The organism is Priestia endophytica (assembly GCF_026790145.1).
In the GTDB taxonomy this organism is placed as follows: Bacteria; Bacillota; Bacilli; order Bacillales; family Bacillaceae_H; genus Bacillus_I; species Bacillus_I endophytica_A.
In genome coordinates this window covers 1-57,671 of the sequence record NZ_JALAMS010000035.1, presented here as the reverse complement: position 1 = coordinate 57,671, position 57,671 = coordinate 1, and the positions used below count along the sequence as shown (strand labels likewise).

56 protein-coding genes and 2 pseudogenes (1 of these 58 running past the window's edge) are annotated in these 57,671 nt (G+C 36.0%); 22 read left to right on the top strand and 36 right to left on the bottom strand.

Annotated features, from left to right (window positions below):
- The 4 genes from MOC86_RS21795 to MOC86_RS21780 form a co-directional block, all read right to left on the bottom strand.
- Positions 1-1,097 carry the 5' portion of an MFS transporter gene (locus MOC86_RS21795; protein ID WP_268586088.1) on the bottom strand. Its footprint begins 244 nt before the window's first position, so 1,097 of the gene's 1,341 nt are visible here — the first part of the coding sequence; it begins with the start codon at positions 1,095-1,097; its stop codon lies off the left edge, out of view.
- Positions 1,098-1,491: 394 nt separating this feature from the next.
- Complete coding sequence (locus tag MOC86_RS21790) at positions 1,492-3,249, bottom strand: thiamine pyrophosphate-binding protein (RefSeq protein WP_268586087.1); 1,758 nt, start codon at positions 3,247-3,249, stop codon at positions 1,492-1,494.
- Between the two features lie 54 nt (positions 3,250-3,303).
- Positions 3,304-4,752 carry an aldehyde dehydrogenase family protein gene (locus MOC86_RS21785; RefSeq protein WP_268586086.1) on the bottom strand — a complete coding sequence of 483 codons (1,449 nt, stop codon included), beginning with the start codon at positions 4,750-4,752 and terminating at the stop codon, positions 3,304-3,306.
- A 386-nt stretch (positions 4,753-5,138) separates the two neighbouring features.
- Entirely contained in the window at positions 5,139-5,843 is a 705-nt protein-coding gene (locus tag MOC86_RS21780; RefSeq protein WP_268586085.1) for a GntR family transcriptional regulator, read from the bottom strand.
- A 334-nt stretch (positions 5,844-6,177) separates the two neighbouring features.
- Here MOC86_RS21780 and MOC86_RS21775 point away from each other — a divergent pair, with 334 nt between their 5' ends.
- From MOC86_RS21775 to MOC86_RS21765, 3 genes are read left to right on the top strand one after another with little or no spacing between them, the layout of a single operon-like run.
- Complete coding sequence (locus MOC86_RS21775; protein WP_040061055.1) at positions 6,178-6,888, top strand: FadR/GntR family transcriptional regulator; 711 nt, start codon at positions 6,178-6,180, stop codon at positions 6,886-6,888.
- Between the two features lie 16 nt (positions 6,889-6,904).
- Positions 6,905-8,113 carry a CaiB/BaiF CoA transferase family protein gene (locus MOC86_RS21770; RefSeq protein ID WP_268586084.1) on the top strand — a complete coding sequence of 403 codons (1,209 nt, stop codon included), beginning with the start codon at positions 6,905-6,907 and terminating at the stop codon, positions 8,111-8,113.
- Entirely contained in the window at positions 8,113-9,072 is a 960-nt protein-coding gene (locus tag MOC86_RS21765) for a hydroxymethylglutaryl-CoA lyase (protein ID WP_268586083.1), read from the top strand. The genes MOC86_RS21770 and MOC86_RS21765 overlap by 1 nt, the downstream gene beginning before the upstream one ends.
- 81 nt (positions 9,073-9,153) lie before the next feature.
- Here the strand turns inward: MOC86_RS21765 and MOC86_RS21760 are convergent, their stop codons facing one another.
- Together MOC86_RS21760 and MOC86_RS21755 are read right to left on the bottom strand one after the other, a co-directional pair.
- Entirely contained in the window at positions 9,154-9,426 is a 273-nt protein-coding gene (locus MOC86_RS21760) for a barstar family protein (RefSeq protein ID WP_268586081.1), read from the bottom strand.
- A gap of 15 nt (positions 9,427-9,441) precedes the next feature.
- Positions 9,442-9,906: a ribonuclease gene (locus MOC86_RS21755; RefSeq protein WP_419146668.1), complete on the bottom strand. Its 465-nt coding sequence runs from the start codon at positions 9,904-9,906 to the stop codon at positions 9,442-9,444.
- Between the two features lie 539 nt (positions 9,907-10,445).
- Here MOC86_RS21755 and MOC86_RS21750 point away from each other — a divergent pair.
- Positions 10,446-11,783, top strand: coding sequence for an amino acid permease (locus MOC86_RS21750; RefSeq protein WP_268586080.1), 1,338 nt, complete (start codon positions 10,446-10,448; stop codon positions 11,781-11,783).
- A gap of 18 nt (positions 11,784-11,801) precedes the next feature.
- Here the strand turns inward: MOC86_RS21750 and MOC86_RS21745 are convergent, their stop codons facing one another.
- Positions 11,802-12,029 carry a non-oxidative hydroxyarylic acid decarboxylases subunit D gene (locus MOC86_RS21745; protein ID WP_019392685.1) on the bottom strand — a complete coding sequence of 76 codons (228 nt, stop codon included), beginning with the start codon at positions 12,027-12,029 and terminating at the stop codon, positions 11,802-11,804.
- Positions 12,030-12,043: 14 nt separating this feature from the next.
- A complete protein-coding gene (locus MOC86_RS21740) occupies positions 12,044-13,465 on the bottom strand; it encodes a non-oxidative hydroxyarylic acid decarboxylases subunit C (protein ID WP_019392684.1) in 1,422 nt (473 codons plus the stop codon).
- A gap of 145 nt (positions 13,466-13,610) precedes the next feature.
- Between MOC86_RS21740 and MOC86_RS21735 the strand changes: the two genes are divergently transcribed.
- Together MOC86_RS21735 and MOC86_RS21730 are read left to right on the top strand one after the other, a co-directional pair.
- Complete coding sequence (locus MOC86_RS21735) at positions 13,611-14,498, top strand: LysR family transcriptional regulator (protein WP_268586079.1); 888 nt, start codon at positions 13,611-13,613, stop codon at positions 14,496-14,498.
- Positions 14,499-14,555: 57 nt separating this feature from the next.
- On the top strand, positions 14,556-15,551 hold the full coding sequence (locus MOC86_RS21730) for a DUF4003 family protein (protein ID WP_268586077.1): 996 nt from the start codon (positions 14,556-14,558) through the stop codon (positions 15,549-15,551).
- Here MOC86_RS21730 and MOC86_RS21725 read toward each other — a convergent pair.
- Positions 15,548-16,165 (bottom strand): NUDIX hydrolase, encoded by a 618-nt coding sequence (locus MOC86_RS21725; protein WP_268586075.1) that lies wholly within the window; start codon positions 16,163-16,165, stop codon positions 15,548-15,550. The two genes, MOC86_RS21730 and MOC86_RS21725, sit on opposite strands and share 4 nt — an antisense overlap.
- Before the next feature lie 111 nt (positions 16,166-16,276).
- On the opposite strand from MOC86_RS21725, the gene MOC86_RS21720 reads away from it, so the two are divergent.
- Positions 16,277-16,576: a DUF948 domain-containing protein gene (locus tag MOC86_RS21720; RefSeq protein WP_268586073.1), complete on the top strand. Its 300-nt coding sequence runs from the start codon at positions 16,277-16,279 to the stop codon at positions 16,574-16,576.
- A 27-nt stretch (positions 16,577-16,603) separates the two neighbouring features.
- Here the strand turns inward: MOC86_RS21720 and MOC86_RS21715 are convergent, their stop codons facing one another.
- From MOC86_RS21715 to MOC86_RS21685, 7 genes are all read right to left on the bottom strand, one after another.
- A complete protein-coding gene (locus MOC86_RS21715) occupies positions 16,604-17,464 on the bottom strand; it encodes a YihY/virulence factor BrkB family protein (protein WP_268586071.1) in 861 nt (286 codons plus the stop codon).
- A gap of 122 nt (positions 17,465-17,586) precedes the next feature.
- A complete protein-coding gene (locus MOC86_RS21710) occupies positions 17,587-18,033 on the bottom strand; it encodes a CoxG family protein (protein WP_268586070.1) in 447 nt (148 codons plus the stop codon).
- A 70-nt stretch (positions 18,034-18,103) separates the two neighbouring features.
- A complete protein-coding gene (locus MOC86_RS21705) occupies positions 18,104-19,069 on the bottom strand; it encodes an NAD(P)H-dependent flavin oxidoreductase (protein WP_268586068.1) in 966 nt (321 codons plus the stop codon).
- A 114-nt stretch (positions 19,070-19,183) separates the two neighbouring features.
- Positions 19,184-19,654 (bottom strand): hypothetical protein, encoded by a 471-nt coding sequence (locus MOC86_RS21700; protein ID WP_019392676.1) that lies wholly within the window; start codon positions 19,652-19,654, stop codon positions 19,184-19,186.
- Positions 19,655-19,912: 258 nt separating this feature from the next.
- Complete coding sequence (locus MOC86_RS21695; RefSeq protein ID WP_268586066.1) at positions 19,913-20,413, bottom strand: hypothetical protein; 501 nt, start codon at positions 20,411-20,413, stop codon at positions 19,913-19,915.
- Positions 20,414-20,547: 134 nt separating this feature from the next.
- A complete protein-coding gene (mbcS, locus tag MOC86_RS21690; protein WP_268586065.1) occupies positions 20,548-22,119 on the bottom strand; it encodes an acyl-CoA synthetase MbcS in 1,572 nt (523 codons plus the stop codon).
- Between the two features lie 231 nt (positions 22,120-22,350).
- Positions 22,351-22,968, bottom strand: coding sequence for a ribonuclease H family protein (locus tag MOC86_RS21685; RefSeq protein WP_268586064.1), 618 nt, complete (start codon positions 22,966-22,968; stop codon positions 22,351-22,353).
- Positions 22,969-23,194: 226 nt separating this feature from the next.
- On the opposite strand from MOC86_RS21685, the gene MOC86_RS21680 reads away from it, so the two are divergent.
- On the top strand, positions 23,195-23,845 hold the full coding sequence (locus MOC86_RS21680) for a lysozyme family protein (protein ID WP_061802550.1): 651 nt from the start codon (positions 23,195-23,197) through the stop codon (positions 23,843-23,845).
- Positions 23,846-23,875: 30 nt separating this feature from the next.
- Here the strand turns inward: MOC86_RS21680 and MOC86_RS21675 are convergent, their stop codons facing one another.
- Together MOC86_RS21675 and MOC86_RS21670 are read right to left on the bottom strand one after the other, a co-directional pair.
- Complete coding sequence (locus MOC86_RS21675) at positions 23,876-24,682, bottom strand: uroporphyrinogen-III synthase (protein WP_268586062.1); 807 nt, start codon at positions 24,680-24,682, stop codon at positions 23,876-23,878.
- A gap of 70 nt (positions 24,683-24,752) precedes the next feature.
- Positions 24,753-25,973, bottom strand: coding sequence for an MFS transporter (locus MOC86_RS21670; RefSeq protein ID WP_268586061.1), 1,221 nt, complete (start codon positions 25,971-25,973; stop codon positions 24,753-24,755).
- Positions 25,974-26,449: 476 nt separating this feature from the next.
- Between MOC86_RS21670 and madL the strand changes: the two genes are divergently transcribed.
- The 3 genes from madL (at position 26,450) to MOC86_RS21655 (ending at position 28,199) form a co-directional block, all read left to right on the top strand.
- Entirely contained in the window at positions 26,450-26,827 is a 378-nt protein-coding gene (gene madL / locus MOC86_RS21665) for a malonate transporter subunit MadL (protein ID WP_268586060.1), read from the top strand.
- A gap of 31 nt (positions 26,828-26,858) precedes the next feature.
- On the top strand, positions 26,859-27,617 hold the full coding sequence (madM, locus tag MOC86_RS21660; RefSeq protein WP_268586058.1) for a malonate transporter subunit MadM: 759 nt from the start codon (positions 26,859-26,861) through the stop codon (positions 27,615-27,617).
- Positions 27,618-27,800: 183 nt separating this feature from the next.
- Positions 27,801-28,199: a hypothetical protein gene (locus MOC86_RS21655; RefSeq protein ID WP_019392667.1), complete on the top strand. Its 399-nt coding sequence runs from the start codon at positions 27,801-27,803 to the stop codon at positions 28,197-28,199.
- Between the two features lie 185 nt (positions 28,200-28,384).
- Here the strand turns inward: MOC86_RS21655 and pepF are convergent, their stop codons facing one another.
- The 3 genes from pepF to MOC86_RS21640 all read right to left on the bottom strand — a co-directional run bounded on the left by pepF (position 28,385) and on the right by MOC86_RS21640 (position 31,264).
- Positions 28,385-30,163 carry an oligoendopeptidase F gene (gene pepF / locus MOC86_RS21650; protein ID WP_268586056.1) on the bottom strand — a complete coding sequence of 593 codons (1,779 nt, stop codon included), beginning with the start codon at positions 30,161-30,163 and terminating at the stop codon, positions 28,385-28,387.
- Positions 30,164-30,318: 155 nt separating this feature from the next.
- A complete protein-coding gene (locus tag MOC86_RS21645) occupies positions 30,319-30,852 on the bottom strand; it encodes a DUF420 domain-containing protein (RefSeq protein WP_268586054.1) in 534 nt (177 codons plus the stop codon).
- A gap of 172 nt (positions 30,853-31,024) precedes the next feature.
- Positions 31,025-31,264 (bottom strand): hypothetical protein, encoded by a 240-nt coding sequence (locus MOC86_RS21640; protein WP_268586051.1) that lies wholly within the window; start codon positions 31,262-31,264, stop codon positions 31,025-31,027.
- Positions 31,265-31,489: 225 nt separating this feature from the next.
- Between MOC86_RS21640 and MOC86_RS21635 the strand changes: the two genes are divergently transcribed.
- Genes MOC86_RS21635 through MOC86_RS21625 form a run of 3 tightly spaced genes read left to right on the top strand, consistent with a single transcriptional unit; the run spans position 31,490 to position 33,089 of the window.
- Positions 31,490-31,648 (top strand): hypothetical protein, encoded by a 159-nt coding sequence (locus MOC86_RS21635; protein WP_268586049.1) that lies wholly within the window; start codon positions 31,490-31,492, stop codon positions 31,646-31,648.
- On the top strand, positions 31,645-32,145 hold the full coding sequence (locus MOC86_RS21630) for a cache domain-containing protein (RefSeq protein ID WP_268586048.1): 501 nt from the start codon (positions 31,645-31,647) through the stop codon (positions 32,143-32,145). The genes MOC86_RS21635 and MOC86_RS21630 overlap by 4 nt, the downstream gene beginning before the upstream one ends.
- A complete protein-coding gene (locus MOC86_RS21625) occupies positions 32,142-33,089 on the top strand; it encodes a methyl-accepting chemotaxis protein (protein WP_268586046.1) in 948 nt (315 codons plus the stop codon). Before MOC86_RS21630 ends, MOC86_RS21625 begins: the two co-directional genes overlap by 4 nt.
- 43 nt (positions 33,090-33,132) lie before the next feature.
- Here the strand turns inward: MOC86_RS21625 and MOC86_RS21620 are convergent, their stop codons facing one another.
- From MOC86_RS21620 to MOC86_RS21595, 6 genes are all read right to left on the bottom strand, one after another.
- A complete protein-coding gene (locus tag MOC86_RS21620) occupies positions 33,133-34,395 on the bottom strand; it encodes a glutamate-5-semialdehyde dehydrogenase (protein ID WP_268586045.1) in 1,263 nt (420 codons plus the stop codon).
- A 63-nt stretch (positions 34,396-34,458) separates the two neighbouring features.
- Positions 34,459-35,583: a glutamate 5-kinase gene (gene proB / locus MOC86_RS21615; protein ID WP_419146667.1), complete on the bottom strand. Its 1,125-nt coding sequence runs from the start codon at positions 35,581-35,583 to the stop codon at positions 34,459-34,461.
- 48 nt (positions 35,584-35,631) lie between these two features.
- Positions 35,632-36,474, bottom strand: coding sequence for a pyrroline-5-carboxylate reductase (proC, locus tag MOC86_RS21610; protein WP_019392660.1), 843 nt, complete (start codon positions 36,472-36,474; stop codon positions 35,632-35,634).
- Positions 36,475-36,823: 349 nt separating this feature from the next.
- Positions 36,824-37,621, bottom strand: coding sequence for a lipid II flippase family protein (locus MOC86_RS21605; protein ID WP_268586043.1), 798 nt, complete (start codon positions 37,619-37,621; stop codon positions 36,824-36,826).
- A 108-nt stretch (positions 37,622-37,729) separates the two neighbouring features.
- Positions 37,730-37,924, bottom strand: a complete 195-nt coding sequence (locus tag MOC86_RS21600) for a cold-shock protein (protein ID WP_019392658.1) — start codon at positions 37,922-37,924, stop codon at positions 37,730-37,732.
- 569 nt (positions 37,925-38,493) lie between these two features.
- Complete coding sequence (locus MOC86_RS21595; protein ID WP_268586041.1) at positions 38,494-40,008, bottom strand: class I adenylate-forming enzyme family protein; 1,515 nt, start codon at positions 40,006-40,008, stop codon at positions 38,494-38,496.
- A gap of 690 nt (positions 40,009-40,698) precedes the next feature.
- Between MOC86_RS21595 and MOC86_RS21590 the strand changes: the two genes are divergently transcribed.
- Both MOC86_RS21590 and MOC86_RS21585 read left to right on the top strand, forming a co-directional pair.
- Positions 40,699-42,090, top strand: coding sequence for an amino acid permease (locus MOC86_RS21590; protein ID WP_268586040.1), 1,392 nt, complete (start codon positions 40,699-40,701; stop codon positions 42,088-42,090).
- A 60-nt stretch (positions 42,091-42,150) separates the two neighbouring features.
- Entirely contained in the window at positions 42,151-43,467 is a 1,317-nt protein-coding gene (locus MOC86_RS21585) for an APC family permease (protein ID WP_268586039.1), read from the top strand.
- A 29-nt stretch (positions 43,468-43,496) separates the two neighbouring features.
- Here the strand turns inward: MOC86_RS21585 and cls are convergent, their stop codons facing one another.
- Positions 43,497-44,993 carry a cardiolipin synthase gene (gene cls / locus MOC86_RS21580; protein WP_268586038.1) on the bottom strand — a complete coding sequence of 499 codons (1,497 nt, stop codon included), beginning with the start codon at positions 44,991-44,993 and terminating at the stop codon, positions 43,497-43,499.
- A 161-nt stretch (positions 44,994-45,154) separates the two neighbouring features.
- Between cls and MOC86_RS21575 the strand changes: the two genes are divergently transcribed.
- From MOC86_RS21575 to MOC86_RS21565, 3 genes are all read left to right on the top strand, one after another.
- A complete protein-coding gene (locus MOC86_RS21575; protein ID WP_268586037.1) occupies positions 45,155-45,820 on the top strand; it encodes a hypothetical protein in 666 nt (221 codons plus the stop codon).
- 66 nt (positions 45,821-45,886) lie between these two features.
- Entirely contained in the window at positions 45,887-46,576 is a 690-nt protein-coding gene (locus tag MOC86_RS21570) for a response regulator transcription factor (protein WP_268586036.1), read from the top strand.
- Positions 46,557-47,987, top strand: a complete 1,431-nt coding sequence (locus MOC86_RS21565; protein WP_268586035.1) for a HAMP domain-containing sensor histidine kinase — start codon at positions 46,557-46,559, stop codon at positions 47,985-47,987. The genes MOC86_RS21570 and MOC86_RS21565 overlap by 20 nt, the downstream gene beginning before the upstream one ends.
- A 618-nt stretch (positions 47,988-48,605) precedes the next feature.
- Here the strand turns inward: MOC86_RS21565 and MOC86_RS21560 are convergent.
- Positions 48,606-49,685: a M14 family metallopeptidase gene (locus MOC86_RS21560; RefSeq protein WP_268586033.1), complete on the bottom strand. Its 1,080-nt coding sequence runs from the start codon at positions 49,683-49,685 to the stop codon at positions 48,606-48,608.
- Positions 49,686-49,951: 266 nt separating this feature from the next.
- Between MOC86_RS21560 and MOC86_RS21555 the strand changes: the two genes are divergently transcribed.
- Positions 49,952-50,392 (top strand): NucA/NucB deoxyribonuclease domain-containing protein, encoded by a 441-nt coding sequence (locus tag MOC86_RS21555; protein WP_019392648.1) that lies wholly within the window; start codon positions 49,952-49,954, stop codon positions 50,390-50,392.
- A gap of 32 nt (positions 50,393-50,424) precedes the next feature.
- Positions 50,425-50,835 (top strand): competence protein ComJ, encoded by a 411-nt coding sequence (gene comJ / locus MOC86_RS21550; protein ID WP_268586032.1) that lies wholly within the window; start codon positions 50,425-50,427, stop codon positions 50,833-50,835.
- A gap of 129 nt (positions 50,836-50,964) precedes the next feature.
- On the opposite strand, the gene MOC86_RS21545 is transcribed toward comJ, so the two are convergent.
- The 5 genes and pseudogenes from MOC86_RS21545 to pfkA form a co-directional block, all read right to left on the bottom strand.
- On the bottom strand, positions 50,965-51,735 hold the full coding sequence (locus MOC86_RS21545) for an SDR family NAD(P)-dependent oxidoreductase (protein ID WP_268586121.1): 771 nt from the start codon (positions 51,733-51,735) through the stop codon (positions 50,965-50,967).
- A gap of 56 nt (positions 51,736-51,791) precedes the next feature.
- A pseudogene (locus MOC86_RS21540) lies at positions 51,792-52,575 on the bottom strand (SDR family oxidoreductase).
- 500 nt (positions 52,576-53,075) lie between these two features.
- Positions 53,076-53,528 (bottom strand): ribose 5-phosphate isomerase B, encoded by a 453-nt coding sequence (rpiB, locus tag MOC86_RS21535; RefSeq protein ID WP_268586031.1) that lies wholly within the window; start codon positions 53,526-53,528, stop codon positions 53,076-53,078.
- Positions 53,529-53,585: 57 nt separating this feature from the next.
- Positions 53,586-53,702, bottom strand: coding sequence for a GapA-binding peptide SR1P (locus MOC86_RS21530; protein ID WP_268586030.1), 117 nt, complete (start codon positions 53,700-53,702; stop codon positions 53,586-53,588).
- A 219-nt stretch (positions 53,703-53,921) separates the two neighbouring features.
- Positions 53,922-54,905, bottom strand: coding sequence for a 6-phosphofructokinase (pfkA, locus tag MOC86_RS21525; protein WP_268586029.1), 984 nt, complete (start codon positions 54,903-54,905; stop codon positions 53,922-53,924).
- A 311-nt stretch (positions 54,906-55,216) separates the two neighbouring features.
- Here pfkA and tpx point away from each other — a divergent pair, with 311 nt between their 5' ends.
- Positions 55,217-55,717 (top strand): thiol peroxidase, encoded by a 501-nt coding sequence (tpx, locus tag MOC86_RS21520; protein WP_268586028.1) that lies wholly within the window; start codon positions 55,217-55,219, stop codon positions 55,715-55,717.
- A gap of 477 nt (positions 55,718-56,194) precedes the next feature.
- Here tpx and MOC86_RS21515 read toward each other — a convergent pair whose 3' ends face one another.
- Positions 56,195-56,905 carry a FadR/GntR family transcriptional regulator gene (locus tag MOC86_RS21515; protein WP_268586027.1) on the bottom strand — a complete coding sequence of 237 codons (711 nt, stop codon included), beginning with the start codon at positions 56,903-56,905 and terminating at the stop codon, positions 56,195-56,197.
- Positions 56,906-57,259: 354 nt separating this feature from the next.
- Positions 57,260-57,671: pseudogene (locus tag MOC86_RS21510) on the bottom strand (gluconate permease); the annotation flags it as partial.

Below are 57,671 nucleotides of genomic sequence, written 5' to 3'. Positions count from 1 at the left end.
GTAATATTGGACATGCCTTGAGCAAAAAAAGCAATGGACATAATCGTAATAACTAAGCCTATGGATTCTGTATAGTTCGCTAATACAATTGAACAAGAACCTACAAGTCCAATAATAACAGGTGTTTTCCTGGCAATATTTAAAGATAAACCACGTTTCACCATTTTATCTGACCAGTATCCCCCTAAAAGCACTCCAATTCCTGCTGCAATATATGGGAATGATCCCATAAATCCAGCTTTTAAAAATGTCATTCCTTTTTCTTGAGTGAGATAAGTTGGAAACCATGTTAAAAAGAAATAAAGAGTGGAGGCAATTGAGAACTGTCCAAGGTACATCCCAATAAACTGGCGATATTTGAACAGATGCTGTATGTCTGACCATTTCATTTTATGACTCTTTTTGTCCTTTTCTATTTTAACAAGTGCCCCTCCCTCTTCTATATACTTCAACTCTTCTTCATTAATATGCTTACTTTGCGTTGGCTCACGATAAACCTTAAACCAAACAATCGCAAATAATAGTCCAATAACTCCTGTTACAATAAAAATGGAGTGCCACCCAAAAGATGACAAAAGCCAAAACAAAAATGGAGTAGCTAAGGCTAACCCTACATATTCACCAGCCGTATAGACTCCTGTTGCCAACGCTCTTTCCCGCTGAGGAAACCAGGACGCAACAACACGACTATTGGCGGGAAAAGCAGGTGATTCCGATAAACCTAGTCCAAGTCGGAGACCAAAAAGCGTACCAAAGTTTTTAGCAAATCCTTGAGCAAGAGTGAAACAAGAAAATAAGATGAGAGATAATCCATAGATGAGTCGAGGACCAAATCGATCTATAAACCATCCCCCTGGAATTTGCATAAAAGCATAGGTCCATCCGAATGCTGAAAGAATGAGTCCCATTGTTGCAGCATTTAACCCTAAATCATCTTGGATACTAGAAGCAGCGACAGCCATGTTTGTACGATCTAAATAGTTAATAGCTGTTCCTACAAATAGGAGAGCAAGAATTGTAAAACGTGCTCGAGATCGTTTTTTTCTTTTAACTTGTTGAATGGGCCTCTCCTTTTGTGTCTCCAATTGATAGCTCATCAATATTCCTCCTTTAAATAAGTCTGTTAAGAAAAGAAGGTATGTTAGCGCAAATTAGTGAATGATACATGCCGTTTTAATTTCTTTATCTTTATGTCTTCTTCACACCCTAATCTCCCTTTCTTATAAGAACGAGACTTCTAATCATAACCCCTTTAAATCAAAGATACTAGAAAGTAAGAAAGAAATGAGTCTACCTTACTTTCTAGAGCAAAACAGATTGTTTCATATAAAAGATTTCCTCTACTCTATATGTGATTTCTTCCTTTCAACATCTATTATTTATTTGGAAACATTCTGTATCACATTTAGGGCAGTGAACACTCTAATACAGTAAGATAAGCTAAAGAAAATTGTTTTTTCCTTTTCTTTGTTCCCTCCTCAACACTGCTTTTTAGACCGAGACATGATGAATGGTTTTATTCGGCGAATATATATCCATAATATTCCAATGTCCTGCTGTCGGAACTGGATTGTTTAACATAGCTACATCAATAACAAATGGTTTATTGGCTGCAATTGCTCTTTCTAGAGTTGGCTTAAATTCTTCTGCAGATTGAATTTTCACTCCTTCTACTCCATAAGCTTTAGCAATCGCTGCATAATCTGGTGAATAGGCTTCACCATCTTTTTTAAATACTGTACCGAGCGTTGTACCGAAGTGTGCCTTTTGCAAACCAGCAATTGTACCAAACGCATAGTTATTCATAATAATCCATATAACCGGAATATTTTCTTCAGCTGCTGTAGCAAGTACGGCTGGATTTTGGCCAAATCCCCCATCACCTACAAGGGAAACAACAACTTTATCTTGTAAAGCAATTTTAGCACCGAGAGCAGCAGGAGCTCCAAACCCCATTGTTGCAAATCCTCCAGGTGTTAAAATACTGCCAGGTTCATAGATTGGAAACTGTTGGCCAACCCCATTCTTATTCCAACCTACGTCTGTTGTAATGTAAGCATCTCTTGGAAGTACTTGACGTACTTCTTCTAAAATTCGTTGAGGCTGCATTGGAAAGACATCATCTTGAATAAATTTCATATTGTTCTCTTTAAACTCTTTGCGATATTCTGAGATTTCTTTCTCTAATTCTTTATTAGTTATCCCTTGTGGTACAAGTTCTTTTGCCACCCTATTTAACACTGTTAAAGCTTGTTTTAGATCAGCAACAACACCCATTTCAACAGGATAGTTTCGACCAATCTCTGTTGGATCGATGTCAATTTGAATGAGTTTTGTTGGTGGGAAATTAAACGTATATTCTGATTCCCAAGAGCTAGAATCAGCTTCTGCAAAACGTGTTCCAAGGGCTAAAATGTAATCAGCCTCTTTACATTTATTATTGATAAACTCTGTACCCCAAAAACCCGTCATTCCTAATGTTAAAGCATGGTCATCAGGTAAAGCAGATTTCCCCATTAAAGAATGAGCTACTGGAATACTTAAATGATCAACAAGTTCTTTCAATTCTTCTGCTGCATGTGCTAACATAATTCCACCTCCTACGTAAAGAAGCGGATTTTTAGCTTTAATAAGCGTTTCAATAATTTTTTTAGCCGTTATGTCATCAATAGAAGGTTTCTGAAAGTTTTTCGTATTGTGTTTTAAGCGCTGGAATAACGAAACATCTATTTCCTTAGAAAAAATATCCATTGGAACAGATACAAGGACAGGACCAGGGTTTCCATTTTCAGCTATAGCGAAAGCCTTTTCAATAATTTCCGGAAATAATTCGGGGCTGTCTACTCTCCACGCTCTTTTTACAAATGGACGATAAATTTCATATTGGGAAGCATCCGCATGTAAGTTCACTTCTTGATGTGGATGCTTTCCATAATAATGAGTTGGAACGTCTCCAGCAATAACAACCATTGGAACTGAATCAAGGGCAGCATTTGCAACTCCTGTAGCTGCATTTGTCAATCCTGGACCTAAGTGACTCAAAACAACAGAAGCTTTTCTTGTAACTCGAGCATATCCATCTGCTGCATGTGCTGAAATTTGCTCATGTCTAACGTTAATAAATTTAATATTACTTTCTTCCAAAGCTGTTAAAACGGCAATATTCGTATGTCCGCAAAGTCCAAAAATATGCTCTATGCCACGGTTCTCAAGATACTCTACTAGCTGGTGAGAAATTAATTTTTTCATATGTCTACTCCTTTTTTAGGGATAATTAAGCATAAGCTAATTGCTCATCCGTTTTTAATCATTATCAAAAAGCTGCAACACGATCATTTTTGTTTCTGTCATATCCTCTATTGCATATCGAGGACCTTCACGTCCAATTCCACTGTCCTTGACTCCCCCATATGGCCAATGATCAAGTCTGAAATTTGATGTGCCGTTAATAACAACTCCCCCCATGTCTAGCTTGTTTGCTACTTTGTAAGCTAAATCAATTTGATTTGTAAAAATTCCCGCTTGTAGACCAAATGAAGAATCGTTTGCTTCTTCAATTGCTTCTTCAATTGTTTCGTATGGAATAATACTAACAATTGGACCAAACACTTCTTCACAAATAACCTTACTTTTTTTAGGAGGATTTAGTAGTATAGTAGGCTCTACCGTTGCTCCAGAGCGATTTCCTCCACAAATGACTTTTGCTCCTAATTCGACTGCTTCTTCAATCCACTCTTTCACACGCATAGCTGCATTTTGATCAACAACACATCCAACATCTGTATCAGGTAAGAGCGGGTCACCTATCTTAAGCTTGAGTACTTCTTCTTTTAACAGATTTGTAAACTTGTCTACGATTGATTGATGAACATAAATTCGTTGAACAGAAATACAACTTTGCCCAGAGTTACTAAAACCAGTTTTAGCGCACATTTTAGCTGCTCGTGTAATATCTGAATCATCGTGAATAATAGTAGCCGCATTTCCACCAAGCTCAAGTAAAACTTTTTTCATTCCAGCTAGTTTACATATGTTTCTGCTTGCTACTGTTCCGCCTGTAAAGGAGATAACATTCACACGGTCATCTTTTACAATTTGTTGAACAACTTCTCTTCTGCCAAGCACCATACTAATCGCATTTTTTGGAAAACCTGCTTCAAGTAGCAACTTAATAAGTTCTGTAGCAACTAAAGTTGTTTGAGAAGAAGGCTTTAAAATGACGGTATTTCCTGCAGCAAAGGCTGGTCCAATTTTATGACAAACAAGATTTAAAGGAGCATTAAATGGAGTGATTGCTGCTACAACTCCTACAGGCACTCGAAAAGTAGAAGCAATAGCTTTTGTTCCTCGTTCAGAAGCATCACCTGGCAACGTTTCTCCCATTAACCTTTTAGCTTCCTCACCTGATAATTCAAATGTTTCAATAGAACGACTCACTTCATCTAATGTATTTTTTAGAGGCTTTCCTAACTCAAGAGAGATAAGTTTGGCGAACTCCTCTTTTCTTTCCTCTAATAAATAAGCTACTCTCTTCAAAATTTTAGCTCTCTTATGAGAAGGGATAGCTGCTATCTCTTTTTTCGCTTCATAAACAGAGACTAATGCTTTTTCCACGTCTTCTTCAGTTGCTAATAGTTGCTCTCCTATTACCTCATTTGTGTATGGACTTGTAATAGTAACCGTTTCACGTTCTACTGAAATCCACTCTCCCTGAATATAAGGCTGAGATTTTCTAAAGTTTGTTTTTAACATATAAACCACCCATCTTTCTGAATATTTTTTCTTTTCATTCTTTAATACTGCCTTTATTTCGTTGTAGCCTATTTGTTTTTGGCTCTTTTATCATGATTATAAAAGGAACTAAACATTTTCTATGCTACTATCGCTTTCAACAGTATCTCTTAGTGCGCAGACTGCTTCATAAAATAACCAATCTTTCGCAAGGCAAACCTCATATTAAGTATGTTTGTCCTCACCTCCTTCAAAGTACTTTTTATTAAAAGTCTATTATTAAACGCTTACATTTTAACTTTATACTAGTATACAAGATGATTAAGCATACTTATTTTATTAAATTTGGGGATTGAAGAGCGTGCTTAAATCCATAATTTTCGGCATGTTATGGATTTAAGCATCTTTTAGTCTAGTTGAAAATAATCAGGATATTTATCAATCACTTTTTGCAAATAATTAGGAGATTGTCTAAGATGTTTAGTTAAGAGGTCTTCTACTTTAGCAGGATCTTTATTTATGAGAGCATCAAATATCGCTTGATGATCGTCCGTAATCCTGTTAGTATCCTTTCGATCATAGAATTCTAGATATCTTAATCTATTTACATGTCCACGAAGTTGGTTTATGAAAGAAAGAAGTGTTGCATTGTCTACTTCATCCATTACAATCTTATGATAAACTTCGTCCAATCGGAAAAATTCAACGTAATCTTGTTTACGTGATGCTTGTCTTTGTTCTTCTAAATTTTCTACAATACTCTTATACATTTTCTGAAATCGATCTTCTTCATTATTCCAATCTATTGCCACTTTCTTAAAAGCACTTATCTCAAGACTCTCTCTTACAAACCATGCCTCTTTTACTTTTTTGGTTGAAATATAAGAAATACGTGCCCCTTTTTGAGGCAAGATTTCAATAAACTCTTCATTAACAAGTAATCGGAAGGCTTCCCTCACTGGAGTACGGCTAACTCCGAAATCAGAAGCTACTTCATTTTCATAGATCATTTCACCTGGCTTCAACCGAAGCGAAATAATTTCGTTGCGAAGATGAGCATATATGCTGTCTCCTAGCGTTTTTCGTTGATGAGAAATCTTAAATAACGTCATCTTTTATCACCCCAAATATCCAATATGCTTAATTAAATACTAGTATACAAGCGAATCAGAGAACAAGACTAGACTATTTTCCACTGTTCGACCATTTATCAAACTTTAAAACGGGCTACTGGTTAGTCCAGTTTGATTACTTTTGATATTATCAGAAAATTTAATAAGATGCAAAGGGTATTTTATTTTTTAAAAACATCTTTGAAACATGGAAGATAAATTTAATATATCTTAAAACATAATTGTGTTGACAGTTTTAAATTTTCTGAATATAATCTGAATTAATTGGACTAACCAGTGGCCCGGTTTATAATCCAATCAAGGAGGTTTACTCATGAGTAATGAATTATTTTCAAGCGTACGTAATGAAAGAATGTATGAAAAAATTGTTGTACAACTAAGACAATTAATAGCCGATGGAAAATTAAAACCTGGTGATCGCTTACCAGGTGAACGTGTCCTTTCTCAAACATTGGGATGCAGCCGCACTTCATTAAGAGAAGCATGTCGAGTACTAGAGGCAGAAGGACTTATTATTTCAAAACCTGGAGGAGGCCGGTTTGTTCAACATGTAGAATTAAATACAGATTCCCTCTTCTCTCTTGATCCTATTGATATGCTTGAGAAATCGGCTGTCCTCTATTTTTTAGAGGCAAGAGAAGCAATTGAGCCTAAAATAGCTGAGCTAGCAAGCCAAAGAGCAACATCTGAAGATATAAAAAAAATGGAAGCTGTTCTGCTTAAGATGGAGGAGCAATTAAAACATCCAGATGAAAATGTAGAGATTGATAGCAGCTTCCATCTCGCTATTGCTGAAGCAACTCAAAATTTTGTATTTGTTTCAATGATGAAAGCAAATTTAAGTATGAGCCGACAAGTTCGTAAACAAACATTAAGTTCAGAAGAAAGGTACCTTCTATCTTTAGAAGAACACCGAGCTATTCTGAAGGCTGTAAAAAATAGAGATGGCAAAGAAGCTATAAAAGCTACTTGTCTTCACCTTCAAAATATTAAAGAAAATGTTCTTAAAAACTACCCAACATAACGGAGGAATGCTTCCTATGCTAACAACTAATTATGGACCCTTAACAGGAGTGAAGATTTTAGATATTTCCACCATGATTGCCGCTCCCTTTGGCGCTACTTTGCTAGCGGACTTAGGGGCGGAAGTAACAAAGATTGAGCTACCTAACAAAGGAGATACACTAAGAACAGTTGGTCCCTGGAAAGGCACAGAACCTTTAAGATGGCCAGGACTTGCTCGTAATAAAAAATCGGTCACTTTAGACATTCGCTCTGATGATGGCAAAGATATTTTTAAAAAATTAATAAGTCAGTCGGATATTTTGATAGAGAATTTCCGCCCAGGCACATTGGAGAAATGGGGATTAGGCTATGAGGAACTGAAAAAAGTGAATCCTAAACTCGTTATGATGCGTGTATCTGGTTATGGACAAACAGGTCCTTACCGAGAAAAAGCCGGATTTGGCACTCCTGGTACAGCATTTAGTGGACATACTTTCTTGCAAGGTTATCCAGACAGACCGCCAGTTAGCCCTTCCTACTCTTTACTTGATTATGTGACAGGCATTTATACAGCGTTCGCTTGTGTAAGCGCTATCTATCATAGAGACGTACAAAATCAACCTGAAGGGCAAGTTGTGGAAATGGGATTATATGAATCTATCTTCCGCATGATGGAGTTTTTAATTGCTGAATATGATCAAAATGGAAAAGTTAGAGGAAGAAGTCCTGGACTTGCTGGACATTCGAGTCCTGCAGGTACGTATGAAACAAGGGATGGAAAGTTTGTTGTACTTGTATGTAGTACAGACTCAACATTCAATCGTCTAGCAGAAGCTATGGAAAGAACCGATATGTTAGAGCATCCTCATTACTACACAAATTCAGAGCGTTTAAAACATGATCATGAAGTTCAGGAAATTGTCTCGAGTTGGATTCGTCTTTTTACACAAGAGGAACTACAAGCAAAATTAGACTCATTCGGTGTACCTGTTAGCCCCATTTACAGTATTGAAGATATCTTTAATGATCCACAGTATAAGGAAAGAGAAAATATCGTAGAAGTTGAGCATCCCCGCTTAGGAAAAATTAAGGTGCCAGGAGTTGTTCCAAAATTTTCACACACGCCAGGATCTATAAGACATCGGGCTCCTGAACTAGGTGAGCATAATGAAGAGATTTTAGGCGGAAAACTTGGTCTATCTTCTGAAGAATTAGCTCTTTTAAAAGAGAAAGGAGTTATTTAATGAATAGAGTTGAAGAAATAAAGTTACCCGAAAAAGTTGTGATTTGTGAAGTAGCACCACGAGATGGGTTTCAAGCTGAAGAGACGTGGATTCCAACTGAACGAAAAATCCACATTGTTCGAGAGTTAGCGAAGACAGGAATTCAATCAATAGAAATTACATCTTTTGTACATCCAAAAGCAATTCCCCAACTAAAAGATGCCGAACAAGTTGTAAAAAGCGTTCAAGATTTAACAGATATTAAATTCCGTGCTTTAGTACCGAATGTAAAAGGAGCACAAAGAGCGATTGATGCAGGAATTACAAAACTAAAACTTATGCTTTCTGCAACAGACTCTCACAGTCTATCAAATGCGAACTGCTCTGTCGAAGAGGCACAACTAGGCTTTGCTCCTATTATTGAACTAGCAGCTAAAAGCGGCGTTAAAATTGGAGGTTCTATTTCAGTAGCTTTTGGATGCCCTTACGAAGGAAAAGTTCCCTTAGAAAGAATCTCCGCCATCGTAGAGCGCTACACTGAAATGGGAGTTAACGAAGTTTCATTAGCTGATACAACAGGCATGGCAAATCCTAAACAAATCTATACAACGCTAGGGGTACTTAAGAAAAGCTTTCCACAAATGACATTTTCCATACATTTACACAATACACGTGGACTTGCTTTTTCTAATGTTTTAGCAGCCTTGCAGCAAGGTATTATTCACTTTGATAGCTCGATTATTGGTTTAGGGGGATGTCCATATGCTCCTGGAGCAAGCGGAAACATCGCAACAGAAGATCTTGCTCATGGATTAGCTGAAATGGGAGTTGAAACAGGAATCAATCTTGATAAACTGACTGTCGCAGCTAGAAACATACGCGAATTGATTGGTCATGATGGCGGAAGTTATATACTACAAGCAGGACCTTTCTCCCAACTCTATGACAAACCTCATGTACAAGAGAAACTTGAAAAATAAAACATGATTAACTTTTTCACTCCTTCTATTTATTAACTCAAACTAAGAAAAAGGGAGAAGTATTAAGCTCCTCCCTCTTTCTTAATTTAAAATAAAAGAAAACTCCTTCAGCTCTTTCTCCATATCTTCAAAGAGCTTTTTAAATTTTTCTGCTCTCTTCCCTAACTCTTTCTCGCTTTCTTGATAATTTCTCCATGAGACAGTAAGAGGCTTTGAAGAATAAGCCATTAAAGTGTCCCAAAGTGCATCTAAGTTTCCTCCATAATAGCTTGGGAAATCTAACTCGCTTTTTAAAAAATCATGAAGTTCTTGTTCAGTTCCGATACGTTCTCCAGGAATTTCTACTATCTTCATCCATCAATATCCTTTCTATCTCATTCTTTCAAATGTTTTGTAATGATCGGTTGTTTTATAAATAAGACCATCATTTGAGTATACAATACGCTTTGCATTGCGGTAACCTGACACATAATCTATATCTGCTTCACGCCATACTCTTCCTGATTTCTCCGGGAGGGATCCTTCACGGTTAGAGAAAATATCTCCACCAATACTTTTACCAGGAGCTACTTCAGCTAAATTCCCTTCACTTGGCTCCCATCCTAAATTATATGCTTCACTTTTTGTTATATAATTGTCTGGAAGCTCACCGTATCTATCAATATAATTTGCAACGTCTTCAAATGATGTATAAGATGCTGCTTCTACACGCTGGTCTGCACTATTTGATAAAGGACTTTGAAACGGAGCAAAGGTGAAAAATAAAAGAGCTGCCAACATAACTGTGCTAAACTGAACAACTTTTTTCATAGCTTTTCCTACTGCATTTTTCATTTTACCACTCCTTTTTTAAATTCCCTTCTATAATAGTATAAATTTTAGTAATATTCTTAATTTTTAAATCAAATTAACTTATTTTTAAATTTCACTTTACAATATTAATATCATCTTCAATCATTCAGGAATATTAATCAGAAATACACCCTTTTATTTTACAGTTTATTCTCTTTCTCTATGCTATGTATAAAACTCGATGCTGAATAGAATTGGGTTAGCTTTTCCCTTTCCTTTTTGCATCCGCTTTGCCCTATTAATTGTAGATGAGAACCATCACTTTTCTCACCACTGCTCATTAAAATCAAACAAGTAAACGTTCTTAAGCCTAAAACCAAACAACGTAGAAGTGCAAAAGTTAGATTTACACCGCTCGATGGACGATGTAAAGCACTTGTGACTCCCTTGAATATATAAAAGTGGAAAAATAAAAACTGGGTTTTCCTCTACAGCTTTTAATCTTCTCCTTCTTTCTATACATAAAAGTCTCCTCCTAGCCTCAAAATAAGCTTATACATTTTAAGAGGAGGAGGGACAGAATGAGCAGCTGTAGTGCCAAGGGTGCGGAGAAAGAAGGAAATATGAAATGGTGGCAGCTTTCTTTAGTGGGAATTGGCTGTACAATTGGAACGGGCTATTTTCTTGGGTCAAGTATTGGCATTCGCTTGACAGGTCCCTCTATTATTTTATCGTTTTTAATTGCTGCATTTAGTACATATATGGTCTATAATCGATTAGCAAAAATGACAGCTAAAGATCCACAAGAAGGGTCTTTCTGCTACTATGCGCGAAAAGCACACGGTCATGGGGTTGGATTTGGGTGTGGCTGGAACTATTGGTGTTCTAATATTTTAATTATGGGAAGTCAGCTTACGGCTCTCTCTATTCTTACACGATTTTGGTTTCCTGATGTGCCTCTTTGGGTCTTTACTTCTATTTATGCAGTTCTCTCTATTATTGTTGTCCTAACAGGCACAAGTGGATTTAACAAGCTTGAGAACCTTTTCGCTGTTATTAAAGTAGCAGCAATTGTAATGTTTATTATTTTAGCAGTTGCTGTGCTATTCGGATGGATTGGAAAACATACGGGTGGTTTTCAGGAACATGATGCTTTTTTCACTTCTGGACTTAAGGGATTTTGGGCTTCTCTTATTTATGCATTCTACGCTTTTGGAGGCATTGAAGTTATTGGCCTGATGGCTATGCAATTAAAGAAGAAAGAAGACGCGCCAAAAGCAGGAACGATGATGCTTCTTTTGCTTGCTATTATTTACGCTGTGTCTATTGGATTAGCGGTCATGATGACGTCTCTTCAACGCTTTACAGAAGATGAAAGTCCCTTTGTTACTGCTCTTAATGACGACGGATTGGCCTTTTTTCCTCACGTATTTAACGCTGCAGTTATTATTGCAGGCTTTTCTGCTATGACAGCCTCTCTTTTTGGGGTGACCAATTTACTTGTGACGCTCGCTAAAGACAAAGATGCACCAGCTTTTTTTGAAAAAAAAATAAAAAAACTAAAAGATCTTCCTCTTCCATCTCTAGGATTGGCTACAGTTGGGTTAATTGCTTCTATTATTGCTTCTTTTGCTGTACCAGGAAGAATTTATGAATACATTACAACTGCTGCTGGGCTTATGATTTTGTATAACTGGTTTTTTATTATTACTTCTTCCTTACGCCTTATTTCGTCTTCGCTTTTTCAGAAGATACTATCTTGGTTAGGACTTCTTCTCATTTTAGCAGCAGTTGTTGGTACCCTTTTTGAAAAAACAGTACGACCTGGTCTCTATGTAAGCTTACTTTTTGTCGTCGTTATTGCGATTGTTGCTTTTTTTATTCAAAAGAAAGGAAAACAAAACAAGACGGCTTCATAAGCCGTCCTGTTTTTACAACTATTCTTCCAAACGAGGTGGAACCTCAGGTACTTTTGTCGCTAAAGGAACATCTGCTGGGTTCACTTTAAACGATTTTTTATATTTTTCACCGTTTACAATGCTTTCAGGTTCACAAGATCTCCATGTAAAAAAACAAAGATTACACTGATACACTTCCCAAGCTCCTTCAACAGGAGATTTTGCTACAGTTTCGGCTTTATGTTGATCACAGCGTGGACATTTCATTTTTATCACTCCTTTTATTTTGACAGCATATCCTGAAGTTTTTTCTCCCACTCTTTTGTTGTAAGTGGTTCGTCAAGCGGCTGCGAGTAGTGCCCTCTTGTTTCAGGTGCTGTTGGTGTTGTAGCATCTAAAATCATTTTGTGGGTAATGCCTGCTGGGTCTGAACCAGGATCAAGCGGTAGAACAGATAAATTAGGTATTTGAATAGCATCATGCTTTGGATGCATTTTCGTAGATAGCGCCCACATCACTTGGGGCAAATTGAAAGGATCCACATCTTCATCAACAACGATGACCATTTTACAATAGCCAAGTCCATGTGGTGTTGTTAAAGCCTTCATGCCCACAGCTTTCGCAAATCCTCCATAGCGGCTTTTCGTAGAAATAATGGCAATAAGTCCGTGAGTATACATAGCATTTACAGCTACAATTTCTTCTGGGAATGCTTCTTTTAACTGCTGATAAAGCGGTACACACGTGTTAATCCCGATCATATAATCGCATTCTGTCCACGGCATTCCTAGATAAAGGTGTTCAAAAATTGGATTTTTACGATGATAAACACGTTTAATTTGAATAATTGGCATGCTGCGCCCACCTGAATAGTGACCTGTAAATTCTCCAAAAGGACCTTCGTATTCACGTTCTCCTGCTAAAATCTCACCTTCAAGGACAACTTCTGCTCCCCATGGGATATCAAGATTAGAAAGTTTTGCTTTTACAACTTTATACGGCTCTTGCTGAAGCGCTCCTGCCATCTCATATTCTGATTGATCATATAAAAGCGGTGTTGAAGCTGCTGTTGTAATAACAGGCTCACATCCTAATGCAATGGCTACTTTTAAATTTTCACCGCGCTCTTCCGCCTGTTTTAAATGAATAGCAATATCATGCTGTGGCACAGGCTGAATTCCTAAGCGATCTTTTCCTTTTACTTGCATGCGGTAAATTCCAACATTTTGTTTTCCAAAATGTTCAGGATCTGTTACATCTCTTGAAATAACGCATGCTTTATCAAGATAAAACCCTCCGTCTCCTTGGTTGATTCTGAAAAGTGGTAAAATATCAAAAAGATTAATATCCTCTGTTATCTCACATTCATGAAATGGCGCACTTTCTTCACGTTGTACAGGAACAGGAGCCTCACTATATCGTTTAGCAAATTCAAAAAACTGCTCTTTAACAGGCGTGTTTTTAGGCATTCCTAGCATAAGTGCATGGTTGGACCATGAGCCAATTACATTTAGGGCAATTTGAGCATTGTTATACCCATAAATATTGTTAAAAAGAAGGCCTGGTGTGTTATCTCCTAAGTTACTAATAGCTCGAGCAGCCGCCCCTAAATCAGGTTCTGGTTTCACTTCTTCATCAATTGTCAAAAGTTGATTTTCTTTTTGTAAAGTGTTTAGAAAATCTCGAAAATCTTTATAAGCCATCTTTTTTCCTCCTTGTTTCTCTTCTTGCCTTACAACTCAGATCATTTTTTCTACATGTTTATGGTACATGAACTTTTTACATATTTGAAATATGTATTAAATATTTATAAAATACTCTTAAGGTATAAAGGAAGGAGAAAGACTTATGGATATTCGTCAAATGACGTATTTTATTGCTATTGCTGAAGAAGGAACAATTACAAAAGCTGCCGAACGACTACATATGGCACAGCCACCTTTAAGTCGACAAGTTCAAGGGATGGAAGAAGAGCTTGGTGTTATGCTGTTTGAGCGTAATAAAAAGAAGCGAATGACGCTCACGCCAGAGGGAGAGCTGTTCCTCAACCGAGCGCGCGAAGTCGTGAATAAGATGGAAGATACAGTTAAAGAAGTAAAAGAATTACAAAACAGCGAGGAAGGTAAATTATCTGTTGGAGCAACCATTTATTCGGCTGCCCTGCTCGTAAAAAGTATTGTGTCTTATAAAGAAAAACATCCTAATTTTACATTTCAAGTTTGGGAAGATGAACCAACACGGTTAGAAGAACTTTTAGAAAGCAGGAAAATTGATGTAGTACTAACCACAACCCTCTTCTCAAATGAAAACGTCATTACAAAACAGCTTTCTGAAGATCCTTGCGTTGTTGTTGTACCAAAAAATCATCCAAGCACAGAGCCAGTAAGTATGGAAACTCTTGCTTCCCTTCCGCTTGTTTTGCTACGAACCAACTATGGAAAAGGAATTTATGACAGTATTTTAGTAGAGTTTGAACGATTGAATTTACATCCAACGCTTTTTTGTGAATGTCACGACTCTGCCACCCTCTTAAATCTCGTTTCAGCAGGATTTGGGGCAACGATACTTCCTTGCTCAATGCTTTCCTTACACGGCTTAAACGACTTAAAAACGCTCTCAATTGAAAGCAATCCTTTTATTCTTAAAACATCACTTATTTACCGAAAAGGATATGTATCAAAAGCTGCACAGGAATTTATACAGGCGTTTGAAGAGTTTCAAGATGGGCAATCTTGAAACTTTTCGTTTCTTTCTTCGTATAAAAAAGAAGAAAGAAAAAAGGAAGTGATATAGATGACAACACTGCAAGAAAAAGTGGAACGTTTTGAAAAAATGTATTTTCACTTAAAGAACGCATTAAAATGGCAAGCTGTTGATAAAAACTATTTAATGATTCTCTCTTCTATATATGGAGAAAGCAATAAAAAAGAAGCGCAAGTTTCGCTTCTTTCGCTTGGAAAAACATTAAAAAAGCAAGTTGGATTTTTTTCACCCCTTAACTCTAGCTACTCTTTTATGATCGCTGCAATTCTTGATGCGCAATATAACGACCCAGAAGCTAAATTTCAGGAGCTTGATACAATTTATAACAAACTAGTAGATGCAGGCTTTAAAAAAGATGTATTCACATACCTATGCGCTCTCATTGTTCTTAATGAAGAAACGCCAACGTTCTCGGTTGAAGACTATGCTGACCGAGCCCTTTCTCTTTATACCTTAATGAAAGAAGTTCATCCGTTTATAACGTCTAAAAGTGACTATCCTCTTGCAATGCTGCTTTCAAGAGAAAATGGCTCTCCTATTCAAATTATCGACCGTGTTGAAAACGTGTATAACATGTGGGCAAGTAAAGGATGCCGAAAAGGAAACGATTTGCAGTTTTTAAGCCATATTCTCTCGCTTCAAGATACTCAACCGCTTGAAGACCTTTATGAAACATATGCTAGAATCGAAAACTACTTTTCTAAAAATGGCATGAAAATAAAACCTGCTTACTATACACAATTTGCAATCCTTTCTTTATTAGAAGCTGACGAAAGAAAGCTTACTCAAATTCATGATATTGCTGCTTATTTCAATAAACATAAAGCTTTCAAATGGAAACAGCAAACAAATTTTACAACAGCTGTTAACATTGTGATGAACTATAGTATGGAACATGAAGACATTTTAAAAACAAGTCTCTATACGACGTTAGATATGGTTATCCAAGCTCAGCAGGCAGCAATGGTAGCTGTGATGGCAAGCGCTGCAGCAAATACTTCCTCTAGTGATGGCGGTGGAAACTAATCTTTTTGAATGACGTCTATAAAATGTTTTAACACTCGTCCTGTTAATCCCCATATCACATCGCTATTATATTCATAAAAATATTCAGAAAGTGGACGCTGACGAAAATTATAGTTCTCTCCTCCTGGAATTAAATGATATGGAAAATCCTCAGCAGGTTTTACTTCATAATTCATCTCAAATTTCTTCGGAGGATTATGTAGGAGATAAGAAAGAGGCACCGAGAATACGCGCTCTACTTCTTCTTGATTTGGAAAAATCTCAGCTTCTTCAATAAAGCCTACATACGGATAAATAATCATCCCAAAAGGAGATACAAAATAATCGAGGGGCTGTACGTTTGTAATTTTATGAGGGGAAATGCCAAGTTCCTCTGCTGTTTCCCTTATAGCTGCCTCTTGCTCATTTTTATCTCCTTCTTCAATTCTCCCTCCTGGAAAACAAACTTCTCCAGGCTGTCTTCGCATTGTTGAAGCTCGCACTTCAAAGAGAAGATAAAGGTCATCTTGTTTTTGAACTACAGGAATTAAAATAGCGTATTTTAAAAAATGTTCACTTCCCAAAATAGAAGGACGGCGATGCTCTAACTTTTTCTGTAGTTTTTCTAAGTTCATATATTTCTTCCTTCCCCTCTAATTTTCCTTATCGTACCATACTGTTTTTCCTTTTGCATCGATTATAAACAGCTTAAATTGGGTATGTATCACATAAGGAGGTTGATAACGGTGATTATTATTTTATATGCAAGCATTGCTTTACTCGTTGTATCCATTATTTATCTTGGCTATACAGCTATAAAAGCAATGAAAAACATTAAGCCAAAAGTAAATGAATTAAATGCTACAGCAGAGCGGGTAAATGAACGTATGAATGGCGTAAAAACAGAAACCGCTGTATTGAATGACACGAAAGATAAGATTTCAGAGGACATTCAGTATAAAAAAGAATCTGTTAACAAAGTAGTAGGTGGTGTAAAAGAACCCCCAACTTTATTAAAGAGAGTATGGGAAAACGGAAAAGTATAATAAAAAAGCGAGGAATCCCTCGCTTTTTTATTGTTTAACAACTCTTTTGGGATGTTTTACAATTGCTTCTGTTTGAATATTACGTTTATGAAAAAGAGCGTTAATCTCTCCTCCAATAACAAGAATGAGTCCTGTTAAGTAGAGCCAAATCATAAGGACAATTACGCCTCCTAAGCTTCCATAAGTAGCTGAGTAATTGCCAAAGTTACTAACGTAAAAAGAAAACCCAAATGAGATTACTTGCCAAAGCACTGTTGCAATAGCAGCTCCTGGAATAACGTGTTTAAAAGCAAAACTTTTATTCGGTGCAAAACGATAAAGACCTGAAAGGACGATGGAAATGACAACAACTGCTACAACCCATCTTAAAACAGTAAATAAAATTTCAAACTGAGAGGATATAGGAACAAAGCTTTTGATCCAATCAATAAGCGCGTTTCCAAATATAGGGAGGGCTAACGAGATAATAAAAGCTACGAGAAGGCCAATTGTTAACACAATAGCAAGCAAGCGTACTTTTATAAATGAACGATTATCTTCCACATCGTATGCAATATTCATAGCGTGAATAAACGCCTGAATCCCATTTGATGCAGACCAAAGCGTCCCAAGAATCCCGACTGTTAACAATCCCCCATTTGGCGTTGTTACAAGATCAATCACATTTTCTTCTAGTAAATTAGCTGTTTCTGATGGAAGAATACTTTTAATAAATGAAACTGCTGTTTGAGGCTCAATTGATAGATATGGAATGATAGATAGCAAAAGGATGAGAACAGGAAAAATGGATAGCATATAGTAGTAAGCTTGCTCTGCTGCTAATCCTGTTGCTCGATCTTTTTGCATCTCTTCTCCCAAATTTTTCAAAAATCCTTTTGCCGAAGACATACACTTTCTCCTTTCTATCTTTTTTTGTGTTGTCTTATATCTATTGCATACCCGACTTTCTGACTTTTCAACACTGTTTTCAATAGAAAAAAGCCAGTAGAGATCTACTGACTTCTTTCTATTCATACTTTGCTACGCTTGATCTCTTTTTCAAATCGTTTGAAAAAATCTTTCACAATGAATCCTGCTACTTTCTTTAGCACAGGCTTTCCCGCTTTTGTTACTTTCCCATGAATTTCTGCTTCATATGTATAGGAAAGCACTGTTGTATGACCTTTTTCATCGAGATGAATATGATTCAGCATCTTAATTTCTCCTGATCCCCCTTTTCCACTCATCTTCATGTTATATTGCTCTGGCTCCTTTAAATCCGTTAGCTTAATGGTTATGTCGTAATCCCCTTTTACAGGCAGAAAACCAAGCGAAATGTTCGCTTTATATATTCCCTCTTCCACCTTTTCAAAGCGTTTACATCCAACCATACATTCTTTCAATACGTTTGGATCCAAAAGCATCTTAAAAGCACGTTCTCGTGTTGTATGAAGGTCAATTGTTCCTTCTCCTTTCAAACGCATCCTCTCCTTTCAAAGGCTTTTTTCTACCTTATGCAAGAAAACAAGCTTTTTATGAAGAAGACACTCAATTTTCAAACATTTTATAAACATCCCCTGCTCCGTAACGTGCCTCTTCTACCATATTTCTGATAAGTTCTTGAACAGATGGGACTGAATCAATGAGCCCGACTACTTGTCCTGCCCAGCCAAATCCTTTATCATCTTCTCCTTCATAAATATATTTTTTATTCGCCTCTCCACTTACTGATTCTTTTAAATCTTCATATGTTGCTCCTTCTCTTTCACACTGAATAATATGATTTGTATATACGGATTTTAAAACACGCCCAGGAGCTCCCCACGTTTTTTTAATGATAACTGTATCTTGCTCGCTACTAGCAAGAAGCGCTTGTTTATACGCTTGATGCGCATGTACACACTCTTTTGTTGCGATAAAGCGCGTGCCCATCTCAATTCCGTCAGCGCCTAGGGCTAATGCAGCAAGCAAACCTCTGCCTGTGCCAATTCCTCCACTCGCTAAAACTGGGATGGATACAGACTGAACAACACGCGGAATAAGAACCACCGTACCTACTTCATCTCTTCCCAAATGACCTCCACCTTCGTTTCCAACGGCCATCACAGCATCTGCTCCAAGACTCTCTGCTTTTTGTGCTTGTCTTACGTTTGCAACAAGCACAAGCTTTTTCACTTTTTCTCCTTGTAAGCGCTCAAAAATCGGCTTAGGATTTGCTCCTGTAACAGAGATAACAGGAACTTCCTCTTCTATAACAACCTCTAATAATTCTTCATAAGAAGTGGCATGCTGACCAATTGCAAAATTTACACCAAACGGATTTTGGGTTAACTCTTTTGTTTTTCGAATTTCTTTCCTAAGTTTTTCATTTTCTCCTAGCGTCATTGCTGTAATTTGTCCAAGTCCGCCTGCATTAGAAACAGCGGAAGCAAGCTCTGCATACGCTAAATGAGCAAGCCCTCCTTGAACGATTGGATATTGAATATTTAATAACTCTGTTACACGCGTTTTCATTGCTTTATTCCCCCTAAAGCATTATTTATCCCTTTTATTCGTCTTCTTCAAGGTAAATCCTGTTTACTCATATAAAAAAGCTTGAAGTGTGGCTGCACTTCAAGCTTTTTTTTATTATGGACGATGAAAGTTGACCGTTTTCCCATCATCTCCTGTTCGTTCAAACCAACCTCTCATTGCCCAGTTAATATAACCTCCATCACCTTCATTAATGAAGGTTCCTTGTTCAAATACCCAAATTCCATATGTTACTCCATCATAGTCTGTTGTATCAAAATATTGTACACCTTGAAGTCCATCTGAGTTATATCCTTGACTTAGATTCATCACAACAACGTTATATTGCTGTCCTGATTCAAAGAATGCTTTCTCCATTGCTCCTTTTACAAATCCACTTCTGTTATCAGCCGAAACTTTTGCATCTTCAATAGCTTGTCCAATTGCAACAGGATCGATTGTCACACTTCCTCCTACTTCAGGCGTCGCAGCAGACGCTGTGTTACCTCCAAAAGGTAGAGCTAATGGCGCGGCTAATAGAGTGACGCTTAGGGCAGATCCTGCTAAAACTCTTTTTGCTTTCTTCATGTGTTCTCCTCCTTATTTTTGGTAATACATAGGAGCTGTACCCGATAAATAGAAACACAAACAAAAAAATTCTAATTAATTTTATAATTCATTCGTTTTTTTAATTATAATTACTTTTTATCCCCTTGATAACAAGGTTCAGTGCTTTTTTATTCAAAAACTTTACAATTATTAAAATAATGTTAACCCATTCTTTTAGAACATAGTTTTATAAAACAAAAGAAAAAGCTATCTTTGAAACAAAGATAGCTTTTTCTTTTAAACACCTAATTTTACAAATACTTTTCCATCCTTAATTTCAAAGTCTTTTATATTTCCGACTGGCACATAGCGAATCTTGCTTATTTCGTTAAGATTGATCGTTAATAAATTTTGACTATAGTGAGATAGAGGTTCATTATGAAATATTTTTCTCTTGAACCAGCTGCTGTTTAACGGCTTTACATAAAGAACTTGAAACGTAAGCGAACGGTTGCTGGCTGTGAAAGGGGAAAGTCTTATTTCAAAAGGAATGGAGATGCCGAGTTTTTTGACTTTACCACTAAAAGCAATTCCTTCTTCCAAAAACGATAAGTGGGGTTCAATAATGGGGAGATTTCCTTTTTTCTCCAAGCACCATAGAAGGACTTCAGGAGTGATCGGAACCCACACCCCACTCTTTTTTAAGTATTCTTTTGTTTTTGACATATAGTTTTTCTCTTTTTGTTCTTTTAACATGCTAACCCATTTCTCACTTACATTTAAAACAATCTTTTTCATGAGGTTCACCTCGCTCAATTGATAAAAAAGCTCCCCATTTATAATATGCGGAAGAAAAGAAGGTGTGCCCGTTTTTCATTAGAAAGGGAGAAGATGAGTTAGCATAAAAAAAGCATCCAGCTGGATGCTTTTTCTTACTTTCCTACTTCTTGTTGACGTAACTCTACGCGACGAATTTTACCTGAATTCGTTTTTGGCAAATCGTCTACAAATTGAATACGACGTGGGTATTTGTATGGTGCTGTTAGACTTTTAACATGGTTCTGAAGCTCTTTTGTGAGCTCCTCTTCATTGTCTACGCTTGTTCTTGGCACAATAAACGCTTTTACAACATTTCCTCGAATTTCATCAGGGCTTGCTACAACTGCACATTCTTTTACAGCGGGATGTTTCATAAGTGCATCTTCTACTTCAAACGGTCCTATTGTATAACCTGAGCTAATGATAATATCATCGCTTCTTCCTTCAAACCAATAATAGTTTTCTTCATCTTTTGATGCACGATCTCCTGTTAAGAAATAGTCTCCTTTATAGGCAGATGCCGTTCTTTCAGGATCTTTGTAGTATGTTTTAAAAAGTGATGGAAGATCTTTGTGAACCGCAATATTGCCGACTTCTCCTGGTTTGCACGCCTCACCGTTATCATCTACAATCTCAATAAACTGAGGAATCATTGGTTTTCCCATTGACCCTGCTTTATGTGGAACTCCTTTTAATGTACCAATCAAAAGTGTACTTTCCGTTTGACCATATCCATCACGAACTTGAAGATTAAAATACTTTTTAAATGTATTAATAACTTCTTCATTTAACGCTTCTCCTGCTGAAACAGCGCTATGTAAAGAAGATAAATTATAGGATTCTAATTCATCAATTTTAGCCATCAGACGATACTCAGTTGGTGTACAACAAAGCACATTGATTTTCTCATCTTGTAAAAGCTGTAAATATTGCTTTGGCTCAAATCGTCCATGATAAACAAATCCTGTTGCACCTCTTCCAAGTACAGATAAAAACGGGCTCCATACCCATTTTTGCCATCCAGGACCTGCAGTTGCCCATACAATATCTTTTTCACTAATATCTAGCCACTCACCGCCTGCAATGCGTAAATGTGCATATGCCCAGCCGTGACTGTGAACAACACCTTTTGGCTGTCCAGTTGTGCCAGATGTGTATGAAAGAAAAGCAATGTCATTTTTTGAGGTTTGCACAGCATCAAATGAGCTTGACATTCTCTTTGTAAGCGCTACCATATCTGTCCACTCGCCATATTCTCCACCAATTACAAGCTTATGTTCTAACGTTTCCACATCTTCTACCATATCAATTTCTTTACAATATGGCTTATATGCAATAATGGCTTTTGCTTCTGCGTGTTTTATTCGGTACTGTAAATCTTTAGAACGAAGCATTTCAGACGACGGGATAATAACAAGACCTGATTTTAAACAAGCAAAATATGTGACATATGCTTCCACAAGACGTGGCACCATCACTAATACACGATCTCCTTTTTGTAAACCCAGTTTTTTAAGCGAGTTTGCTAGCTTGTTTCCTCGCTCAATAAGTTCATTATATGATACTTCTTCACGATGACCTTCATCGTCTCTCCATTTTAATGCTGTTCTTTCTGAAGCATACTTTTCCATTTCTTCTGTTAAGTTATACTGTTCTGCTGGAATAAGTTCTTCTAATTTCAACATTTCTCTTCCTCCTTCATCCACGTTCTCTTGGATTCAGTTCTCATTTTCATTTAATGTAACTTTATTATATAACTAAATATTAATACCTGCTACTAATTTTTTGCCATACAACGAGTAATTGTATCATAAAAATTCAAAATAAGCCCAAATTAAGCTTTCGCATCTTTTAGTTCCTAAGTTCCATGCATTCTTGTTATGCTAAAAAGCCTATGGGAAATTCCATAGACTCCTTTATTTCCGACCAAAATCTGCTTTAATTTCGCCCCACTTTTTAGTTTCCCATTTCATGATTGGATTTTCATAGGAGTGGTGATTCAACCATTCAATGCTCTTATCAATACGCTCCCATATATGCTGTGTTTCTTCACTGCGCGGCAAGTTCGTATTCACTTTCTTATTTCTAACCCAAGCAAGAGCTGTAATAGAGTCTGTATAAATTGGCGTACTTTTTCCTTCCTTTTGAAAAAGAGAGAGCGCATGAACAATAGCTAAAAACTCTCCAATATTGTTTGTTCCATTTTTAACAGGCCCATAATGGAAGATTCTCTCCTCCGTTTTTGTATCCACTCCTTGATACTCCATAATCCCAGGGTTTCCGCTGCAAGCAGCATCAACACATATGCTTTCTTCTATATAAGAAGAGGATGTAGATTTAAGCGCACGTTTAGGTGCATTTTTTGCAGGTGATCCTCCTCCAGCTTTAAACGCAGATTCGGCTTCCTCTAGCGTTGGAAATGATTTATATCTTGCTCCTTGAAAGCCATGAACTTGTGCTTTACATTCGTCCCACGTTGTATAAATGCCTGTCTTTCTTCCCGCCCAAACAACGTAATATTTTTTCTTTGCCATTTCATGTATTCTCCTTTAGATAACATTCTTTCTCTACTATAACAAAAGAAGAAATGAAAAAGAACTATACTATTTCTTGCAAAGAAAGAGAATATGACAAATTTTTCATCATTTCTTCGCTAAAGTAATAAAATTGTAATCTATTTTTGGATGTTTTTGTTTTTAAAATCTTTGAAACTCTTTATAATAGAAATAGAGAGAGAAAAGTTTAAAGGTGGAAAAGGGAATGAAGAAAAAAGGCTGTTTAGGTTGCTTAGGGTTTCTCTTAAGCTTCGGCATTATTTTTTTAATTGCGCTTGTTTTTCTAGTAACGCGCGATGGCGGTACAGATAAATTAATGTCAAAACTTGTTGAAAAGCGACTAACGGAATATCAGCCTCTTGTTGAAAGTGAACTAGAAAAGTACGGTTTAAAAGACTACACACCACTTCTACTCGGAATTATGTATCAGGAGTCGAATGGGCGTGGGAATGACCCAATGCAGTCTTCAGAGTCAAACGGTCTTTCTCGCAACGAAATTGAAGAACCCGAACAAAGCATTGAACAAGGGGTTGCCCATTTTTATGACATGTACAGCTATGCACAGAAAAAAGGCGTTGATTTGGACACAGTTATTCAAAGCTACAATATGGGACCAGGATATATTGACTATGTAGCATCAAACGGGCAAAAACATACAGAAGAGCTTGCTAAAGAGTTCTCTAAAATTCAAGTAGAAAAAAATCCTGACGTGTATAAATGCGGAGGCGATAAAAACAACTTTCGCTATCCTTACTGCTATGGAGACTACACATATTCTGAAAAAGTAAATGAACGAACATTAACAGTAAAAGAATGGATTGGGAATTCTGCAACAGCAGATGCTAATCAAAGCTAAAAAGGTGACATCCTAAGATGCCACCTTTTTTTATTTTTTGTAGTGTTCGCCAAGTTCGATAATGAGAGCACCCATTCTTTCTTTTTCAGGTACAACAATATTCCGAATTCCCTCTTCTCGACAGGCTTCAGCGGTAATTTTCCCAACTGCCCCAGCAACTATCTCTTGGCCAAAACACGCTCGTAACCTATCATTCATTCCTATTTCTTTTGCAACATCAAAGAGAGCACGAACTTGGATTGCTGTTGTAAAACATACTGCATCAATTTTACCTTCGATAATCTCTCTACAAAGCATTTCAACAACGCTTTTCTCTGGTGCTATATGTTCATATGGAAGAAGTTCAAGGACAGTAGCTCCTTGTGATTCTAGTGACTGGATAAGGCGAGGCGCTTTTTCGCCGTGAAGCTGTACAACTACTTTTTCCCCCTTAAAGCTATATCCTTCTAGAGCACGAATAAGCCCTGCAGTTGTGCCATCTTCATCAACAGCATTTACTTTAATATGTAATTTTTTTAACGCTGAAAATGTTTTATACCCTCTTGTTCCAATCTTTGCTTCTTTTACTCTATTTAAAAACTCTTCTTTCATTCCTAATTTCTCCGCCATTCCAACAAGCGTTTCCGTTCCCATACCCGTTGTGAAAAGAAACCAATCTGCTCCTTCTTCTATAACGGTACGCAGTGGCTTTTCTATACTTTCTTCTGCTAAAAAAACGGTACCTTGAAGAGATCGAACAAGAGGAATCCCTCCTTGTTTTTCAATAATAGTGCTCATTTCTTCTGTTTTTCTAGATCCTGCGATTACAATTTTTTTCCCTTCTAATCCTTTTCCCATCATATCCCTCTCTTCTCTTTTTTTCTATCTTATCACAGAAAACAACACAAAAAACCTGCATAAAGCAGGTTTATGCAGGAGTCTTTTCTTTTTTAGCTGGTAAGCTAGGCATAACTTTATTATAGCGATAGTTTACAAGAGCGGCAGCACAAATACCTACAACAGAAAGGCAAGCATCAAATATAAAGATAATGGAGATATGACCAGTCTGCGACATTTTGCCTGTTGCAAGAGGTAAAAGAATAGATGCTAAGCCTGCAGCTGTTGCGACAATACCTGTAACAGTTCCTTTGTTCTTATAGAAAAACTGCGTCATTACTGTAATTGTGAGCTGAAAAACACCAGCAGTTGAGAAACCTAAAAAGAAAGAAGCTACGATAACAACAGGAATAATATGCACAGTTAAAAGAGTGACAACCGCTGCTAGCGTAATAAGTGGATAAACTAGTAAAACACGAACAGGTTTTACTATATTTTTTAAAAGAAAAGCAAGAATAAGGACTGAAATGAGAGCTCCGATGCTATAGTAACTTAGAAGTTTAACAGAAGCTGTATCTTGCATTCCAAGTACATCTTGTCCAAAAGTTGGCAACCAAATTTGAGCAACTGTGAAAAGAGCGGTTGATGTAAACCCAATCACAACAAGAGCTGCTCCCTCTTTCCACATATTCGGTTCTTCTTTAAACACTTCCTCTTCGTTAGAACCCCTCTTCCCTTCCACAACCATTTTATGATGATTTGGAAACGGAACAAAAAATAAAAAGAGCATATTAACGAAATAAATGAGAGCTGGAATGAAAAATGCGTATCCATAAAAAAGATCTCGATTAGCAAAAAAAGCAATCATATATGGAAGCAGAGCTGCTCCAATTGAAATAAAGGCTTTTACAAGAACGCTTGCTGAACCAGGAGATTTTGGAAACACTTCAATAAGAGCCGGATACGTCCCTGCATCCATAGCAGAATTTGCGATCCCTGCTAAAATAGCAAATATAAAAGCTATTTGATATGTAGGCGAAAGTGGAATCGCAACTAAAAAGACAGCCATTAATAAGCTTGATGTAATAATAAGCGGTTTTCTTCCAAATTTATCAGATAAAACGCCTGATATCCAGTAAGATAAAAGCTTTCCTATTCCAATAGCTGAGATAATATAACTAATTCCTGCGCCATCTGTATTAAGCTGACGCGTTAGAAAAGTCATATTGGAAGCTAACATAATGTTAACCATTCCAAGTAAAAAGTAGTTCACATACATTCCAAAAGCTGCATTCATATAACTGTTTTTCATAGTACACTCCCCTAAATTAATAAATGTACAAAAAAATAAACCTCCTTTGTAAAATTAATTTCTATTATTCTAAAAACAACGCACATTTTAAAGCTGTAACGTATAGAATAAGTATGGGTGAAGATAGTTTGAAGAATGATTATCAATGTTAAGCATCTGCCCATTATGGCAGGTTTTTAACATGATAACATTCTTCTTTACATAAATAAAGAAGGTGTTACATAATTAAGCAAAGCTTTTTAAAACCCTTTCATGCTCCAAATATCCCATTATAAAAGATATTTTATCTTCTCTTAGGACATCCTCTGTTGAACTATAATTAAAATATTTTTCTCAATCCCCTTGAAATTAACTTAATTTTCAATTAATTTATAGTTATGTGTTTTCTCTTACAATGTCATATCACAAATTGAGAAGTTGCTTCTTTTACCAAACTTTTTAAAAGCGCTTTCATATTGATAACAAGGGGGAGAAAAATGGTCATTTACGGTGTTGCTATTCTTGCAGTTAGTATGCTTATTGGTGTTTCAGCCGGAGAGCTTATTGGAACTCTTATCGGAATTGATTCTAACATTGGTGGAGTCGGGCTTTCTATGATATTTTTAATTGTTGCGGTTAACTTACTATCAAAAAAAGGAAGGTTGAAAAAGCCCTCTCAAGATGGGATCGCATTTTGGAGTGCTATTTATATTCCTATTGTGGTAGCAATGGCAGCTCAGCAAAATGTTGTAGCAGCTATTAAAGGAGGTCCATTGGCTGTTTTAGCAGGAGTGCTCGCTGTTTTGATTAGTTTTGCCACCGTTCCAATCCTAAGTAAAAGTAATAAACCTAAAAAAGAAAGCGTTTCCAAATAGGGATGTCCTAAGATAAGGAGCTGAATTATGGATGGAAACCATTAAAAATGTATTAATTGAAAACAACCTTGTGACAGCTTTCGCCCTCATTGGCTTTACAATGTACTTCTCTTACTTCATATCCACAAAGCTCACACGTGGGAAACTTCACGGCTCTGCTATCGCCATTATGATTGGTCTTCTTCTTGCTTATTATGGAGGAACCGTAACAGGAGGAGAAAAGGGACTTGCTGATATAAGTATTTTCGCTGGGATTGGCATAATGGGTGGTGGCATGCTGCGCGATCTTGCTATTATTTCAACAGCTTTTGGTGTGAATTTTAATCAAGTTAAAAGCGCGGGTGTTATTGGGTTCATTTCTTTATTTATTGGCATTTTCCTTTCCTTCTTTATTGGTGTCATTGTTGCTCTTTCATTTGGCTATTCAAGCCCTGTAGACATTACAACAATTGGCGCTGGAACAGCTACTTATATCGTTGGTCCTGTAACAGGATCAGCACTTGGAGCAAGCTCTGAAGTTATTACACTCAGCATTGCAGCAGGACTTATAAAATCTATGCTCACAATGATTTTCACTCCATTTGCGGCTAAATTTATCGGACTTGATAACCCTCGTTCTGCGATGATTTTTGGTGGACTTATGGGAACAACAAGTGGTACAGCAGCAGGGCTTGCAGCAACAGATCCAAAACTTGTTCCTTATGGAGCAATGACTGCTACATTTTATACAGGACTAGGCTGCTTATTGTGTCCATCTCTTTTATACTTTATTATTCAACTTACTTTTTAACTTTTTGTTGATAATACTCAATAAAAGCAAGAACGCTTTCTCATAAAAAGAGAGCGTTCTTGCTTTTTTATATAAGAAGGCTCTCCTTCAAATTCTCTGTTATGAAATTGTACATAAAATACATTTATTTTATACACAATTTTTCTCATAAATGTTACAATGATGAAACGGAGGGATTTTAACATGACTCGCGAAAGGACTATATTGTTAAAAAAACTTGAAAAGCTAAACCAGTATGAGCAAAATGTGTTGGAAGAAATTCAAGAAGAGCGAAACGCATTAAAAAAGAGACTAAAAGATTTAGACTACATTGAAGGTCGCCATTTTGTGCCTTCACACGTAACCATTAACAGAACCTCTCATAAAAAAATGGAGGCTTATTACGAGGCTACACAACTATTAAAGAACAACCCTGAAAAAGTATTTTTAGCTAAAGAAATTACAGCACATGTTGAACAAGAAACAGGATATAAAATTTCACAATTTGCTTACTTTTATAAAAAGTTGCAAGAAATTGATCCAAATATTATGCGGATTCGACGTGGGTGCTACGGCTATAAATCTGAAAAAAGCACTTGGTAGTAGCTCGTATACATATTTTACATAACAAACACGTATAAACACCGTCTCTTTTGCTCATGAAAGAAAGAGAGGAAAATATATTCCTCTCTTTCTTTCTGCTATATGTTCTACCCCCTACAACCTCCGCTTTTTCTTCACCACTAATTCTTCGCTCAAAAAAACAGAGGTCTACAGACCTCTGTTTTTTATTCTTTTGAGAACTCTTTTACAAGACCGCTAAATACATTTAGCGCATTGCGAATTGGCTCTCCCTCTTCTAAATCAACTCCTGTTCTTTTTAGCAAGTTAAGCGGATAATCAGAGCTTCCACTTTTTAAAAATTCTAGGTAGTTGTTTTTCGTTTCTTCATCGCCTTTAAGAAGACGGTCTGCAATATGAATGGCTGATGCGTAGCCTGTTGCATACTTGTAAACATAGAATGGACGGTAAAAGTGAGGAATACGGCTCCATCCGTATTTCACTTCATCTCCAAGCTCCAAACTTTCTCCGTGGTAGCTTCCAAAAAGTTCTTCATATACTTCATTAAAAGCTGAAGCATTAAGAGGTTCTTCTTTTTCTGCTTTCTCGTGCACAATTTTCTCAAATTCAGCAAACATAACTTGAGTAAAAAATGTTCCTTTAAACTGATCAATAAAATGATGAAGTAAGTAACGTCGCTTCTTATCATCTTTTTCATGATCAATAAGGTGATGCATAAGCAAGACTTCATTCACAGTTGAAGCTACTTCCGCTACAAAAATAGAATATCCTGCCGTTATATGTGGCTGATGTTTATTTGAATAATAGCTGTGCATAGCATGACCCATTTCATGCGTTAATGTAAATAAACTATCTAAGTCATTGCGGTGGTTTAGAAGAACATAAGGATGCACTCCATATACTCCAATATTGTAAGCTCCAGAACGTTTCCCTGGTGTTTCATGAACGTCAATAACACCTGTAGCCTTCATTTCTTTTAATTGACTTACATAGTCTTCTCCAAGCGGACTTAACGCTTTTAACATCATTTCGTATGCTTCGTCATATGAGATATCGTACTTTACTCCTTCTACAAGTGGCACCCCTAAATCATACGGGCGAAGCTCGTTTACATTCAAAATCTTTTTCCGCTCTTTTGTGTAAGCATGCAAGGCTTCTTTGCCTTCATGTGCTGCTTGAATGAGCGTCTCATATACTTCTTTTGGTACTTTGTCGCCAAAGAGCGCTTTTTCTAAAGCAGATGGATAGTTTCTTAACTTTGTCAATTTGACGTTGTTTTTCACCGCAGCTGAAAGTGTTGAACCAATTGTATTATGAAGACCTATGTATGGTTCATAATAAGCTTCATACGCTTCTTTTCTTTTTTCTCGATCGGAACTTTTGCTTAATAATGCATATTTTCCACGTGTTAGGCGCTCTTTCTCTCCTTGATCATTTGTAATATACCCGAACGTAATGTCTGCATTATTAATCATCCCATACGTATTGCGAGGAGCTTGCAGTGCCTCCCCCATTTCAGAAAGGAGCGCCTCTTGCTCTGCAGATAACACATGTTCTTTATATCGATACGTATCAAATAAATCTTCTTCAAAATATTGAAGTCCCTCTTCTTGCTTAATATAAGTAGAAAGTGTTTGCTCATCTAAACTAAGAAGAAAAGGTGTAAAAAAAGACGTAGCGCTGCTTAATTTTACGCCAAGCTGCTGCACTTTTGAAAGCCTTGCTTGTGACTCGGCAACTCTTGTATCTTCATCATGAGAAAGCATTGCATAAACATAAAGCTTGCTATATTTTTGAGAGATTTCTTCTCCTTTTGTTAAGTATGTTAAAAGTTCTTTTGCATTTGCAATATTTCCTTGATAGTGTTTGATATCATCAATACGAGTGGAAACTTCTTCATAGCTCTTCTTCCATGCTTCTTCAGAAGAAAAAATATGTTCTTTTTTCCATTTCTCGCTTTCTGGAATGCTTTTTGTTTCTACCATAACAACACTCTCCTTATGTATGTATTCTTCTATTTTACGTTTTTTTGGAAAAGAAAAAAAGAATACTGCTTCTTAGTTTATGCGTTACTTCCTTTACCATATCCTTAAAGGAAGATAAAAAAACACGAAAAACTTTCGTTTTTCGTGTTTTCATCTTAATAATAAGGAGAAATCATTAAATATACAATAACCCCTGTAAGACTTACATAAAGCCAAAGTGGCATTGTCCATCTTGCAATTTTTTTATGACGCTCATCTTGTCTGCTCAATCCACGTAGAAGTGTAATAAGAGCAAGTGGGACAATAGCAGCTGAAAGCGTAATATGAGTAATAAGAATAAAGAAATAGACGTACTTGATAAATCCTTCTGCTGGGAAGTGCGTGTTTGGAGCAATAGCGTGATACGTAACATATGAAATTAAGAACAAAAACGTTGTTGTAAAGGCCGCAAAAATAAAGCGTTTGTGCGCGGTAATGTTTCGCTGCTTAATCATAATAAGAGCTGAAAGCAAAAAGATAAATGTAAAACTATTTAATACAGCATTTAACAATGGTAAGAAGGTAACATCGAGATGACTGAACTGCTCAAGCTTTGGCATAAAGAAAAGAAGAGCAATAAGTCCGTTAATGACGATTGTCAGCATCACAACAATCCCAGTATAATTTTTTTGACTCTGTGTGGGTTTCATTCCTGTAACTCCTTTGAAATAATGTACTTCTCAAATATCGTATTGAATAAAAAGACAAGTGTCAACAAATAGCCTTGAACGTTTTAAAATCCTTCACAATTTTTCCTTTTCTCTCCCTTTCTCCTCTTTATTCTACACACTTTTCTCTCTTTTCATAGAAAGAGCTTATGACTTAAGAATAAGCCATAAGCTTTTGCGATTTATAACTGTTGCGACTTATAATAATCTTCCGGTAAAGCGCGATTACTTTTCGATTTTCCGCTTCCCACTTCACATTCTCGATTGGTGGAACAAAGTACTTTTTTCTCATGTATGTGAGCAAATGTGATAGTTTTAAAAACTTGATAGCATGTGTTGTTTTTAAAAGAAGCACTTCTTCATACTGTTTGTTAATCATTGAAAGAGATAACAAATAATCTCTCCTTTTCATTTTGCCTTGACATCTATTGTAACGCTTAAAAATACTTCATGCAACAAGCAAGGAAAAGATTGGTTATAAATAAATATATATATATATTACTTCTCTAAAACAGGAATAAATAACCTTGTTTTTTTAAAAAATATACCCCCTATAACACTCTTTAAAATTACATACTTTTGTACGATAAAAGAAAAAAAGAGAAAAGGGGTTTTTACAGTGTTAAAGTTAAAGCTGGGGACGAAAGATGATATAAAAGAAATTGCTACACAAAAAACCCAAGCAGATTTAAAAATTAGCTATTCTTATTTAAACAGTCGTTATAAAGGTGAATGGACCCTAAAAAAGATGGGTTATATAAAGGAAAAACTCGTATGAATGGAAATTACGATATTGTCGATCAAATTGGAAATCTAACGGGAGATACTGTGACGATTTTTGAAAAAGAGGTTCCTGTTACATCTAACGTTATGATTAACGGAAAGCGGGCGATTGGGACGAAGCTTGATCCTAAAGTAGCGAAAACGATTTTCGAAGACAAAAGACGTTTTTATGGAGAAACAGACATTGTTGGCGTTCCTTATCAAACCGCATATATGCCTATTCGAGCTAAGAATGGAAATATTATTGGTATTTTTTACGTTGGAGCAAATCAAGATATGATCAAAGAAACAACTCGATCATGTTTTCTTCTTTTCACATGTACTGTTCTCATTATTTTAATCTTATCAGGGATTGCCACTTACCTTTTTACTACTAAAATGAAAAAGCGTCTTAATAAACTTTCTGCTGCTTTTGAAAAAGCTGGAGATGGAGATTTAACAGTAGAATTACAAGATACAACCCATGATGAGCTGACAGTTTTAATAAAATGAAAGAAAATTTACATACGATGATTAGAAAGATTTCGCACACGTCTGAGCAAGTCGCTTCCTCTTCTGAACAGCTGAAAAACGGAGCACAGGAAGCAAATGAAGCAACTATTAAAATTACTGAATCCATTCAACTTGTTGCTCATGCTTCTGAAAACCAAATGGCGAGCATGATGGAAAGTGAACAAGTTCTTGAAAACGTCACAGTAGGAATTCAGGAAATTGCAGAGGGTTCTAAAATAATGGCAACGAAAGGAAAACTAACAAACGAACTGGCTTCAGAGGGACGCAATCTAATTGAGTCTTCTTCCTTTCAAATGAAGACAATTGAAGAATCGGTTTTACAAAGCAAACAGGCTATTCAGCTTTTAAATAGACGATCAAAAGAGATTGACGAAATTTCCGCCTTTATTACAGAGGTTGCGAGCCAAACGAACCTGCTTGCTTTAAATGCTTCTATTGAAGCGGCAAGAACTGGAGAGCATGGTAAAGGCTTTGCAGTTCTTGCTGAGGAGGTTCGCAAATTAGCCGAACAATCTCAGCAGTCTGCTACTCAAATTTCAAATTTTATTAAAGAAATTCAAAAAGAAATTATGGCTACCGCTCAATCCATTCATCATGTAAAAGAAGATGTCCAAAATGGATTAACGCTTGTTAGAAAAACAGAAGATACATTCCAAGAAATTACGTCTTTCACAACAAAGCTTGAGCAAACGATCACAAACTCTGTCTCTATTACAGAACATATGACTTCTCATACGCAGGAAGTAACGGCAACGGCTTCCTCCATCACAGAGGTTGCAAAGGAAAATGCTGATCATGTTCAAAGTGTGGCAGCTCTAACAGAGGAACAGCTCGCTTCAATGGATGAAATTAATGCTTCTGCTCATTCTCTTTCAAAAGTAGCGATAAATCTTCAAAAACTTGTTACACATTTTAAAATATAAGAAAAACCACCCTATCTGGGAGGGTGGTTTTCCTTTATTAATATTAACGAATTTGTCCTGTACCGTTCATCACATATTTTACGGTTGTAAGAGCTGGAAGACCCATTGGACCGCGCGCATGTAACTTTTGCGTCGAAATCCCAATTTCTGCTCCAAATCCGAGCGCTCCACCGTCTGTGAATCTTGTGGAAGCATTGTGATAAAGAGCTGCAGCATCTACGAGTGTTGTAAATTTGTTCGCTGCTTCTGCATTTTCAGTAATAATCGCTTCCGAATGTTTTGTACCGTATTTTTCAATATGCTCAATTGCTTCATCGATGTTACTTACGACTTTAATAGCAAGATCTAAACTTAAATATTCTTCTTTCCAGTCTTTCTCTTCTGCTTTATATCCATCGTTAAAAACAGCAAGCGCTTTGTCATCTCCATGAACAGTAATTCCTGCGTCAGAAAGAGCTTTTTTCAGCTCTTTTTGATAATTTTGCAACCATTCTTCATGGAGGATGAGCGTTTCTGCTGCGTTACATACAGCAGGACGATCTGTTTTAGCATTAATGATAATATTTAAAGCTTTTTCCACTTCCGCATCACGATCAACGTAAAGATGACAATTTCCTACTCCTGTCTCTAGTACCGGAACGCTTGCATTGTTCACAACAGTATTAATAAGTGAAGCTCCTCCACGTGGAATAAGCACATCAATTTCATCTTTCATTGTAAAAAGTTCGCTCGTTGCTTCTCGGTTTGCTGTTGAAATAAATTGTACAGCATCGCTTGGAATTTTTGTTTGATCTAGAGCCTCATGAATCACATCTACGATAGCTCCATTCGAATGAAGAGCTGATGAGCCCCCTTTTAAAATAATGGCATTTCCTGATTTTAAAGCAAGACCTGTTGCATCAACCGTTACGTTTGGTCTTGCTTCATAAATCATCCCAATAACCCCAAGCGGTACACGAACTGTTTTAACACCAAGATCGTTATCAAGTGTCCAGCTTGAAAGTTCTTCTCCAACAGGATCGTCGAGCTTGGCAACATTTCTAAGTCCCTCCGCAAACTCATGAACTCTTTCTTTTGAAAGAGCTAAACGATCCATAAAAGCTTCCTCAAAGTTTTGCTCGCGTCCTTTCTGTAAGTCACGCTCATTTGCCTCTAAAATCTTTTCATAATTTTCTTCAAGATGTTGAGCTAATGTTAGCAATGCTCTGTTCTTTTCATCTGTTGTCAACAAACAAAGCGTTTTTGCTGCCTTTTTTGCTTTTTTCCCTTGTTCTTTTACGTTTGATACTTCTTTTGTTAACGTCATGTGTAAAGTAATGCCTCCTAGTTTTTTATTTCATAGAATAATCGAACTATATTTACAGCTAAGCTATATTTTAATTGGCGTTATTACTTCTTTATGACAAACTAAGTCTTCAAACTTTACGGCCGCTTCTTTTGCTTCAAGAGCTTCAAGATCTCGGCAAAGCGTTAAATCTTCAGAAGAGTAATTTACAATGCCAAGGCCAATTGCTTCTCCATTCAAATCAGTAATACGTACAACGCTTTTGCTTTGAAATGTACCTTCAACGCTATAAACATGTGTAGGAAGTAAACTTTCAGAGTTTTCCAAAATCTCTTTCTTCCCTTGTTCATCAACGGTAATTTCTCCTTCAGGACCTGAATTAAAAGCAATCCATTGTTCCTTATGATTTAAGTTTAGCGCTCCTTCTGCACATGTAAAATACGTTCCTTTTGCTTTATTTTGGACAGCATCGTCCAAAATATTTGAAACTCCTGCCTTACCAAGGAAAGTTGGAATACCGGAAGCATTTGCAATCTTAACTGCCTCAATTTTAGATTTCATACCTCCGGTTCCAACACTGCTACCTGAACCACCAGCAGCTGCTTCAATTTCTGGTGTGATTTTGTCAACGGTGCGTAACAGCTTAGCATCTTGGTTGTTATGTGGATTGTCGTCATAAAGTCCGTCAATATCGGAAAGAATGATGAGTAAATCTGCATTAACAAGACCGGCTACTTTAGCTGATAGCGTATCGTTGTCACCGAATTTTAAGCGATCAACTGTTACCGTATCGTTTTCGTTTACGATTGGTACAATTCCGCGTTCAAGCAAGATACTTGTTGTGTTACGCACGTTATTATAGCGAGTTTCGTCTGAGAAATCGTTTCTCGTAATTAAAATTTGTGACGTAACATAACCGTGTGATAGAAAAAGCTCTGAATAAGCTTCCATCAATAATCCTTGCCCTATTGATGCGGCTGCTTGTTTTTCAGGTAAAGAACTTGGACGTTCAAGACATCCGAGCTTGCGATAACCCGCCGCAACTGCTCCAGATGAAACAAGCAATATTTCATGTCCCTGATCTTTTAATTGCACAACTTGGTCAACTAACTTTTCTAATTTTCTTCTACTTATTTCTCCATGTCTACTTGTTAGTGAACTGCTTCCAATTTTTATGACAACCCGTTTTACGGTGTCTAATGACATCATCTCACTCCTGTTTTATAGCTAGTTTCAATTTATATTTTTAATTTACGTTTACTGAGTGACTATTTTTTTATTTAAATTAGCACTGATTTCTTCTGAACGCTGTGCCGCACCTTTAATGGCTTCTGAAATCGCTTCTCCGCCTCCGTGTTTTTCAAGCGCTGCAAGTCCAGCTGCTGTCGTGCCGTTTGGTGACGTTACTTTCTTGCGTAAATCAGCAGGTGTATCATCTTGCTCCATCATCATTTTTGCTGCACCAAGAATTGTTTGAGAACCAATTTGACGTGCTGTTTCTTCATCAAGACCGGCTTCTTTCGCTGTTTTTTCAATATGTTCCATCAAATAATAGAAGTACGCAGGACCACTTCCAGCAATTCCTGTAAAGATGTCCATTTTATCTTCTTCAATTACGTAAACTTCACCAATGCAAGCTAGAAGCTTTTTCGCTAATATTACTTTATCCATCGATGTGTGCTTTCCTGGTGAAAGTGCTGTTGCCGATTCTCTTAACATGCTCGATGTATTTGGCATAACGCGAATAACTTGTTGGTCTTCATTTAAATTTTCTTCCATATATGAAGTTGGTATACCCGCTAATACAGATAAGATAACCTGCTCTTTTGTTACTTTATCTTTAATAGATGAAAGAGCCTCATCGATATCTTTTGGTTTCATTGCTAAGATGAAAAAATCTACCGAGCTAAAATCCAATTCTTCACGTTTCATTGCACGAATTCCATATTTATTTCTCAGCTGTTGTAATCTCTCTTCATTGCTTTTATTTGTCGCAATAATTTGTTCAGCAGGAATTAACTCTGCTTCTACAATGCCAGAAATCATTGCTTCTGCCATTGAACCAGCTCCTAAAAAAGCAACTTTTTGATTACTAATCAAAATATCCTCTCCTTTAAAATGTACTGCTGTTTTTTGTGCCAACAACGTAATTAATCGTAACATGGTCATATTCTATGTCAAGGTTGAAACGCCTGTAAGACAAGCCTTTTAGCGTTTTGAAAACGCATACAAAAAGGATTTTAGAACACGCTGTAACACTTGTCATTCGTGGGATAGATGAGGAAACTACCTTGGTAAATCCAAGAAACTTTTAAAAATCATAAAAAAATTATCTTTTCCTCATTTGTCAATAGCTTTTTGACAAATAAATATTTTTTCTGTCGTTTTTTTACAAAAAGAGCAACTTGTCCATTGCTCTTTTGTAAAAAGTAGAAGCTATCTTCCAAAACTATAAGACGCCAATAAGCTTACTTATATAGGTAATAAGAACAGCTGCTGGAAGAAAGAAGATTTGAGACATTATCGTCCCTATTAAACGTGAAATCATAAGAAAGATATATGTTCTTGTCATTGCAGAAGACCCTGTGTCCTCAATGAGCGCACGCTCTGTCAAAAGTGCTATGTGTGGATCAAGAAATAGCGTAAATAAAATCGTGGCTACTCCGTTAATAATTCCAGCTGACATAATAGATGTTGCACTATGAGCAGGATCGAGAATTGAAGCATACAAAGCTGAAAGAACTCCAGTTGTATAAACAGAGGTTACGAAAATGTTTGTGAGCATCATTCGCTTCGGAATCCCTCCAATGCGAAGTTTTTGCATGACTGTTATTCTTGGCTTTCTTATGTACGAAGGAACATAACGTAATTTTTTAATATTTGTGAGCGTCATTAAATTCATTAGTGATCCTTCTATCTCAAAACGCTTAATAAGTAGAGGAGAAAGTTTTGCCATTGTTGGATAAGCAACTATACTAATGAGCGTTCCGATTGAAGCACTCAATAAAATAAGACGAAAGGAAAGAACAATACTTCCTTCCATGCCTTCATCAACGCTATCTACCATATTCCCTAAAAGCATAGACTGAGACAAATTCGATGTTCTTGCGATAAGTAAAACAGCACTTGCAATGGAAAGAGATACGGCAATTTTCTTTAACTTCACTCCTCCAAATCGAATGCTGTAGCACGATGTTTCTACAAAGTGAATAACTCCTGTTAAAACCATGATAAGGACTAATATCATAATTGACCAACCTTTTTACCATATTTTCAAAATAGACGTTAATATTTGGTAGAAAGTTGCTCTTTTATCTGAAACAATAAAAAACCAGCCAATTTCGCTGGTTTTTTATTATGAAAGTGTTGGATTATCGACAACTTGAAGAATTTCTACTCCCGACTTCATTTCACTTTCACAAAGCGGGCATGTCGGCGTCTCACTGCTTTTAAAATTATCTCGCACCCAGCAGTTACAATCTTCGGAAACACAGTTCCAAACTTTCGTTTCTGCTGTCACAATTTCAGGGACTTCCTTTTTATTATACATGCGCTCACTCCTTGGTCTTGAAATGGATTCATTTCCTTTTCATAGCCTTTCCAAAAAAGGCGAAGTTAAGCCATTAAAATGTATTAAAGAAAGATTTCACAAAGAAAATTGTGGATACTAACCCTTTATTATATGCGGTGAATTTTCTTTTGATTCAACTTATGATCGAGAGTAACTTCCCAAAACTAGAAACAATGAAAGCCCTACCTCTCTTTCATGCTTACGGCTCCTAGGCCGTGCCTGCTACGAACAAAGTCTTGAGTTTCTTTTTAGTCGGAATTAAATTACTCGTCGCATGTGAGATGTTCATATTCTCGCTATTAGAAAAAAATTTCTTATAGCTTTGTTTCTTCTCACTTTTTAGATATAATGTTCCAGTTATATTTAACGTAGTCATACGATTTATTTACCCTCGAATATTTAATAGTGTGTTTAAGCTCCGTTTCTCTTATTAAAAAGAGAAATAAACATGTATTAAACTGCTTAAAAAAGAGTCAGCAATATATTAATATACACCTATAAATCACTTATGTCAACAAAAAAACGAGCATTTCTGCTCGATTTTTTTGTTAAGCATATTGTTTGCGGTCACGCAGTACGTTTTTCAATACTTTCCCTACAGGGTTTTTCGGAAGGCTCTCTACAAACTCAACTGCTGGAATTTTGTAGTCAGACAAGCGTCCTTTACAATAAGAAAGAACATCCTCTTCACTAAGCGGTGAACCTGGTTGTTTAACAATGAAAGCTTTTGGTACTTCACCAAATGTTTCATCTTTCATCCCAACAACGGCCGCTTCTCGAACTCCTTTAATTGATGTTAATACTTCCTCAACTCCATCTGGATAGATGTTTTCGCCTCCATATACAATAACATCTTTATAGCGTCCCATAATATATAAGAAACCATCTTCATCAATCATCCCAGCGTCTCCCATTAGGAACCAGCCGTCTTCAAATGCTTTTTCAGTTGCTTCTTCATTTCCCCAGTAGCCTTCGAAAACATAAGGGCTTCTGATTAAAATTTCTCCAACTTCTCCATTTTCTAGAGGTTCATGTGTATCCTTATCAACAATTTTAATCTCAATGTCGTCGACCGGAAGACCAGCAGAATCTGCTTTTTCTCGTCCCATACTTGGTACATATCTTGTTAACACAAATGCTTCTGTACTTCCATAACCAGAAAGAAGCGGTACATCAATTTCTTTATATTTATCAAATAAAGAGGATGGTACCTTTGTTCCTCCTGTTTGAAGCTGTTTAAGAGATGACGCATCATAATTTCCTTTATGATATTCTTCAATCATATGATTATAAACATATGGGAAAGCCATCATTGAATTGATTTTTTGATCTTGAATGACTTCCCAAATTTGTTTTGGCTCAGATTTCATAGAGCAAACAACTGTCATTCCCATAAAAACGGCTCCAAATACGCTGATAAGAGAACTCATATGGAAAAGTGGATGAACCGCAAGAAAACGAGCTCCTTCACCTGTATTTTTCCATTTTGAAACATCGCCACTTTCAAAATAGCTTGTATACGTTTTATGAATAATTTCACAAATTTTAGGTTTTCCTGTTGTTCCTGATGTGAATAAGAAAAGAGCTGGATCTTCTGGATTCACCACAACATTTGGCTCATCCGTTGAATAGCTTTTTAAAAATTGTTGGAATCCTTCTAAGCTTTCATCTTGAGCCATTACAGATTTAAAAATAACATCCCCCTTTTCTTCAATAAGAGGGGCCATCACATTTGCAAATTTCTCATCATAAAGCACAAGTGTAGCTTTGGCAGAATCAATTACATTTTCCATTTCTAAGGTTGTTGACTCACTGTTTGTTGGAATAGCAATAGCTCCTACTTTAAATGATGCAAAAAGGGCTACAGGATAAAATAAGGTATTTTCAAGAAGCAGAGCGACTCTGTCTCCTTTTTGGACCCCTTTTTCCTTCATATAATGAGCAAGTCTGTTTACTTCTTCATTGTATTGTTTAAATGTATAACGGTGTTTTCGGTCCACTAAACCTTCAAAGTTTGGTATTTCAATAGATCTTTCTACTAAGTAAGAATGAATGGTCTTCATAGCTTTACACACTCCTAAGCTAATGATTTTGTTTTTTATTTTTTGTTCACTTTATTAACTTTATCATAAAGTGAATTCTTTATAAAGTGATGTAGATCAAAAAAGGACAAAGGACTTAGGAACGGAAAATTCCAGAAAAAGAACCCGCCTCTTTTAGAGTGTGGATTGTAAGCATTTTTATGTTTTTTTAAAACTGGAAACTATTTTCTTTTTAACAACCAGTCGTTCTATTATATAGAAGCATTTATTAATGAAAAATATGACAAATTCCCTATTCTAAAATAGAGATTTTCTCCCCCACATTCATTTTCAGTTCTTTTGCTCGTGTAAAAATAAAATCTGTTACAAATTTAAAAAAAGTACCTTTTCTCTCTTTTCCTACCGAAATCGTTTAATGCATATATTCATCCATGTTAGGTAATGTTGAAAAATAGATGTAAATTTGTAGCTGTCTAGTGGATTTTCAAAACGGATTCTTTCATATATAAAAAAGAATACATCCAAGAAAATTATATAAAAAAAGATTCTTTCATTTAAGATCTGTTTATCGTTTCTTTTTGCCGCCCAAAACCCTTCATACTCTGTTCTAAAACCTTCTCTTGACGCTGATACAAAACGACAATATACTACATAAAGCAATTCATGTTTCAAAAAGACAATTTCATATCGAAGAAAGGGTGATTTTTATTTATGAATAGTATCTTTCGGAAGAAAACGATAGAAGCTCTTTTAGCTCAAAGCACACAAAAAGATTTAAAAAGAACACTTAGCGTGTTAGATCTTATCTTCCTTGGTGTTGGTTGTGTGATTGGCACAGGCATCTTTGTGATTACAGGTGTTGTTGCAGCAACAAGCGCTGGCCCTGCTCTCATTTTATCTTTTGTTATTGCTGGAATCGCTTGTGCTCTTGCTGCCTTCTGCTACGCAGAGTTTTCTTCTTCCGTTCCTGTCTCAGGTAGCGTATATACCTATACATATGCTACGCTTGGCGAGTTTTTCGCTTTCTTAATTGGATGGGATTTGATGCTCGAGTATGTACTGGCAATGGCAGCTGTTTCTACAGGATGGTCCTCTTATTTTCAATCTTTCCTAACAGGTTTTGGTCTCCATTTTCCGACAGCGCTTGGATCTGCTCCTTTAAGCGGGCAAGGTGGGATTATAAACTTACCTGCTGTGATCATCATTCTTTTAATTACAGCCCTTGTTAGCTATGGAGTAAAAGAAAGCGTTCGATTTAACAACGTAATGGTAATTTTAAAAATCGTTGTGATTTTAGCTTTTATTGTGACTGGAATTGGGTATGTTAAACCTGAAAACTGGTCTCCTTTTATGCCTTTTGGGATTAGCGGAGTCATCACAAGTGCTGCAACTGTCTTTTTTGCTTACCTCGGATTTGATGCTATTGCAACAGCATCTGAAGAAGTAAAGCGTCCACAGCGTGATATGCCAATTGGAATTATTGGATCTCTTGTTGTATGTACAGTGTTATATATTACTGTATCTGCCGTCTTAACAGGAATTGTTCCATACACAAAGCTGAATGTAGATGCTCCTGTCTCATTTGCTCTTTCCTTTGTTGGACAAGACAAGATTGCCGGTTTTATTTCCGTTGGCGCTGTTATTGGAATGGTTACCGTTATTTTAGCTCTTATTTATGCACAAGTTCGTTTGTCATTTGTAATGAGTCGTGATGGTCTTCTACCGAAGCCTTTATCGCGTTTAAATAAAAAACGTCAAACGCCATTTTTAAATACGTGGATTACAGGATTTATTGGCGCAGGAATTTCTGGTTTTCTTGATTTAACAACGCTTGCCCATCTTGTTAATATGGGAACTCTTGCCGCATTTACGCTTGTTTCCATTGCTATTATCATTTTGCGCAAGAAATTTCCAGATGTTAAGTCTACTTTTCGCGTTCCATTCGTTCCAGTTGTTCCTCTATTAAGCGCCCTATTTTGTATTTATTTATCACTAAGCTTACCGGGAATTACGTGGATTTCATTTATCATTTGGATTGCTGCTGGAGCTGTTGTTTACTTCTTATATGGGAAAAAACATAGCAATTTAAATGTCAAATCATAATTTTCAAACTGGAGAACGCTTTTTCTTTCAAAAAGCGTTCTCTTCCTTAGGAGTGCATCTATGAATTCACAAAATCAAGAATTAAAAAAAGAAGTTGGTTTATTTTTCGCATTATCTATTGTTGTTGGTACGATTATTGGCTCTGGTGTATTTATGAAGCCAGGCACTGTTTTAACATACTCGGGTTCTGCAAACATGGCTCTACTCGCCTGGTTTCTTGGCGGAATTTTAACACTTGCTGGTGGCTTAACAGTTGCTGAAATTGGCTCGCAAATTCCAAAGACAGGTGGTTTATATACATATATTGAAGAAGTATACGGTGAACTTTGGGGCTTTTTATGTGGATGGGTTCAAACCATTGTTTACGGTCCTGCTGTAATCGGTGCGCTTGGATTGTATTTTGGTTCCTTGCTTACAAATCTTTTTTCATGGAATTCAGCATTAGAAAGTGTTGTTGGAGTTATAACAGTTGTTTTTTTATGTATTGTAAATATTGTTGGTACAAAATATGGAGGCTTTGTTCAAACGCTCACAACAGTCGGAAAATTAGTTCCTATCGTATTTATTATTGTTTTTGGATTATGGAAAGGCAACGAAAATATTGGTTCAACTGTTGACAGCGCGCTTACGGATATGAACTTAGGAGCTGCTATTTTAGCTACGCTTTTTGCTTATGATGGGTGGATTCTCCTTGCTTCAATGGGAGGAGAAATGAAAAACCCCGCAAAACTTCTGCCGCGAGCAATGACAGCTGGCCTTCTTATTGTGACCGCATGTTACCTTTTTGTGAATATTGCACTTCTTCATGTGTTACCAGCTACAGAGATTGTAAAGCTTGGTGAAAATGCAACAGGCACGGCAGCTACGATGCTTTTTGGAGATATCGGAGGAAAAATCATTAGTATCGGCATTATCGTTTCGATTTTTGGATGTTTGAATGGAAAAATTTTAACATTCCCGCGTGTAACATTTGCAATGGCAGAACGTGGACAGCTTCCATTTTCCAAAAGTATAGCTAAAATTCATCCTTCCTTTCAAACTCCTTGGATTTCCGTTCTACTGCAGATGATTTTAGCTTCTATTGTCATGTTTGCTAGCAACCCAGATAAGCTATCAGATCTTGCTGTTTTTACTATTTATATGTTTTATATGCTCGCTTTCTTCGCTGTTTTTATACTGCGTAAGAAGAATAAGAAGAAACGGGAATATAGCGTACCTCTTTATCCTATATTACCAATCATTGCGATTATAGGTTCGCTTTTTGTATTAATTAGTACTCTTATGACAAAACCTTTATCATGTCTGCTTTCTATTGGTGTCACTATTATTGGGCTTCCGATATATTACGCTATCAAGAAAAAAAGACAAAGAATATAAAAAAGAAAGAGGAGCTCCTCTTTCTTTTTTTATATTACCGGAGAAAACAAACGCGCAAATGATTCCTTCAATCTTTTTAACAAAGAACGATGTCTATACGCTTGTTTTTCTACTTTATGGCTATCCTTTATATCTTCATAAAAATTGTGAATAAGCTGTTGAATTGTTTTACTATGAAGTAAAAATACGTTGATTTCAAAATTAAGCTGAAGACTTCTAATATCTACATTTGCTGTGCCAACAGAGGCAATTTTGTCATCAACAATAAGAATTTTATGATGCATAAATCCTTTTTCATATTGATATATATTTATATTTTCGTTTAACATCTCTCCAAAATAAGAGTTTGTTCCATACTGAGTTAAAAAACCATCATTTTTACGCGGTACCATAATTTTAATATCTACTCCACGAACAGCCGCAATTTTCAGTGCCGTACGAATATCCTTGTTTGGGACAAAATATGGAGTTGCAATAATAATAGATTCCTTTGCTGATGTTACCATTGCGTGATACAAATCACTCATTACACTTTGACTTGAATCAGGACCGCTTGTTACAACTTGTATGCCACCATCCCCATTTTGTAATTCTTTTGCTTTATACTTAGAAAATGGAAGCTCTTCTCCTGTTATATAAAACCAATCTGATAAAAAAGCAGCTTGAAGAGTTTGCACAACCTCTCCTTTTACTTTCAGATGGGTATCACGCCAAAATGAAAATCTCTTTCCTTCTCCTATATACTCATCTCCAATATTCATTCCGCCTACAAATCCTACTTTCCCATCAATTACAATGATTTTACGATGATTTCGAAAATTAAGCTTTTGATTAAAAAAACTTCGACGAAGCGGCAAGAAGCCATGTACACGCACACCACATTCTCTCATCTTATTAATCGTCCTTCTTGAAAGAGAACTGCCGATATAGTCGTGATAAACAAGGACTTCACACCCGTTTTTAGCTTTTTCACAAAGAATGTCGATAATACTCATCCCAACTTTGTCATCTCTCAACGTATAGTATCCAAGGTGAATATACTCCCGAGCTTTCCTTAGCTCTTCTCGAATAGCTGGAAAAGTCTCATCTCCATTTTTCAACACTTCTGTTTGAGAATAGCAGCTTAGAGGGTGTTGACTTAGCGTTTCCACTAAATCTGCAAACGATTTTTCTTTTTCATTGAATCCTTGTGATAGCTCAGACGGTCTGCAGTGAATCATTTTCTTCATCATCTCAATATGTTTTTCTCGCTTTCTTTTAAACAAATGCCCTTTTACTTCAAGCTGTCCAGAATAAATAAAAAAAACATATCCCACAAGAGGGAAAAAGATAATAGCATACATCCAAAGAAGCGTTTTGTAAGGAGAACGATTTTCAAGCATAATCCCCCCACAAATGGAAAGCACAATAATTATGTAGATTAGACCAAATACAATTTTTATATTTAACGAATAGTTTGTTGCCACCACAACTATAAAAGAAACGATCATACCTAGAAAAAATAAAAACTGTCGAATTTTTTTCATATTTTTCTTCCTCTCTATAAACGCCACTTCGTATTGTTACCATAGCCTATTATGTACTTTTTCAAACTGAGAGAATATGACTTTTTAGCTTAGGACATCTTCTTGACATATTTCTAAGATAAAGTAAAAGAAACGCTTACGAGAAATAAGGAGGAGATAACATGACATCCGTATGGAACGAATCACTTGAAAACCATTCAAACAAACATCGTTATGATCAAGAAACGCTAATTCAGGACCCTGTCCATTCTCATATACAAGCCTTTTTAGAAAGATGGAAAAGAAACAGAGCTAAAAAAGATCAAGCTCTTTTACAGCATGCACGAGTTAAAAAACTAATGAGACAGGCTAAAAAACTCGGTATATCAACAGAAAAGCGAACATTCACCCAGCTTCGCAATCAGATTCGTCACAAACATCTATATCAAAAAGCACAAAATGCCGGTATTGAAACAAGCGGAAAAAGCAAAAATGAAATTTCTCATCGTCTTTATGCTCTTCATTTAGAAACTGAAGCACAAAAAGTAGGAATCTCGCCTGAAAATCTAGATTTTCTAACTCTTTCAAAATTAGTGCGCCAACAAATGATCCTACAAGAAGCGAGTGAGCTTCGTATTTCAGTAGAAGAAAAACCATTAGAAACTCTTGAAGAAGAAATTCGATGTCAAAAAATAAAGCGCGCAGCTATTCTCCTTGACATAAATGTTGAAAATAAAAACGAACGTGAACTTTTAAAAGAAATTGTAAGAAGGCATCCACATAAATTAAAAGAGCTTGATTTATTTCCTCGAAGTTGTGCGAGAGTCTTTTTTCCATATCATGAATAAGTAAAGCTATTCTCAAGCTTTACTTATTCGCTATAATAGAAGTAGACTTTCAAGGAAGTGAGAATCATGCAAAAAATTTTAATTGTAGAAGATGAACAAACGATAAGCCGAATTCTTTCCGTTTATTTAAAGAAAGCCGGTTACAGTATTGAACAAGCCTTCACAGGGCAAGAAGCTTTTGATAAATTTGACGAGCAAATTTTTCAGCTCGTTTTATTAGACGTGATGCTCCCTGATTATGACGGATGGCACATTTTAAAAGAAATACGCGCCAAAAGCGCTACACCTGTCATTATGTTAACAGCACTAAGCGATGTGCAATATCGTCTATCAGGTCTTAATGGAGGTGCAGACGATTATATTTCAAAACCTTTTGTAGCTGATGAAGTTGTTGCGAGAGTTCAAGCCGTTTTACGTCGCTCTGTTGGTACGCTTAATAGCGAAGACAGCCAATATTTTGGTAATTTAAAACTAGACTTTAAATCACATACAGTAACGTTAAATGGAGTCTCTGTGGAACTAACGAGAAGAGATTTATCTTTACTTTTTTTCCTTGCTCAACATCCTAACCAAACATTTACAAGAGATCAGCTTATTGATCAAGTATGGGGGATAGATTACGAAGGAAGTGACAGAGCCGTTGATTTATCTGTTAAGCGTCTTCGTCGAGCATTAGAAAACTGGAACACTGATGAAGGAGAAATTAAGACACTACGAGGATTGGGGTATCAATTTTGTGTATACACAACAAGCTAAACGCTCATCGCTTCTTCGCTATTGGACAACTCGTTATGCTTTAACACTCGTTATTGGTCTTGCTATTATCTTGATTATGAGCGTTCTGTGGATTCGTCATTCAACACTTGAAAATAATTTAAATCTAAACAAATATATGGCAGAAGAAATTGCGGATCGGATGGAAAACAGCGTTGCAAATGATATCGATGGCCCTCTGAAAATCTTTCCTAATATTTTGGAGGATCGCAGCAAAATTCTTAATTCCAAGAAAGAACCTTCTCTTTACATTGTCAATGAAAATGGAAAAGTCATTTTCTCAAATGTTCGTTCACCTGGAGTTATAAACAGCTTTGTGTCATCGTCTTTTTTTAGCAGTAAAGATACGGTTAAAAAGTTTCGTCTTAATTCTCCTCCATACGATATCTATGTTGTAAAATCAGCTATTGAAATGGAAAATGGAGAAAAAGGATGGGTTCTTGTTGTTCAGCCTGAAAAAGAATTAACCGAAGTTCACCAAGAATATAGTCTTTTACTTATTATGATTATTAGCCTTGGACTTCTAGGCTGGGGGGCTATTTACTTTTTATCACGAAAGTTAACCTCCCCTATTCAAGATGTGTCGAAAGCAGCCAAACGTATTGAAGCAGGACTTTATGACGTAAATTTATCTGAGAACGTACCACAGCAGGAAATGTATGAGCTTATTCACTCTTTTAAAGAAATGGCCCAAAAGCTTGAACGTCTTGAGTCTTTGCGTGCTGAACTTCTTGCAGGTGTAACTCATGAATTAAAAACGCCCGTCACTTCAATAAGTGGGCTTCTTCAAGCTGTTAAAGACGATGTTGTAACAGGAGAAGAAGCAAAAGAGTTTCTAGACATTTCTGTAAAGGAAACAAGTAAACTTCAAAATATGATTGGAGATTTGTTAGATTTTAATGCTTTTACAGCTCAAGCTATTCCTATTAACATTGAAACTCACGATGCTCTTGATTTAGTTAAAGAAATCACGTATCAATGGCATCTTGCGCAAGGAAATGAAGCTCTTTCATATGATATCAATGCAACCAACAAATCTATACTTGTTGATGTAGATCCAATGCGCTTTCAACAAATTATGACCAATCTTTTAAACAATGCTAAACATGCGATGAAGGAAAACGGTCATATTACAATAGAGTGTTCAGAAAGCTTAACACAACTACTTATTACAGTTACAAATAACGGACCTCCTATTTCTGAAGAAGAACAACCTTTTATATTTGATCGATTTTTTAGAGGAGAAAAGAAAAAATACGAAGTCCGTGGATTAGGGCTTGGTCTTCCCTTTAGTCAAATGTTAGCACGAGCTATGAATGGAGACTTATTTTTACAAGCTTCCTCTAATGAAGGAACATCGTTTACAATTACACTCCCCCTTCATACAGATTAAATTCAAAAAAGCCATGATTCTCATCATGGCTTTTTTACGATTATGTTTTATTTTTATTTTTTGTCTTACTTTCTTTTTTTAGAATGTGATAATAGGTGAATCCTAAAAGAATAACACCTGAAATGCTGCATACATATTGAATAATTCTCATCGTATCCATTTTATACACCTACCTCTATTAATAGTAATTAGAATGTTCGATTCTCTCTCTTTTATACAAAAAAGGATGATAGAGGAAGTTGTGCAATTAACGATAAGTAATAAGAAAAGTACTTTTTAAAGTTCTTTTTATTTTTCTACAAATTAATAATCCGTCCATAAAAGTATAGCTAAAGGAACAGAAAAAGCGAAGTGATGATGCTAAACGTTTTTAATCAAACTTTATTTTAAAAACTAGGAGTAATTAAAGAATAGTATTTTAGGGGTACTAATAGACACAGAAGCATATTTGTTCAGAATGTGAAGATCTTTGGAGTTAATCCCCTCTTAAAAAATGAAAGGGGTTAGGTGCCTAAAAGACGACCAACCTCTTTCTCTTTCATTTCCAATAATATATTCCACACATCAGTGGGGATTCTTGGGTTATTCACTTATCGCTGGGAAGAAAATGTGATGCAGTTATTCACTTTCTTGAAGCTCCGTCTCTACAGTATGTTGTTCCGGCAGGGAGTCCCAGATACTTGTATCAGCCGTTTCAATAGAACGGTCAGCTACCGCTTCAATGGCAGCCATCATCGCTACTTCCCCTTGTTTAATTAAATACTCCTTATCTTTTTGTTCTAAAATAGCAGATCTATTTGGCGAATCAGAAAGTCCTCTATTTTCAAAAAGAAGGGTTGGAATGTCGTAACGCGCCGCAAAGTTATTTCTGGCAATGGAGGTCGACGTACTATCACTATGATAACGTGCTAAATTACTGTATTTCTTTGGCTCTATTGCTTTATACACAACAGATCCTAGTTTTTTTGAACTTTCGAGAACTTCATCCTTTACGCCGTCATTTGTCGGATAAAGCATTGCACCGGAAACAAGCTCTCCATCATCAGTAGCCCGATTCGCAATTTGATGATGAAAATCAATGGCATAATCAATGTCATACTGTTGAAGTACATTTTCGTGCAATGCCTTTGTTTCTGGTTGGGATAATGAATTATGGGTCCGGTTTAAATTAATACCATTAGCATTATTACGAGTCTGCAGCCCCCCTCTATACAAATGAGAACTATCCCAATCCACATCCCCTTCTGCACCATCAAGATTTAAGCGTGGTACAACGAGAATATTTACCTTATCAATTAAGCTTCTCACTTTCTTGCTATCGGTTGATAACTGACAAATCACTCTAAGGGCAGATTCTGTACCTAATGGTTCATTTCCATGCTGTTGGGTTAAAAATAATATTGTTGGTTTATTTGGGTCATTTAGATTATCCCCTATTTTCACAAGATGAAGTTTACGTCCTTTTACAGATTCGCCAATCTCTTCTACATTAACGTGTTCTGATTTTCGATCAACGTTCTCGAGAAATCTAGACATTTCATCGTAGTTTGTTAAACTCTCAATTTTTAAAAGTTCAGGATGTTGATTTACATCGGTCCTGTTACCATCAGCTTTAACAGAATCATAGAGTGACGGTACTACCAATAGAGATAAAGCTAATGCTGTAGCGGTTCCTGTTTTCACCATTTTTCTCATCATGTTTATCCCTCCATTTTTTAGAATACCTCTTTAATATTATTCAAAACTATAAATAGAATACCTTCCAATAATGTGAAAATTAGATAAATAACTGGTTTTATTTTTTCTTCTATTCATTTTTAGGGATGACGTGACTAAGTTCATTGATGAGTATTAGGGATTTTAATAAAATTCATTTTTTACAACCTTGTAACTGGAATTTAATATCCTTCCATTATATTAATAATTGATAATATTACTAAAACAATCAAATGGAGGGTTATTTTATGAAAAGCACCTTAAAAAAAATGGCATTAAGTACTTTAGCTCTTGGATCTCTTGTTGTTGGATCTTTTGGAATCTCATTTTCAGAGAATGAACCTAAGGCTGTAGCCTACAGTTCGTATGATGAAGTGTTAAATTTTCCTACTGAACGCTATCCGTTAACTGCCGATCATATCAGTGATGCTATAGCTGCTGGTCACCCTTCAGTTTGTACAATCGATCGTGATGGTGCAGATGCTAATCGAAAAGAATCTTTAGCAGGAATCCCAACAAAATCAGGTTACGACCGTGATGAATGGCCAATGGCCGTATGTGAAGAAGGAGGTGCTGGTGCAAGTGTAAGATATGTTCCCTCCTCTGATAATCGTGGTTCAGGAGCATGGGTCGGCAATGCCATTGAAGATTTCCCAGATGGGACTCGTGTTAAATTCATTTTAAACTAAGATTTTACTATATTGAGAGGGAGTATTATACGTTGAGGAATTCATGGCCTATAGAGGAATTAACGGTTTCTTATTCACAGCTCGTGCTATGTCATAATAGAATAAAAGAACCTTATCTGGAATGGAAAGAAGTAGATCTTAAACGGGGATATATCAGCCAAAACGGAATACTTTCCATTGAAACATTGTCTAATACAACGTGTGAAGTGAGTGTTAGAGTTATCAATGAGTATAAAACAATCAAAGAATCGGTCCGTTCCTTTTCACTTCCTTTTGAAGTGCTAGAAGATGGAATTATGATTTCAAGCGTCGGCCAAAAGGGATTATTTTTTGACATACCAAAAGGATCCTATTCTGTTCATTTTGATGCCCTTCCTCTTGAGCCTTCAAATGCTGAAGAACTCTATCGTGTAAGGTATATTTTTCAATTTAAAAGGGTTTAAAAATAATTCATTCTTATGATGATATCGTTTGATTTGCTTGCCCGTTTCTCGAAACAATACAAGATTGAAATAAAAAAGAATCTATTTTAAAATAGATTCTTTTTTATTATCTATATAATAGGAGATAGATTAAACGGATGTAGCTCCTTGTCCGCCATCTATTCTATAATAAGATCCACTCGTAAATGATGCTTTTTCTGAAGATAAAAATACCATTAAATCTGCAATTTCTTCTGCAGTTGCGTATCGATTCATAGGGACTGATGCTTCAAATGCTTTTCTTGCTTCTGCTGCCTTTTCGCCCATAGCATTCTTCTCTATACTTCTCATCATTTCTGTATTTACACCTGATGGAGCCACAGCGTTCACACGAACTCCATATTCCGCCATTTCAAGTGCAGCTGTTTTATTTAATCCGATGACAGCATGTTTAGATGCCACATATGCGCTCATTCCTGGAGCCCCTAGTAAACCACCGTTAGAAGCTGTATTAACAACTGCACCACTCTTTTGTTCTTTCATCAATTGAAGGACATATTTTAAACCAAAGAATACACCCATTACGTTAACTCCAAATACATTTTGGAAGTTTTCTTCTGTTTGCTCTGTTATATCTTTAAATTCTCCATTAATACCAGCATTATTGATGAAAACGTCAATTTTCCCATAATAATCTTTCGTCTTTTGAACATATTCCTTCACTTCATCTTCAATTGAGACGTTAGCTGTAAGTAATAAAATGTCTCTTGCATCCACAGACTCAGCTGCCTTTTCTAGTGGCTCCCGCTTCAGGTCTACTAAAGCTAATTTTGCTCCTTCTTTTGCAAATGCTTTCGCAGCAGCAATACCAATGCCACCAGCTCCTCCAGTTATTAATACTACTTTGTCTTCAAATAATATAATAATAACGCTCCTTTTTGTTCATATAATGGAATAAAGAAACAAGTCTCTTTCTTTTAATATTTATAAGATTGTCCACCATCGATTGGAATAACAACTGCGTTAATAAATCTAGATTGATCAGAGAGGAGGAATGCTACCAAATAACCCACCTCTTCTGGTTTACCAAAACGTTTCATTGGGTTTGGTTCAACAAATTGTTTCCCCACTTCTTCCCAGTTATCTTGATCAATTTGTTTTAATGAAGCTTCAACCATTGGTGTCATGATGGCGCCTGGGGCAATGGCTTTGATGCTGATTCCATATTGACCGTATTCTATTCCAGAATTTCTTGTTAAGCCGACCACACCATGTTTACTAGCCGCATAACCCGATTGATTTCCTATTCCACGAATACCACCAACAGAAGCACTATTAACAATAGAGCCAAACCCTTGTTTTCTCATGACTTTCAATACGTATTTTAAACCATAAAACACACCATTTAAGTTGATATTCACTACTTTTTGAAATTCATCAATTCCAAAATCCTCTGTCAGACTTTGTTTCCCTTCGATCCCTGCATTATTAGAGAAACCATCGATTTTTTCAAATTTCTCAACTGTTTCATTTACATACTGTTCAACTGCTTTTTCATCCGTCACGTTCGCCGTAATAAGTAATACTTCTGCATTTGGTGCATTCTAATACTTTACTTTTTGTTTCTTCTAATGAAGCAGTGTTTAAATCAACAAGCGAAAGATTTGCACCTTCTTTTGCTACCTGTAAAGCAGAGGCTCGGCCTAAACCAGATCCTGCACCTGTAATTAATATTACTTTCCCGTCAAAACGATTACTCATTTGCTTTCCCTTCCTTTACCATTAGTGTAGGAAATAATGCAGTACTTTTTAGATAACTTAAATTACCTTCATTTAAGTTATCTCGAATTAAAAATACATAGCAGTGTAAGTCATCTTTTCCTCTATTTTATTGATGTAAAATAATTTATTAGTGAACTTAGCACTTATAAATAACTTTGTTACTAATAGTAACTCTTTTAATTTATTTAATCAAATATTTTGAATTGACTATCCTTTACCTATTGTTTTAAAACACTGGATTTTTTATACTCTATTTTAAAAATTCAACCTTTCTAATGTTCTATAAACACAAAAAAATTATATTTAAGGAGAAAGCAGAAATTTATTGTCACTGAACGAGTTTGTGCTTTTTTCATTTCCTTAAACTTGTTTTATGTTAAATCAGTTTGTCCTTCGTATACAATTAAAAAAACCAGAAAAATTTAGATTTATTTCTGGTTTCAAAAGTATTTGTTTGCCGTTTTTTATTTATGAAACAATCATGCGTACAATTCTTTTTCTTCATATATCTTTACTTTATTAATACGTTTCTCATGTCTACCACCTTCAAAAGGTGTTGTTAGCCATACTTTTGCAATTTCACGTGCAAGTCCTGGACCGATAACACGTTCTCCCATTGATAATATATTTGAATCATTATGTTCTCTTGTCGCTTTAGCACTAAATAGATCATGTACAAGGGCACAACGAACTCCCATTACTTTATTTGCTGCAATACTCATCCCAATGCCAGTACCGCAAATTAAAATTCCACAATCTACTTCTCCTCTAGTCACTTTTTCTGCTACTGGAATTGCATAATCTGGATAATCAACTGACATGTTACATTCACATCCTAAATCCTCATATTCAATATTCATCTCTTTCATTAACGAGATAATTTCGTTCCGAATCGTAATACCACCATGATCAGATGCAATAGCTACCTTCATTTTCTTCCACTCCTATTCTTATATAACTGTTATAAAAGTTCATTTAAAATTACTTTTCTAAAGTACTAGCATTCTTTTTTTACAGCACTGACACGTAGTAAAAAAAACGCTTACCTTTTTATCTTCAAAATGATCAACTGTTGAATTACATTCCTGACAAATTAGTGTACCCATTTCTCATTCTCCTTTTTATATAGTAAATAACTTGTGTACTTGTCTGCCATGCTATGGTGAATGAATTCTACTTTTATTATATATTTGTATAAATATCATTAAATTAACTAAAACTCTTTTCTCAACACGGTGTGGCTTTTTTAGTTTTATTAGAAACTTTATGAGTAAGATCATAAGTGGGAACTAAGATATCATAATGAACTTTAGTTAGTTATTGAGCTATCTTAAAACTTGGCCTCCTTTGTTAAAGGTGCTAAATGTATCTAACAATCCAAGTTTTTCATGATGATCAAACCGTATATTGTTTACATTTTCAAGTTCTATGCTTATTATTTTATTTTCTTTAATACCAACCGCAAGGCCGGAATATCCCTCAGTTAACAATTCTACCGCTTTAACGCCCATCCTACTTGCTAATATCCTATCAAAAGCTGATGGACTTCCTCCCCTTTGTATAAAACCTAATACAGAAGTTCTTACACTAATCTGTAGACTTTCCTCAATATACTTTTTTAGTTCTTCGATATCATACATCTTTTCCGTAATAATAATTAAGTTGTCCTGTTTGCCACTGGTCATCTTTGAATGTATTTGTGAACAAATTGTATCGAAATCTAATTTTCTTTCTGGGATAGAGATAATTTCCCCTTCCCCAGCCAGCGCTGAATAAGTAGCTAAATCCCCACAATATCTTCCCATAACTTCAATAATTGTTGTTTTATCATGTGAAAAATCCGTATCTTTAATTTTACTAATAGAATCCAATATAGTATTTAAAGCTGTATCAAATCCTATTGAATAATCTGTATAAGCAAAGTCGTTATCGATCGTTCCAGGTATACTTATCACATTGATACCTAAATGATGTAATTTTTCTGCTCCTTTAAAGGAACCATCACCACCTATAACGACTAAAAAGGTTATACCGAATTCCTTTAGTACTCTTACAGCCTTTTTTCTTCCTTCCTCTTCCATAAACGCTAGGCATCTAGAAGTTTTTAATATAGTTCCCCCCTTATCTGCAATCCCATCAACATCAAAAGGAGTTAACCTATCAATATTTCTATCGATCAAACCTTGGTACCCACCTTTTATTCCCATTGTCTCTATATTCTTTTGTTGTGCAGCTATAACAACAGCTCGTATAGCAGCATTCATTCCTGGAGCATCTCCTCCACTTGTTAAGATGCCGAGTTTATTCATAGCTGTTCCCTCACTTTCCCGTTTCTAATAATTGAGACCTTTGTCTGTTAGGTGCTAATTCATACTAAATTTACTTCTTTCTATTTAATGATAGCGATTGCAACTTCTGGATAGAAAGTACACTTAGTTGTTAATTGTTAATTTGTATACTTGTCTACTAAGTTGACTTATATACATAGATTACTTATAATATGTGTAGATGTCAATAAATATAATTTATTCTATTTAAATTTATTATCTTTATTGTTCATCGCTAAATTTGTTAGATTACTATATTTATAATCTACATAAATCCTAAGGAGGAATTTGAAATGGCATCGATTACATTCTTAAACAAACCTGTTACGTTATTAGGGAACGAGGTAAAAGTTGGGGATACAGCACCTGATTTCACTGTTCTCAATAATGAATTAACTCCAGTAACCCTTGAGGATTCCAAAGGTAAGGTTCGCTTAATTTCAGTAGTGCCTTCTATCGACACAGGAGTTTGTGACGCTCAAACACGCCGTTTTAACGAAGATGCTTCAACTATAAGCAATGTGGAAGTTTTAACAATTAGCGTTGATCTACCATTTGCCCAAGAAAGATGGTGCGCTTCAAATGGACTTGAAAATGTACATACATTTTCCGACCATCGTACCCTCTCATTCGGTGAAGCGTATGGCGTCCATATTAAAGAATTGCGTTTATTAGCACGTGCCGTATTTGTGCTTGATTCTAATAATAAGGTTACATATGTTGAATATGTAAATGAAGCAACAGATCACCCTAACTATGAGGCAGCGATTGAAGCTGTAAAAGCAGCGCAATAAAAAGTAAGATGAAATGAATATAAATGAAAAGTTTCTTTCCTCTCAAATAGGAAGTCATACTTCCCTCCAAATATGTAAAAAGAGGTTGCCATTAGGCAACCTCTCCTCAAGAAGTCATGTGCATGGAGGTACATATCATCTCTTCAAAAATTAATTCCATTGTATAACTCCTTAATTCTAAATAAAAACTCCTAGCTCAACTATCAATCATGAGCTAGGCTCCTCTACTGTTTAGAGTATGAAGTCTCTGTTATTTTAACCTTCCTATGGCTTTTTGCTATAAATCATAAAAATCACACGATAATAGGACTGCCGATAAACATCGCCAGCCTTTAAACTTTATAACAATGCTTTGACCAGAACAAGGTCTCCGCATTGGAATTAGTAAAGTATCTCAACTCTAAGGTAGTTAATGTATACTAAAATAACTAGACACATGTTAAAGGTTCATAAAACAATCAGAAGAATCTTAGAATGTTAAGCTTTCCAATATCGCTCATACAAATTTTCCATATGGTTAGTCATTAGCTCTATTGCCTCTTTTTCATTATGATCCCCTATAGCTTTAATTAATAATTGATGTTCTTTAAAATTCACATCTCTATAGTCTGGTCGAGTAACAGTTCGATCTCGAATGAAGTGCCACATCTCTTGTTGTTTCATTGCTGTGCTAATAGCTGACATAAATTTGATAAATAAATCATTATGAGAAGCAATGGCGATTTGATTGTGTAATTTTTCATCTGTTTCAGGTACGTATACTCCAGACTTTGTTTCTTCTTCCATCTTATTTATAGTCTCTTGCAGTGCTTTAATATCGTCATCAGTAGCTCTTAATGCTGCAAACTTTACAATAAGAGGCTCAATATTCATTCTTGCCTCAACAATATCTTCTGGCGATACAGCTTCTAATATAATAGCTGAATGTTGGTCCTCGGAAGCTGATTGATGGTTTTTTACATAAACACCTTCCCCTTGACGTGAATAAATATAGCCGTTTAATTCTAAGGCACTTAAAGCCTGCCTAACTGGAGCACGACTAACCCCGAATTGCTCACAGAGTTCTCTTTCAGCAGGAAGCTTATCTCCTACTTTAAATGCCCCTGATTGGATCTCTGAAAGAACTTGTTGATAAATTTGGATATATAATTTATTACTAGAAACTCGATTAAATCTAATATTAACCACTTCTCTCCATTATTTTTTATTCATTACACTCTAAAAGTAATCACCATATCGCACTCTCTTGCTTTAAGAGGGAAGAAAATACATTAAATCGTCAATTAACTATCTCATTAAAGTTGTCTTCTTGTCTACTTAGTTAACTATATGTATATTATACAATTTTTTAGTAATTGTAAACTAGGGTTATAATAATTTTCTGCATTCAAGTTGATTTCTCTCCATTTTTAACACAAAGGAGTAAGTATACACACCACCTCTTGGAGTATTTATTATTGAATGACAGAGGGATGAGTCAATAACAATACTCCTTGTATTAAAAGAAAAGAAACCTATTGAATTTTATTCACTCTTTCATATTTAGAAAAATAAGTCTAGTAACATAATAAACCCTAATCCAACTACGGATATAATACTCGAAATAACACTGTAGGTTGCAAATGTTTCTTTCATGCTCATTCCCATATACTCTTTAACTATCCAGAATGCGGCGTCATTTACATGTGATGCCATACAACTACCAGCTCCAGTTGCAAGTGTCACTAGAACCAAGTTGACATCAGATGTTTGACTAAGAATGGGAATAATTAACCCTGCCGTTGATAAGGTTGCAACAGTACCAGACCCTAAAGCAATACGTAATAGCGCTGCCACAGTCCAGGCAAGTAAGATGGGTGAAATCGAAGATCCCTCAAATAGCTTAGCGATATAGTCTCCTACCCCTCCATCAATAAGAATTTCTTTAAACGCTCCACCCCCACCAATAATAAGA

What these genes read in the sequence shown, in the direction of transcription:
- pepF (WP_268586056.1), bottom strand. Translation starts at nt 30,163, where the DNA reads ATGGTAGAAACAAAAAGCATTCCAGAAAGCGAGAAATGGAAAAAAGAA.
- MOC86_RS21770 (WP_268586084.1), top strand. Translation starts at nt 6,905, where the DNA reads ATGCTAACAACTAATTATGGACCCTTAACAGGAGTGAAGATTTTAGAT.
- cls (WP_268586038.1), bottom strand. Translation starts at nt 44,993, where the DNA reads ATGAAAAAAATTCGACAGTTTTTATTTTTTCTAGGTATGATCGTTTCT.
- MOC86_RS21530 (WP_268586030.1), bottom strand. Translation starts at nt 53,702, where the DNA reads ATGGGTACACTAATTTGTCAGGAATGTAATTCAACAGTTGATCATTTT.
- MOC86_RS21740 (WP_019392684.1), bottom strand. Translation starts at nt 13,465, where the DNA reads ATGGCTTATAAAGATTTTCGAGATTTTCTAAACACTTTACAAAAAGAA.
- MOC86_RS21760 (WP_268586081.1), bottom strand. Translation starts at nt 9,426, where the DNA reads ATGAAGATAGTAGAAATTCCTGGAGAACGTATCGGAACTGAACAAGAA.
- MOC86_RS21675 (WP_268586062.1), bottom strand. Translation starts at nt 24,682, where the DNA reads ATGGGAAAAGGATTAGAAGGGAAAAAAATTGTAATCGCAGGATCTAGA.
- MOC86_RS21705 (WP_268586068.1), bottom strand. Translation starts at nt 19,069, where the DNA reads ATGAAAACGCGTGTAACAGAGTTATTAAATATTCAATATCCAATCGTT.
- mbcS (WP_268586065.1), bottom strand. Translation starts at nt 22,119, where the DNA reads ATGTTGAAATTAGAAGAACTTATTCCAGCAGAACAGTATAACTTAACA.
- MOC86_RS21555 (WP_019392648.1), top strand. Translation starts at nt 49,952, where the DNA reads ATGAAAAGCACCTTAAAAAAAATGGCATTAAGTACTTTAGCTCTTGGA.
- tpx (WP_268586028.1), top strand. Translation starts at nt 55,217, where the DNA reads ATGGCATCGATTACATTCTTAAACAAACCTGTTACGTTATTAGGGAAC.
- MOC86_RS21680 (WP_061802550.1), top strand. Translation starts at nt 23,195, where the DNA reads ATGAAGAAAAAAGGCTGTTTAGGTTGCTTAGGGTTTCTCTTAAGCTTC.
- MOC86_RS21765 (WP_268586083.1), top strand. Translation starts at nt 8,113, where the DNA reads ATGAATAGAGTTGAAGAAATAAAGTTACCCGAAAAAGTTGTGATTTGT.
- MOC86_RS21645 (WP_268586054.1), bottom strand. Translation starts at nt 30,852, where the DNA reads ATGAAACCCACACAGAGTCAAAAAAATTATACTGGGATTGTTGTGATG.
- MOC86_RS21625 (WP_268586046.1), top strand. Translation starts at nt 32,142, where the DNA reads ATGAAAGAAAATTTACATACGATGATTAGAAAGATTTCGCACACGTCT.
- MOC86_RS21590 (WP_268586040.1), top strand. Translation starts at nt 40,699, where the DNA reads ATGAATAGTATCTTTCGGAAGAAAACGATAGAAGCTCTTTTAGCTCAA.
- MOC86_RS21630 (WP_268586048.1), top strand. Translation starts at nt 31,645, where the DNA reads ATGAATGGAAATTACGATATTGTCGATCAAATTGGAAATCTAACGGGA.
- rpiB (WP_268586031.1), bottom strand. Translation starts at nt 53,528, where the DNA reads ATGAAGGTAGCTATTGCATCTGATCATGGTGGTATTACGATTCGGAAC.
- proB (WP_419146667.1), bottom strand. Translation starts at nt 35,583, where the DNA reads ATGATGTCATTAGACACCGTAAAACGGGTTGTCATAAAAATTGGAAGC.
- MOC86_RS21725 (WP_268586075.1), bottom strand. Translation starts at nt 16,165, where the DNA reads ATGAACTTAGAAAAACTACAGAAAAAGTTAGAGCATCGCCGTCCTTCT.
- MOC86_RS21730 (WP_268586077.1), top strand. Translation starts at nt 14,556, where the DNA reads ATGACAACACTGCAAGAAAAAGTGGAACGTTTTGAAAAAATGTATTTT.
- MOC86_RS21785 (WP_268586086.1), bottom strand. Translation starts at nt 4,752, where the DNA reads ATGTTAAAAACAAACTTTAGAAAATCTCAGCCTTATATTCAGGGAGAG.
- MOC86_RS21715 (WP_268586071.1), bottom strand. Translation starts at nt 17,464, where the DNA reads ATGTCTTCGGCAAAAGGATTTTTGAAAAATTTGGGAGAAGAGATGCAA.
- MOC86_RS21695 (WP_268586066.1), bottom strand. Translation starts at nt 20,413, where the DNA reads ATGAAAAAGATTGTTTTAAATGTAAGTGAGAAATGGGTTAGCATGTTA.
- MOC86_RS21575 (WP_268586037.1), top strand. Translation starts at nt 45,155, where the DNA reads ATGACATCCGTATGGAACGAATCACTTGAAAACCATTCAAACAAACAT.
- MOC86_RS21750 (WP_268586080.1), top strand. Translation starts at nt 10,446, where the DNA reads ATGAGCAGCTGTAGTGCCAAGGGTGCGGAGAAAGAAGGAAATATGAAA.
- MOC86_RS21790 (WP_268586087.1), bottom strand. Translation starts at nt 3,249, where the DNA reads ATGAAAAAATTAATTTCTCACCAGCTAGTAGAGTATCTTGAGAACCGT.
- MOC86_RS21670 (WP_268586061.1), bottom strand. Translation starts at nt 25,973, where the DNA reads ATGAAAAACAGTTATATGAATGCAGCTTTTGGAATGTATGTGAACTAC.
- MOC86_RS21620 (WP_268586045.1), bottom strand. Translation starts at nt 34,395, where the DNA reads ATGACGTTAACAAAAGAAGTATCAAACGTAAAAGAACAAGGGAAAAAA.
- MOC86_RS21600 (WP_019392658.1), bottom strand. Translation starts at nt 37,924, where the DNA reads ATGTATAATAAAAAGGAAGTCCCTGAAATTGTGACAGCAGAAACGAAA.
- MOC86_RS21605 (WP_268586043.1), bottom strand. Translation starts at nt 37,621, where the DNA reads ATGATATTAGTCCTTATCATGGTTTTAACAGGAGTTATTCACTTTGTA.
- MOC86_RS21780 (WP_268586085.1), bottom strand. Translation starts at nt 5,843, where the DNA reads ATGACGTTATTTAAGATTTCTCATCAACGAAAAACGCTAGGAGACAGC.
- MOC86_RS21570 (WP_268586036.1), top strand. Translation starts at nt 45,887, where the DNA reads ATGCAAAAAATTTTAATTGTAGAAGATGAACAAACGATAAGCCGAATT.
- MOC86_RS21595 (WP_268586041.1), bottom strand. Translation starts at nt 40,008, where the DNA reads ATGAAGACCATTCATTCTTACTTAGTAGAAAGATCTATTGAAATACCA.
- MOC86_RS21560 (WP_268586033.1), bottom strand. Translation starts at nt 49,685, where the DNA reads ATGATGAGAAAAATGGTGAAAACAGGAACCGCTACAGCATTAGCTTTA.
- MOC86_RS21745 (WP_019392685.1), bottom strand. Translation starts at nt 12,029, where the DNA reads ATGAAATGTCCACGCTGTGATCAACATAAAGCCGAAACTGTAGCAAAA.
- MOC86_RS21755 (WP_419146668.1), bottom strand. Translation starts at nt 9,906, where the DNA reads ATGAAAAATGCAGTAGGAAAAGCTATGAAAAAAGTTGTTCAGTTTAGC.
- MOC86_RS21775 (WP_040061055.1), top strand. Translation starts at nt 6,178, where the DNA reads ATGAGTAATGAATTATTTTCAAGCGTACGTAATGAAAGAATGTATGAA.
- madM (WP_268586058.1), top strand. Translation starts at nt 26,859, where the DNA reads ATGGAAACCATTAAAAATGTATTAATTGAAAACAACCTTGTGACAGCT.
- MOC86_RS21585 (WP_268586039.1), top strand. Translation starts at nt 42,151, where the DNA reads ATGAATTCACAAAATCAAGAATTAAAAAAAGAAGTTGGTTTATTTTTC.
- MOC86_RS21655 (WP_019392667.1), top strand. Translation starts at nt 27,801, where the DNA reads ATGACTCGCGAAAGGACTATATTGTTAAAAAAACTTGAAAAGCTAAAC.
- madL (WP_268586060.1), top strand. Translation starts at nt 26,450, where the DNA reads ATGGTCATTTACGGTGTTGCTATTCTTGCAGTTAGTATGCTTATTGGT.
- pfkA (WP_268586029.1), bottom strand. Translation starts at nt 54,905, where the DNA reads ATGAATAAACTCGGCATCTTAACAAGTGGAGGAGATGCTCCAGGAATG.
- MOC86_RS21700 (WP_019392676.1), bottom strand. Translation starts at nt 19,654, where the DNA reads ATGAAGAAAGCAAAAAGAGTTTTAGCAGGATCTGCCCTAAGCGTCACT.
- MOC86_RS21735 (WP_268586079.1), top strand. Translation starts at nt 13,611, where the DNA reads ATGGATATTCGTCAAATGACGTATTTTATTGCTATTGCTGAAGAAGGA.
- MOC86_RS21685 (WP_268586064.1), bottom strand. Translation starts at nt 22,968, where the DNA reads ATGGCAAAGAAAAAATATTACGTTGTTTGGGCGGGAAGAAAGACAGGC.